This is a genomic window from Mesorhizobium sp. C120A (genome assembly GCF_030323105.1).
In the GTDB taxonomy this organism is placed as follows: domain Bacteria; phylum Pseudomonadota; class Alphaproteobacteria; order Rhizobiales; family Rhizobiaceae; genus Mesorhizobium.
On the sequence record NZ_CP100476.1, the window covers coordinates 2,500,589 to 2,556,938 of the forward strand.

General features: G+C 61.7%; 56 protein-coding genes and 1 pseudogene (2 of these 57 cut by a window edge). 17 read left to right on the top strand and 40 right to left on the bottom strand.

Annotation, left to right across the window (positions count from 1 at the left end; genetic code table 11):
* Both NL532_RS12125 and NL532_RS12135 read left to right on the top strand, forming a co-directional pair.
* On the top strand, positions 1-909 hold the 3' portion of the coding sequence (locus NL532_RS12125) for an amino acid ABC transporter permease (protein ID WP_023687785.1). 63 nt of this gene lie to the left of the window's left edge; 909 of the gene's 972 nt are visible here — the last part of the coding sequence; its start codon lies beyond the left edge, outside the window; the stop codon is at positions 907-909.
* A 624-nt stretch (positions 910-1,533) separates the two neighbouring features.
* Positions 1,534-2,097, top strand: coding sequence for a sigma-70 family RNA polymerase sigma factor (locus NL532_RS12135; protein WP_023667968.1), 564 nt, complete (start codon positions 1,534-1,536; stop codon positions 2,095-2,097).
* Here NL532_RS12135 and NL532_RS12140 read toward each other — a convergent pair whose 3' ends face one another.
* The 11 genes from NL532_RS12140 to NL532_RS12190 all read right to left on the bottom strand — a co-directional run bounded on the left by NL532_RS12140 (position 2,098) and on the right by NL532_RS12190 (position 11,070).
* Positions 2,098-2,274 carry a hypothetical protein gene (locus tag NL532_RS12140; RefSeq protein ID WP_023667969.1) on the bottom strand — a complete coding sequence of 59 codons (177 nt, stop codon included), beginning with the start codon at positions 2,272-2,274 and terminating at the stop codon, positions 2,098-2,100.
* A gap of 141 nt (positions 2,275-2,415) precedes the next feature.
* Positions 2,416-2,634, bottom strand: a complete 219-nt coding sequence (locus NL532_RS12145; RefSeq protein WP_023691451.1) for a hypothetical protein — start codon at positions 2,632-2,634, stop codon at positions 2,416-2,418.
* Between the two features lie 73 nt (positions 2,635-2,707).
* Positions 2,708-3,610 (bottom strand): class I SAM-dependent methyltransferase, encoded by a 903-nt coding sequence (locus tag NL532_RS12150; RefSeq protein ID WP_023691450.1) that lies wholly within the window; start codon positions 3,608-3,610, stop codon positions 2,708-2,710.
* A gap of 4 nt (positions 3,611-3,614) precedes the next feature.
* A complete protein-coding gene (locus NL532_RS12155) occupies positions 3,615-4,592 on the bottom strand; it encodes a GNAT family N-acetyltransferase (RefSeq protein WP_023829123.1) in 978 nt (325 codons plus the stop codon).
* An 8-nt stretch (positions 4,593-4,600) separates the two neighbouring features.
* On the bottom strand, positions 4,601-5,758 hold the full coding sequence (locus NL532_RS12160) for a glycosyltransferase (RefSeq protein ID WP_286488151.1): 1,158 nt from the start codon (positions 5,756-5,758) through the stop codon (positions 4,601-4,603).
* A gap of 7 nt (positions 5,759-5,765) precedes the next feature.
* A complete protein-coding gene (locus NL532_RS12165) occupies positions 5,766-6,698 on the bottom strand; it encodes a glycoside hydrolase 5 family protein (RefSeq protein ID WP_023817802.1) in 933 nt (310 codons plus the stop codon).
* Entirely contained in the window at positions 6,691-7,452 is a 762-nt protein-coding gene (locus tag NL532_RS12170) for a TIGR04290 family methyltransferase (protein ID WP_023687791.1), read from the bottom strand. The genes NL532_RS12165 and NL532_RS12170 overlap by 8 nt, the downstream gene beginning before the upstream one ends.
* Before the next feature lie 3 nt (positions 7,453-7,455).
* Positions 7,456-8,259: a sugar phosphate nucleotidyltransferase gene (locus NL532_RS12175; protein WP_023829125.1), complete on the bottom strand. Its 804-nt coding sequence runs from the start codon at positions 8,257-8,259 to the stop codon at positions 7,456-7,458.
* Entirely contained in the window at positions 8,259-9,359 is a 1,101-nt protein-coding gene (locus tag NL532_RS12180) for a CgeB family protein (RefSeq protein ID WP_023829126.1), read from the bottom strand. Before NL532_RS12180 ends, NL532_RS12175 begins: the two co-directional genes overlap by 1 nt.
* A 14-nt stretch (positions 9,360-9,373) precedes the next feature.
* Positions 9,374-9,970, bottom strand: a complete 597-nt coding sequence (locus NL532_RS12185; protein WP_023667978.1) for a histidine phosphatase family protein — start codon at positions 9,968-9,970, stop codon at positions 9,374-9,376.
* Positions 9,967-11,070, bottom strand: a complete 1,104-nt coding sequence (locus NL532_RS12190; protein WP_023736084.1) for an inositol-3-phosphate synthase — start codon at positions 11,068-11,070, stop codon at positions 9,967-9,969. The genes NL532_RS12185 and NL532_RS12190 overlap by 4 nt, the downstream gene beginning before the upstream one ends.
* Positions 11,071-11,155: 85 nt before the next feature.
* On the opposite strand from NL532_RS12190, the gene NL532_RS12195 reads away from it, so the two are divergent.
* A complete protein-coding gene (locus NL532_RS12195) occupies positions 11,156-12,970 on the top strand; it encodes a hypothetical protein (protein WP_245270286.1) in 1,815 nt (604 codons plus the stop codon).
* An 8-nt stretch (positions 12,971-12,978) separates the two neighbouring features.
* Here the strand turns inward: NL532_RS12195 and NL532_RS12200 are convergent, their stop codons facing one another.
* From NL532_RS12200 to NL532_RS12240, 9 genes are all read right to left on the bottom strand, one after another.
* Positions 12,979-13,164, bottom strand: coding sequence for a hypothetical protein (locus NL532_RS12200; RefSeq protein WP_023667982.1), 186 nt, complete (start codon positions 13,162-13,164; stop codon positions 12,979-12,981).
* A 94-nt stretch (positions 13,165-13,258) separates the two neighbouring features.
* Positions 13,259-14,299, bottom strand: a complete 1,041-nt coding sequence (locus NL532_RS12205) for a UDP-glucuronic acid decarboxylase family protein (protein ID WP_023681096.1) — start codon at positions 14,297-14,299, stop codon at positions 13,259-13,261.
* A gap of 23 nt (positions 14,300-14,322) precedes the next feature.
* Complete coding sequence (locus NL532_RS12210) at positions 14,323-15,426, bottom strand: CgeB family protein (RefSeq protein WP_023829128.1); 1,104 nt, start codon at positions 15,424-15,426, stop codon at positions 14,323-14,325.
* On the bottom strand, positions 15,423-16,517 hold the full coding sequence (locus tag NL532_RS12215; RefSeq protein ID WP_023667985.1) for a CgeB family protein: 1,095 nt from the start codon (positions 16,515-16,517) through the stop codon (positions 15,423-15,425). Before NL532_RS12215 ends, NL532_RS12210 begins: the two co-directional genes overlap by 4 nt.
* Positions 16,514-17,644, bottom strand: a complete 1,131-nt coding sequence (locus NL532_RS12220; RefSeq protein ID WP_023829129.1) for a CgeB family protein — start codon at positions 17,642-17,644, stop codon at positions 16,514-16,516. The genes NL532_RS12215 and NL532_RS12220 overlap by 4 nt, the downstream gene beginning before the upstream one ends.
* Positions 17,645-17,646: 2 nt before the next feature.
* Positions 17,647-18,747: a glycosyltransferase family 4 protein gene (locus NL532_RS12225; protein ID WP_023667987.1), complete on the bottom strand. Its 1,101-nt coding sequence runs from the start codon at positions 18,745-18,747 to the stop codon at positions 17,647-17,649.
* Complete coding sequence (locus NL532_RS12230) at positions 18,732-20,024, bottom strand: TIGR04295 family B12-binding domain-containing radical SAM protein (RefSeq protein ID WP_023829130.1); 1,293 nt, start codon at positions 20,022-20,024, stop codon at positions 18,732-18,734. Before NL532_RS12230 ends, NL532_RS12225 begins: the two co-directional genes overlap by 16 nt.
* Entirely contained in the window at positions 20,021-21,094 is a 1,074-nt protein-coding gene (locus NL532_RS12235; protein WP_023691444.1) for a GDP-mannose 4,6-dehydratase, read from the bottom strand. The genes NL532_RS12230 and NL532_RS12235 overlap by 4 nt, the downstream gene beginning before the upstream one ends.
* On the bottom strand, positions 21,091-22,197 hold the full coding sequence (locus NL532_RS12240; protein WP_031203153.1) for an NAD-dependent epimerase/dehydratase family protein: 1,107 nt from the start codon (positions 22,195-22,197) through the stop codon (positions 21,091-21,093). The genes NL532_RS12235 and NL532_RS12240 overlap by 4 nt, the downstream gene beginning before the upstream one ends.
* A gap of 217 nt (positions 22,198-22,414) precedes the next feature.
* Between NL532_RS12240 and NL532_RS12245 the strand changes: the two genes are divergently transcribed.
* On the top strand, positions 22,415-22,690 hold the full coding sequence (locus tag NL532_RS12245) for a hypothetical protein (protein WP_023667991.1): 276 nt from the start codon (positions 22,415-22,417) through the stop codon (positions 22,688-22,690).
* Between the two features lie 214 nt (positions 22,691-22,904).
* Here the strand turns inward: NL532_RS12245 and NL532_RS12250 are convergent, their stop codons facing one another.
* From NL532_RS12250 to NL532_RS12265, 4 genes are all read right to left on the bottom strand, one after another.
* On the bottom strand, positions 22,905-23,231 hold the full coding sequence (locus NL532_RS12250; protein WP_023687797.1) for a low affinity iron permease family protein: 327 nt from the start codon (positions 23,229-23,231) through the stop codon (positions 22,905-22,907).
* 110 nt (positions 23,232-23,341) lie between these two features.
* Positions 23,342-23,824 (bottom strand): DUF2269 family protein, encoded by a 483-nt coding sequence (locus NL532_RS12255; protein WP_023736079.1) that lies wholly within the window; start codon positions 23,822-23,824, stop codon positions 23,342-23,344.
* Complete coding sequence (locus NL532_RS12260) at positions 23,824-25,110, bottom strand: SDR family oxidoreductase (RefSeq protein WP_023829133.1); 1,287 nt, start codon at positions 25,108-25,110, stop codon at positions 23,824-23,826. Before NL532_RS12260 ends, NL532_RS12255 begins: the two co-directional genes overlap by 1 nt.
* Positions 25,111-25,275: 165 nt before the next feature.
* Positions 25,276-26,232 carry an NAD(P)/FAD-dependent oxidoreductase gene (locus NL532_RS12265; RefSeq protein ID WP_031202187.1) on the bottom strand — a complete coding sequence of 319 codons (957 nt, stop codon included), beginning with the start codon at positions 26,230-26,232 and terminating at the stop codon, positions 25,276-25,278.
* Positions 26,233-26,420: 188 nt separating this feature from the next.
* On the opposite strand from NL532_RS12265, the gene NL532_RS12270 reads away from it, so the two are divergent.
* The 8 genes from NL532_RS12270 (at position 26,421) to NL532_RS12305 (ending at position 33,049) form a co-directional block, all read left to right on the top strand.
* Positions 26,421-26,762 (top strand): DUF768 domain-containing protein, encoded by a 342-nt coding sequence (locus NL532_RS12270; protein ID WP_023696361.1) that lies wholly within the window; start codon positions 26,421-26,423, stop codon positions 26,760-26,762.
* Positions 26,763-26,918: 156 nt separating this feature from the next.
* Positions 26,919-27,953, top strand: coding sequence for an ABC transporter substrate-binding protein (locus tag NL532_RS12275; RefSeq protein ID WP_031203154.1), 1,035 nt, complete (start codon positions 26,919-26,921; stop codon positions 27,951-27,953).
* Between the two features lie 10 nt (positions 27,954-27,963).
* Positions 27,964-28,731: an ABC transporter permease gene (locus NL532_RS12280; RefSeq protein WP_023691439.1), complete on the top strand. Its 768-nt coding sequence runs from the start codon at positions 27,964-27,966 to the stop codon at positions 28,729-28,731.
* Entirely contained in the window at positions 28,731-29,402 is a 672-nt protein-coding gene (locus NL532_RS12285) for an ABC transporter ATP-binding protein (RefSeq protein WP_023829136.1), read from the top strand. The genes NL532_RS12280 and NL532_RS12285 overlap by 1 nt, the downstream gene beginning before the upstream one ends.
* Entirely contained in the window at positions 29,399-30,574 is a 1,176-nt protein-coding gene (locus NL532_RS12290) for a lanthanide ABC transporter ABC transporter substrate-binding protein PedA1 (RefSeq protein WP_023714660.1), read from the top strand. Before NL532_RS12285 ends, NL532_RS12290 begins: the two co-directional genes overlap by 4 nt.
* Positions 30,562-31,524, top strand: a complete 963-nt coding sequence (locus NL532_RS12295) for a PQQ-dependent catabolism-associated beta-propeller protein (protein WP_031203155.1) — start codon at positions 30,562-30,564, stop codon at positions 31,522-31,524. Before NL532_RS12290 ends, NL532_RS12295 begins: the two co-directional genes overlap by 13 nt.
* The gene (locus NL532_RS12300) at positions 31,521-32,246 is read left to right on the top strand and encodes a lanthanide ABC transporter ATP-binding protein PedB/LutE (protein WP_023733211.1); all 726 of its coding nucleotides are present in this window, start codon (positions 31,521-31,523) and stop codon (positions 32,244-32,246) included. The genes NL532_RS12295 and NL532_RS12300 overlap by 4 nt, the downstream gene beginning before the upstream one ends.
* Positions 32,243-33,049, top strand: coding sequence for a lanthanide ABC transporter permease protein PedC (locus NL532_RS12305; protein ID WP_023681112.1), 807 nt, complete (start codon positions 32,243-32,245; stop codon positions 33,047-33,049). Before NL532_RS12300 ends, NL532_RS12305 begins: the two co-directional genes overlap by 4 nt.
* Before the next feature lies 1 nt (position 33,050).
* On the opposite strand, the gene NL532_RS12310 is transcribed toward NL532_RS12305, so the two are convergent.
* The 13 genes and pseudogenes from NL532_RS12310 to NL532_RS12370 form a co-directional block, all read right to left on the bottom strand.
* Positions 33,051-33,467 carry a c-type cytochrome gene (locus tag NL532_RS12310; RefSeq protein ID WP_023681113.1) on the bottom strand — a complete coding sequence of 139 codons (417 nt, stop codon included), beginning with the start codon at positions 33,465-33,467 and terminating at the stop codon, positions 33,051-33,053.
* The gene (locus NL532_RS12315; RefSeq protein ID WP_023681114.1) at positions 33,448-34,326 is read right to left on the bottom strand and encodes a cytochrome c oxidase assembly protein; all 879 of its coding nucleotides are present in this window, start codon (positions 34,324-34,326) and stop codon (positions 33,448-33,450) included. Before NL532_RS12315 ends, NL532_RS12310 begins: the two co-directional genes overlap by 20 nt.
* Positions 34,323-34,664 (bottom strand): hypothetical protein, encoded by a 342-nt coding sequence (locus tag NL532_RS12320; protein WP_023681115.1) that lies wholly within the window; start codon positions 34,662-34,664, stop codon positions 34,323-34,325. The genes NL532_RS12315 and NL532_RS12320 overlap by 4 nt, the downstream gene beginning before the upstream one ends.
* Positions 34,664-35,269: a cytochrome c oxidase subunit 3 gene (locus NL532_RS12325; RefSeq protein ID WP_023712215.1), complete on the bottom strand. Its 606-nt coding sequence runs from the start codon at positions 35,267-35,269 to the stop codon at positions 34,664-34,666. The genes NL532_RS12320 and NL532_RS12325 overlap by 1 nt, the downstream gene beginning before the upstream one ends.
* Complete coding sequence (gene ctaD / locus NL532_RS12330) at positions 35,266-37,242, bottom strand: cytochrome c oxidase subunit I (protein ID WP_023829137.1); 1,977 nt, start codon at positions 37,240-37,242, stop codon at positions 35,266-35,268. The genes NL532_RS12325 and ctaD overlap by 4 nt, the downstream gene beginning before the upstream one ends.
* Positions 37,239-38,252 (bottom strand): cytochrome c oxidase subunit II, encoded by a 1,014-nt coding sequence (gene coxB, locus NL532_RS12335; protein WP_488377210.1) that lies wholly within the window; start codon positions 38,250-38,252, stop codon positions 37,239-37,241. Before coxB ends, ctaD begins: the two co-directional genes overlap by 4 nt.
* Positions 38,249-38,782, bottom strand: coding sequence for a c-type cytochrome (locus tag NL532_RS12340; protein ID WP_023756323.1), 534 nt, complete (start codon positions 38,780-38,782; stop codon positions 38,249-38,251). Before NL532_RS12340 ends, coxB begins: the two co-directional genes overlap by 4 nt.
* Positions 38,779-39,648, bottom strand: a complete 870-nt coding sequence (locus tag NL532_RS12345; RefSeq protein ID WP_023754469.1) for a substrate-binding domain-containing protein — start codon at positions 39,646-39,648, stop codon at positions 38,779-38,781. Before NL532_RS12345 ends, NL532_RS12340 begins: the two co-directional genes overlap by 4 nt.
* Entirely contained in the window at positions 39,629-41,506 is a 1,878-nt protein-coding gene (locus NL532_RS12350) for a methanol/ethanol family PQQ-dependent dehydrogenase (protein ID WP_023754468.1), read from the bottom strand. The genes NL532_RS12345 and NL532_RS12350 overlap by 20 nt, the downstream gene beginning before the upstream one ends.
* Entirely contained in the window at positions 41,503-42,285 is a 783-nt protein-coding gene (locus NL532_RS12355; protein WP_023712209.1) for a heme-binding protein, read from the bottom strand. The genes NL532_RS12350 and NL532_RS12355 overlap by 4 nt, the downstream gene beginning before the upstream one ends.
* A gap of 272 nt (positions 42,286-42,557) precedes the next feature.
* On the bottom strand, positions 42,558-43,607 hold the full coding sequence (locus NL532_RS12360; RefSeq protein ID WP_023681123.1) for a chemotaxis protein CheB: 1,050 nt from the start codon (positions 43,605-43,607) through the stop codon (positions 42,558-42,560).
* Between the two features lie 141 nt (positions 43,608-43,748).
* A complete protein-coding gene (locus NL532_RS12365; RefSeq protein ID WP_023681124.1) occupies positions 43,749-44,717 on the bottom strand; it encodes a manganese catalase family protein in 969 nt (322 codons plus the stop codon).
* Between the two features lie 367 nt (positions 44,718-45,084).
* Positions 45,085-48,236: pseudogene (locus NL532_RS12370) on the bottom strand (GAF domain-containing protein).
* 223 nt (positions 48,237-48,459) lie between these two features.
* On the opposite strand from NL532_RS12370, the gene NL532_RS12375 reads away from it, so the two are divergent.
* The 4 genes from NL532_RS12375 (at position 48,460) to NL532_RS12390 (ending at position 51,082) form a co-directional block, all read left to right on the top strand.
* On the top strand, positions 48,460-48,714 hold the full coding sequence (locus tag NL532_RS12375) for a hypothetical protein (RefSeq protein WP_023696347.1): 255 nt from the start codon (positions 48,460-48,462) through the stop codon (positions 48,712-48,714).
* 13 nt (positions 48,715-48,727) lie between these two features.
* Entirely contained in the window at positions 48,728-49,897 is a 1,170-nt protein-coding gene (locus NL532_RS12380; protein WP_245261362.1) for an alpha/beta fold hydrolase, read from the top strand.
* 19 nt (positions 49,898-49,916) lie between these two features.
* A complete protein-coding gene (locus NL532_RS12385) occupies positions 49,917-50,447 on the top strand; it encodes a DUF1003 domain-containing protein (protein WP_023829142.1) in 531 nt (176 codons plus the stop codon).
* 242 nt (positions 50,448-50,689) lie between these two features.
* The gene (locus NL532_RS12390; RefSeq protein ID WP_023687818.1) at positions 50,690-51,082 is read left to right on the top strand and encodes a response regulator; all 393 of its coding nucleotides are present in this window, start codon (positions 50,690-50,692) and stop codon (positions 51,080-51,082) included.
* A 185-nt stretch (positions 51,083-51,267) separates the two neighbouring features.
* Here the strand turns inward: NL532_RS12390 and NL532_RS12395 are convergent, their stop codons facing one another.
* The 3 genes from NL532_RS12395 to NL532_RS12405 all read right to left on the bottom strand — a co-directional run bounded on the left by NL532_RS12395 (position 51,268) and on the right by NL532_RS12405 (position 52,733).
* Complete coding sequence (locus NL532_RS12395; RefSeq protein WP_023687819.1) at positions 51,268-51,444, bottom strand: hypothetical protein; 177 nt, start codon at positions 51,442-51,444, stop codon at positions 51,268-51,270.
* A gap of 193 nt (positions 51,445-51,637) precedes the next feature.
* On the bottom strand, positions 51,638-51,874 hold the full coding sequence (locus NL532_RS12400) for a DUF6894 family protein (protein WP_023668023.1): 237 nt from the start codon (positions 51,872-51,874) through the stop codon (positions 51,638-51,640).
* Between the two features lie 19 nt (positions 51,875-51,893).
* Positions 51,894-52,733 (bottom strand): Crp/Fnr family transcriptional regulator, encoded by an 840-nt coding sequence (locus NL532_RS12405; RefSeq protein WP_245264476.1) that lies wholly within the window; start codon positions 52,731-52,733, stop codon positions 51,894-51,896.
* A 308-nt stretch (positions 52,734-53,041) separates the two neighbouring features.
* On the opposite strand from NL532_RS12405, the gene NL532_RS12410 reads away from it, so the two are divergent.
* On the top strand, positions 53,042-56,350 hold the 5' portion of the coding sequence (locus tag NL532_RS12410; protein ID WP_023829144.1) for a DEAD/DEAH box helicase. Its footprint extends 21 nt past the window's final position; the window shows 3,309 of its 3,330 coding nt (coding positions 1-3,309); the start codon lies at positions 53,042-53,044; its stop codon lies off the right edge, out of view.

Here is a 56,350-nt window from a genome sequence, read left to right on the forward strand (position 1 = left end):
CTCGCCGCCATCGCCGCCGGCCTGTATGGGCTCGGCATCAAAGCCAGTTGGCTCGGCAAGCTCGTTCCGGGGTCGGTCGAGTGGCTCGCCGCCAACCCGGACGTCGGGCGGGCGGTCTCGGCGGTGCTGATCGCATTGATCTTGGTGGCGAACTGGAACGCGCTGCGGTATCTCAGCCGCAAACAGCAGATTGTGGCAGTTTGGATAGAGCTGTTCGTGTTGCTAATGTTGTTTTTCTATTCCTTCGACCTGTCCTTCGCGTTCATCGCCAAGAAGATCGGCTTCCTCGTCTCGAAGGGTGTGGTGACGACCCTCTACATTTCGGCCATTTCGATCGCCATCGCCACCCTCATCGCCTTCGTTGGCGCCATCGCCAAACTTTCCCGCAACGGCGTGGTCTATGGCTTGGCGACCTTCTATACCTCTCTGTTTCGTGGCTTGCCGTTGCTGATGCAGATCTACATCATCTATCTCGGCCTGCCGCAGATTGGCTACGTGATCGGCGCCGTGCCGGCTGGCATCATGGCGCTGTCGCTCTGCTACGGCGCGTACATGACCGAGATCTTCCGGGCCGGCATCGAAAGCATCTCGCGCGGCCAGACCGAGGGTGCTACGGCACTCGGCCTTAGCGCTAACCAGACGATGTTCCTGGTCATCCTGCCGCAGGCGATGCGCGTCATCGTGCCGCCGACCGGCAACCAGTTCATTGCGATGCTGAAGGATTCTTCGCTGGTCTCGGTGGTCGGGGTCTGGGAGATCATGTATCTCGCACGCACGCAGGGCCAGACCGAGTTCCGCCACATCGAGATGCTCATCACCGCCTCGATGATCTATTGGCTGCTCTCGATGGGGCTCGAGTTCCTTCAGTCGCGGATCGAGGACCGGTTCGGGCGCTCACTCAAGCGCTGATCGTCATCCGTGATCTTCGCCAAAGCGAGTTGCACAGCACCGCAACAGCCAGCTTCGGAGAGCAGCTGCAGATTGTACGCGACAGCATGCCGTTCGGCGACGTCGTGAGGGGTGAATCAACCCGGTATTTCATCGGCTTAGCCCGATCGGAGGGCAGAATAGAGCAAGTGCTGGACGAGCATGTTCGTTGGCCGACCGCCCGGCAACTACGACCGATTGCTGGATTTCACCCGCGCCAATAAGTTAACAAAATTAATGACTCTAACATGTCTCCGGGCCAACCATTATCGCTATGTATCGATGGTAGCCGAGTTCGCCACGTGGTTCGCCAATAGGTTTGTCAGCAGTGGTTTGCGCGTTACCAGCCGCACGACTCGGTCCATGCCCTGCACAGCCAAACGCACCGGCGAGACTTCCCGGGAATGAAGCTCGGCATGGTGTTTCGTTCCTTTGAAGTGGGCGTGGTTGGGGGAAGACCGTAGTCGGCGTGTTCGCGCCCGGTGGAATTTTCGAAGAGTTGTTTCCAACGGCGGGAACGAACCAAACTTCCATGCATTTAGCTCTGGCTTCGTTCATTCACTCTTTCTTCTGGGAGCTGGACCATTGTCATCCGGAGGCTATCTCTTGGCCGACCAACAAACCAATGACGTTTCCATCGTTGATCTGATACCTGCCCTGCGGGCTTTCGCGCGCACCTTCTGCCGCGTTCCAGACGATGCCGACGATCTGGTGCAGGAAACGTTGACCAAAGGGCTCGCCAACATCGACAAGTTCGAACCTGGTACACGCATGAAGTCGTGGCTCTTCACCATCATGCGCAACACCTACTACACCCGGATCAAGATCGCTGCACGGGAAGCGCCAGGCCTTCTCGACTGCGCGTCTTCGAGACCGATTTCGGAAGCTACCCAGGAATGGACCGTTCAGAGCAAGGAAGTTCACGGCGCCATCCAAAAGCTGCCCGAACATCAGCGCGAGGTGCTGATGCTGATCGGCGTTTTAGGAGTGGGCTACGAGGAAACCGCCGAAATCTGCGGCTGCGCGGTAGGGACGGTCAAGAGCCGGCTGAACCGTGCCCGCGCCAACATCCTTGAGCTACTCGGGGAGAGCTCGTTGCAGACATTGATAGAAAGGCGAAATCAGCTGTCGGATGGTCAGCTCGATATAGAGGTCGACAGCCGCAGATAATCAGCTCTTCACGTCTCGCCGACGCTTCTCGACGAGAGCATTTTGCAATTGGATCGCCAGCTTGGATAGGCGGTCTGGTATCTTTTCCTGCTCTATGGCGGCCAGCAGGGAAGCAATCTCCTGATCCACTGCCATCTCGACAAGCAGATCCGTGGTATCGTCGCTCGAATGAGACATCACGTTCTCTTGATAGCATCCCTAGATCCAAGTCTGATGATGAGCGCTCGGCACTACAAGGCGTTGTCGACCGCCGAGAGGCTCACCGGCGGCCCTTGCACAGTTTTCCTCCGTGCCGCGGCAAGACGCGGCGCGGTGGCGTCAGTCCTTCAGCAACCGGTTTGCGGCGTGATCCTGAAATTGATCGGACTTGATTCGATTGCCGTCCAGCCCGCGCTCTCGGCTATGTTGCTTCCTGTCGCGGTTGGACAAAACCGCGTTTTCTTCGATCTTGTCCTTGTCCAAGGTGGTCATTGCGCCGGCGCCGGCACCTTTGCCTTGGCTGCCTTGGCCGAAATGCTTTTTGCCGCCGGATGCCATGATCTCCTCCTTCGAATCCAGGACACCGATCGGTGCCGACGCCCGAACCGGCATCGCGCTGTAATGTTCCGTCTCACCCAGCAAGCAGGAAGGCGTCGCCATCCCATGACCCAAACGGCTTCTCGCCGTCGATGACGACCCGCAATTGGTGAGCTTGCGCAAGACGGCCGATGTCGGCCCGGTCCAAAGAAAGCGATCCGCGATAAGAATAGTTGAGCAATGCGAGCCGGCCCGGCCGTTTGAGAACGCGCGCAATTTCATCGAAAAGCCGCTCAGCCATGCCGGCCAGGACCAGGTAGGGAAAGCTGTCGACCGCCAACACGCAATCGAAACTGTCGTCGTCGAAGTCGGCCAGATCGAGACCGGAGGTTTGGCGCAGTTCGACATTGCCGAGCGCTGCGCATTGCTCGGAGGCGATAGAGATCATCCGCGATGATATGTCGATGCCGACCATCCGCTTGAAGGAATTGGACAGCGCGCGCTCGAAACGTCCGATGCCGCAACCGATGTCGAGAATGTCTCGTTCAATTCCGGTGAATTCTCGCGCCTCGAGCCATTCAACGATTTCGTCGGTCATGGCTGTCAGCCGCTCGTCATCGCCAAGGGATCCTAACTGGACACTTGCGGCTGTCGAAATTGCTGCCGCGGCATCAAAACTCGAGGCCAGCCGCGTGACGACGGCAATATCCGTCTCGCCGTTACCGCGTTCATGCCGAACGGCGCCGCCTGTCGCTCGCAAAGTGGCAAGGACGCCCGGTCTGTGGCGCAGCAGTCCAGCGACCTTTCGCAGTCTTTCAGCATCGCCGGTATCCGCCGGACGGACTTTCAGCACGAACTCCGCCAATTCCGCCGCTTCAATTGTGGGCGGCAGGTGAAGCGCCAGCCTGACGAGAACAGCTTCGGCGCAGGCACCATCGGCCATGCAATCTTCGACCGCCCGTCTGACCGATGTCCGGCGCTGCGCGTGCACACTCATGACATCAACTCCGCGTCCAGATCCTCCGCATCGTCCACCTGTCGACGGCGCCCCAGCCATATTTGTAGACCTCCTGGCCGCGCAGGAAGTCGAACTCGCGCGCATCCTCGCGGATCGACTCCGCGATCGCGTGGCCGATCAGGATCGCCCCTGGGCTCTCCTCGGCATATGCAGGATCTAGGCCGCCGAGATAGGCATAGGCGCGGCCGCGGTGGTGAAATCCGTAATAGGCGGCGACAGTCGTGCCATCGATCGCGAGCAACCAGCATCGGACCAGGCCGTGAGCATCGAGCAAGGGAAGTGAAAGCCCATGGAAGTGCTGCACGGCGGGGTCGGCCAATACACCACCTCCATGTCCAACCCAGCGTGCCTGGTGCAGGCGGATCAATTGGTTCAGGAAGTTCTGATCGCCCCGCGCTGACGCCAACGCGAGCCGGCCGCGTCTGGACGCCGCTTGGCGCGCCCGGCGCAACTGGCGCCTGCGCCGAGCGGGAACGCAGCCGGCCAACGTGTCGTCGCCGGCAACAGCAAGCACGGGACAGGCTGCATGAATTACCGGCCTCTCGACCGTTAAACCGGGATGCGCGATCGTAAGACCGGCACTGTTTTGCGGCAGATCAGACAAGATCCATTGTGACCACCCGACCGAGCAGATCGTCTCGGCAATGGTGGCGACAACCGCCGCCTCGATATCCCGGACAGCCAGGATGTCCAGATAATCACTGAGCGAAATACCGACCGGAAGCAGCTTCGAACCGGCCGTTCCATGCTCGAGATAGAGTGGCGCCAGCCCGACCAGATCGCCGCCACGCCAGACCGCGACTGTCGCCAGTTCACCGGGTGCGAATGCGCGCCACCATGACACCAGCCAAGCGGGGGATTGGAACGGCGTCGCAGAGGAGCTCTGCTCCCATAGTTTCCACCAGTGCGGCGTCAAGGCATCGAATTTTACGGGGTCATCGATGATTTCGCTGCGCAACACTGCTTTTCTCACGGTGCCGCAGCGAAGCGCCGGCAATCTGTGCCAAGTTGTGCCAGCGCCTGATAGGCAGCCATATACGACGAGATCATCCGTTCCAGCGAAAACCGCCGTCGCGCCTCCACCCGGCACGCCTCGGCGTCCAGGCTGGGCGCCGCAAGAATGGCTTGGGCCATTTCGTCGACTGTGTTGACGAGAAAGCCCGTCCTGCCGTGCTCGATGACATCCGCAAGCGCGCCATTCGGGAATGCGACCACCGGGGTACCGCAGGCGAGGGCCTCCATGGCGACAAGCGAGCTTGTCTCGGCGGCGAGGCTTGGAATGACCAGACAGCGGGCTGCGTTGAGAAAGCGCCTCTTGGCGTTAAAACCGAGCGGGCCCAGGAAGCGGCGGCGAGCATCAAGACGGGATTGGACCTCGTCGCGAAAGTAGCGCGTATGTGTTTCGTAGGGGTAGACCTTGCCGCCGATGACCAGGGGCACGCCCGCCTGTTTGGCCGCGTCCAGGGCCAGGTGAATGCCCTTTTCCGGGCAGACCCGGCTGAGAACCAGGGCAAAGTCTCGCTTCGGCTGCACCAGGCTCAGTGCTTCGATGTCAACGCCGTTGGGAATCGGCGCCACCAGTCTGGCCTCTGGTGGCGCCGTTTGCTGCTGGGTGGGCGAGACCGCATGGAGCCACAGGTCGTCGCGCGTCGGTCGCAGAGCCTCGGCCGGATACCAGTCCAAGGGCAGGTGGAGGCTCACCAGGGTCGGACCATCGTCGGGCAGATAAGCATGAAAATCGATGCCGTGCAGATGAACCACATCGATCGGCCATCGGGCGCGGGCAGCGGCGATCGCTTTGCGATGAGCCTGCTGCGCGCGGCTCTTCGCCGCCTCGTCGAGCACGCCGTTTTCAGCCGGTATTTCCACAAGGGTACCGCTCGCGCTGGAGCCGCGGCAACCAATGACGATAGAGCGGTGGCCGGCGCGAACCAGTGCCCGATCGAGCATCGACAGAACCTGTTCGGCACCGCCGACAGCATCGGGTCCGACGGGCGCGAGAGGGTAGGCGACATTGAGGACAGTGAGCGCCGCGGCTGGTTGCGCCTCGGTCCCGTATGCCGCACCACCTGTCGATGATGCCGCTAATTCGTCCAATGTGTCAGGCGTCTGATGCATTGGCAGGATGACACTTTCACGCTGCCGAGGCCCGCCGCGTCGGGAGCGAAGCGGACGTCATGCCGGGCGCATAGCGGCGGATCATGGTTGCGCAGAATTCCGCGAACTCCTCCGGCACCAGAGGTGGGCTGGTGTGGTGGGGCATCATTCCGCGATGCTCCGGTGTAAAGCAAAAGGTGACCGTCACGTCGAAATCGGCGAGTGCCTCCATCTGCCGGTCGAACCAGTCCAGCGCGTTCGGCCGGAAGTTGTCTGCCCAGGAAAGCCCCGTGCGCATATTGGTGACGCCCAGCCGCTTCATCCAGGCGACAGCATCGTCCAGCCGGGGGTCCTCGAAATGAAACCACTGCACCAGCCCCATTGCGGGCGAGTAGCGCAGGAACTCCTCCAGCGCTGGTTTTGGCGTGCCGTCCTGGCGCAGCAGCCCCATGTGGAAATGTCGATAGTAAGAAGAGCCCTCCGCCTCGCGATGCCGCGTCGTTGCTTCCCATTCGCGCGGAAGATCGTAGAGGCTGTACCACTGGATGCGTGGTGCGTTGCCGATCAGCAACTCGGCGGTGCGCTTGAGCCCCCAGACCTGGATTTCTTCCGCGCCGAAGGTCGATACGCCGACTTCGCTGACCCAGATGGGAAGGTTGGTGACGGTCGCGATCTCGCCGATCTTCTGTGGCCATTCGTGGATCTGCCACAGGTTCCAGTCGAGCGGAAAGCCGTGCACGGCGACGGCATCGACATGGTCCAGCACGCCGAATTCCTTCATGCGGGTGATAAAGCCCGGATCTATCGGCGAGATGCCACCGAGTACTTTCGTCAAAGACGGGTTCTCCGACGCGATTGCGTCAGCCGACAAGATCGCCATCCTGGCAAAGCGGCTCCAATCGGGATCGAGCTCTGGGTCCCAATGCGATTTGTTGTTGGGCTCGTTCCAGATCATGGCGGCTTCAATCATGGAGCTGTCCTTTCGAGGGGTAGATGGCGCCGCCGCCGGCCGGGTCCCCGGCTGCGCGGCAGAAATAGACCTCCTGCTCGGGGTGCAGAACGATCTCGAAACCGGCGCTGCGCAGCATCGCTTCGGTGCAGGCGCGGTTTGGAATCCACCAGTTGGTGGGATCGTCGGCATAGCGGTGCTCGATGAAATGCAGCTTGGGAAACTGCGGCTGGTCGAACAGGTCATGCGTCCAGAAATGATAGTTTTCTTCCAACTCGGGCAGATCCGCGCTGCCGCGCTGCATGGACTGGAAGATCATCAGGTCACGGGCGACATGTTCGCGGATCAGGTCGAGCGCGAGCAAGGGGTGGCGCAAATGGTAAAGCACCCCCATGAACAGCACGACATCGAACGTCTCGCGCAGCGACCCGACGTCGTAGACCGAAAGCTTCTGGAATTCGATCTCGCAATCGGCAACCTCGGCGGCAAAGCGAGCTTGGGCCAGATAGGCGTCATCGAAATCGATGCCGAGGACACGGTCAGCACCTCGCCGCTTCATCTCGATGGAGTAAAATCCTGCATTGCAGCCGATATCGAGTACCGCCTTGCCCGTCAGATCAGCAGGAATGGCATTGGCAAATTTGCGCCATTTTATCAGCGGGTAGTTGCCCAGAAAATGGTTGGGAGCGGTTTCGACGCCGGCAAGTTCCATGTTGTGGAACCACGGGCCGAGCGCATCGATGCGGCGGCGGATTTCGGCATGGGAATGCAGCATGGCTCAGGCTCCTTCGCCAGGAACGACGGGTACATGCGACTGCGCGCCGGGCATGATCATGGTGGGCCCGCGGTGCGCGGATGGGGCGTCGTTTTCAAGCAACCGCAGAGCTGTGCGATAGCCGTTGAAAGTGCCGACATCGACATAGTGCGACCCAGCCCTGACACCAAAAGCTGTACCGCCGGCCGCAATATAGGCGTTGACCAAAGTGCCGATATATTCGTCACTGCGCTCGCGCTCACGCCACAGTGCCGCAAGCTGATGCAGGATATGGCCCGGCATCTTGAACGCACCCCAAACCCAGTTCGTGGCGGCATCCTGCCGCTTGACCTGGATTTCGATCACGCGCTCGTGGACGTCGGTGAGGACGGCGTCGAAGAATTCCGGCTGATCCACCGGGAAAAGCAGAAATGAGAGCTGATCGTCGGGCAAATGGCGGAAACCGTCCTCGGGAAACCAGATCGTATCGGGAAGGCCGACCAGGACGACCTCGTCGGGCGCGACGAGGGGCGCCGCCCGGAAGATCGCATCGCACAGACCGACGGGGTTCGGCTGCACCACGAAGAGAGCCGCCGCGTCACCGTAGCCGGCGGCGTAGTATTCAAGGATGTCGGATTTGCCCGATCCGATGATGAAGCAAATCTTGTCGACGCCGGCCTGCACCATGCGCCGTACCAGATACTCGCTCACGGCGCAGGGACGCTCGGTCTGTCCATCGATCCGGCTACCCACCGGCAGCAGCTCTTTCGAGAAGCCGAGCGGCTGAATGCGGCTGCCGCGCCCGGCAGCGGGTACGATGCCCAACATCAGACCGCTTCCCTCATCGGTTCGCCGGGAGATCTTTGAAAGGCATCGTTCAGGATGCGATCCAGTTCCGCCGCGCGCCGTGCGGAAGTGTGTTCGCCCAAGACCCGGTCGCGGGCACGCCTTCGAATGCCGTCGAGCTCGCGCTCCGGCAATCGCAATGCGGCGACCACATCATCGGTGTCATGCGCCAACAAGATTTCGCGGCCGGGTTCGAAAAATTCGGCCAGGCCCGGCCATGCATCTGTGACGATGGCAGCCCCACACGCGGCCGCTTCGAAGAGCCGTCCCGACGGGCACCAGCCCTTTTGCGCCATCGCCTCCCGGGTGACGTTCAGTGTCAGGCGAGATGATGAGAAGAAAGCCGGATGGTCGGCTGGCGGAAGATGCCTGACAAAGAAGATGTTGTCGCTCCATGGGAATTCCTGCGGATATTGCGCGCCGCCAATGATGAAACGGTGGTTGGGCAGGCGCGCGGCCGGGCGGACCAGCAGCTTTTCGACGCCGGCCTGGCGATCCGCCGCGTAAGTTCCGAGATAGGACAGATCACCGGCGAATTCGGCCCGCTTCTCTGCCGGCCGGTGTTGGTCGGGATCGACATGCCCATAGAGAGGCACCACGTGACGCGCGCCTAAAACCGACTTAAGCGCCTCGATCGCAGAGCCGCCGGTGTAACTCAAAACGAGGTCGAAATCGGCGAGACCCTCAGGTCCGAAATAGGGCGGACGCTCGCCTTGCTCGATGCGGGCAAGCGTGACCGGAGTGTCGAGATCGTAGAAGACACGCAATCCGCGACCTGTCTGCTGCGCCAGCCGCGAGGCCTCCACGGCGTCGGCACAGTAGGAGGTGACGACGACGACATCCGCTTGCTTCATTGCCCGCTCCGCAACGCGACGGATGTCCTCCCAGTCCGGATAAATGACGACGTTGCCGCCATCGAGCCGATCGAGATCACGCGTCCCGGCATAGTAGGGGGTATCGCGTTCGAAGAAGGTGATGGACCATCCCAGCCGACCCAAGGCGCGGATCAGACCGCGCCAGAGCGTGGCATGGCCGTTGCCCCATGATGATGTAACGGTGAGACCGAAAATGACCATCTGCATCCGGAAAGTCCTCGTCAGGCAGCTTCGTTCATTCGCAGGAGCTTGGAGCCCCAGTCACCCGACACGATCGTCGTGATCGAGGCTGGATCGATGTCGAAGCGGAAGCAGTCGCCGACCGGCAAGCCAAGCACCTTGCAGACGGCGGCTTTGATCACGTCGGCGTGGCTGACCAGGGCGACACACTGATTCGGATGCCGCTCGCGCACTGCGTTCATCAGTGCGACGATCCGCTCCTGGACATCCAGCATGGTCTCGCCGCTCGGTGTCCTGGCCTCCTGCCGCTGGTCGTTCCACGCCCGCCAACCGGCATCGCCATTCAACTCGTCGAAAGTCTTTCCCGACCAATCGCCGAAATCGATCTCGTCGAGTTCGGCGCAGATCGCGATTTCACCGACGCCGCAGGCAAGCGCGATCGGCACGGCCGTCTCTTGCGTACGCTCACGCGGGCTGCACAAGATGGCTTCAATTGGCTCCCGGGCCATGCGGCCACCAAGATGCGCGGCCTGCGCCTTCCCAGCCTCGCCAAGGCAAACGCCATCCATCCGTCCTGCAAGATAGGAGCCGACATTGTCGTGCGCTGCATGACGGATCAAAAAGAACGTTGTCGTCATTCCGCGGCATCCAGCAAAGGCTCGTCCTTGCCGGCGATGAAAGCGAGCGTGCGCTGCCGCGCTTCGGCGTCGGTGAACTGTTCGGGAGGCGACTTCATGAAATAGCTGCAGGGACCGGTCAGTGCTCCCGCTATGCCGCGATCGAGCGCAAGCTTGGCGCAGCGTATCGCATCGATCACCACGCCGGCTGAATTTGGAGAATCCCAGACTTCCAGCTTGAGCTCGGCGTTGAGCGGCACGCCGCCGAAGGTCGTCCCTTCCACCCGGATATAGGCCCATTTGCGATCGGTCAGCCACGGTACGTGGTCGCTGGGTCCGACATGAATATTGCCCGGCTCCAGGGGAACATCGAACTGGCTGGCCACGGACTGGGTCTTGGAAATTTTCTTTGATTCCAGCCGCTCGCGTTCCAGCATGTTGAGGAAGTCGGTGTTGCCGCCGAAATTCAGCTGATAAGTGCGATCGATGCGCACGCCGCGCTCGCGGAAGAGATTGGCCAGCAGGCGGTGAACGATGGTCGCCCCGACCTGGCTCTTGATATCATCGCCGACCAGCGGCAGCCCTCGCTGCTCGAAGCGCCGGCGCCATTCCGGACGTGAGGCGATGAAAACGGGTATGCAGTTGACGAAGGCGCAGCCGGCCTCGAGCGCGCATTCGGCGTAGAAGCGCGTCGCCTCCTCGGAGCCCACCGGCAGGTAAGAGACCAGCACGTCGGCGCCGCTGTTGCGCAGGATTTCGCTGACGTCGGCAACCGGCTCCGGCGCCTCCTCGATTTCGTCGCGCAAGTATTTTCCGATGCCGTCAAGTGTCGGTCCGCGCTCGACGCGAACGCCGTTTGCCGCCGCATCGGCAAAGCGGAACGTGTTGTTGGGGGCGGCGTAGATTGCTTCAGCGACGTCGAGGCCAACCTTGCTCCTGGCGACGTCGAACGCGCAGACAATCTCGACGTCGTCGACATGGTAGCCGCCGAGGTCGGCATGCATCAGCCCTGGGATTGGTTCGTTGCTTTTTGCGTGACGATAATAGGAGAGGCCCTGCACCAGGGAGGATGCGCAATTGCCGACCCCGACGATACCGACACGAACCTTTTTCGATCCCACGAAACTGCCGCCCTATGCTGTTCAAAGGTAAGTTCCTGCCGCCGAACCACCAGCGTGCCGGAATGTTCCTTGGCCTGCCGAAAAATTGCGCAAGACAGCATGGATCGAAGCAGCGCTCGCTGCGTTGCCGCAAGGCAAAGCATTGGAAAACCGATCGATGATCGTTTACGGCGACCAGAAGCGGAGGCAGAGCGCAGAACGGCTTCGCGAAGCTGCCAGCGAGATTGCTCAAAGTCTGGACCGCATGGCTCGTGGCCTCCGACGCCATGCCGCGTTGGTCGGACTATTCATCAGCGTATCGGAACTGGTTCGGGCGCTTGCCGATGTCGATTTCGAGACCAGCGGCATCGACATCTTTTCGCCGCGGCAACAGCAAGGCGCGAGATTGCTGGTTGGTCTTGCGGCCGAGGTGGCGAAGTCGTGGCGAAGCGGTTTCGCCGTGGGCGGTGGCATCGACCCAGGACTTCTCCAACTGCTGGACGGGTTGGATTGCGAGGCTGAGGTTCTGACCGGTTCTGCCGAGGGTTACGCGCATTACGCGCTTTATCCCGAAAGCTATTTGGGAGCGGCGCAGGAGTCAGGTCTCGATGCGAACACATGCGTGATCGGCATCCGCAGCATCGGCCTGGGGCTTGCCGCCATAGTGGCTGCCGCGATTGGCGCGCCGGCGCCGTTCAGCGTTCGTCCGTTCGGCCATCCTTTCCGCAGGCACATCAATGCCGATCCGCGCTCGATCGCTTCCTGGAAGAACAATCCATCGGCACGCTTCGCCGTTGTAGACGAAGGTCCCGGTCTGTCCGGCAGTTCGATGCACGCCGTCGTCGCGTGGCTGCGGGAACTGGGTATTGGTATGGACCGCATTCACCTGTTTCCCAGCCATCCTGGCAACCCGGGCATCGAAGCGTCACGGGAGGCCAGGGAGACATGGTCGCGCTGTCCGAAACATGTGGCGACGGCGCTCGAATGCACCTTCCCCGAAAGCTCGAACATTCCCACGCTTAGCGAATGGGTGGCCGAGGCGGTCGGCAGCCCCGAATTACGCCTGACCGAACTGTCTGGTGGCGAATGGAGGAGCGTCCACTACGTCGACGAAAAGCATTGGCCGCCGAGCCCGCGCGGCATCGAGCGGCGTAAATTCCTGGCGTCCGCGGGGTGTGGTCGCTGGCTCGTCAAATTCGCCGGCCTCGGCGAAACCGGACGGCGTAAGAGACGAGCCGCGGAAATGTTGGGGAAAGCCGGGTTCGGATCGCAAGTGGTCGGGCTTTGCCACGGCTTTCTGGTCGAACGGTGGATTGACGGCACCACGATGGACCAGGCGCCGCTGCCAAGAGGAAGGCTGGTCGCGGAGTTGGCGCGCTATCTAACCTGGCGGGCGCTCAATCTCCGAACCTGCGAACCGGGTGCATCATTGCTCGCACTCGCGGAAATGGCTGTTTCCAATACATCTGAAGCCCTGGGCGAGAACCGAGCGGCGACGTTGCGCCGTTGGCTCTCGAAAAAAACCCCTGCGTATGTTCTGCAGCGGGTGGAAATCGACGGAAAGCTTCACGCGTGGGAGTTTCTCGTTTGTGCCGACGGCACGGTGCTCAAGACAGATGCCGTCGACCATTGCCGGGCACACGATTTGATTGGCTGCCAGCCGATAGAGTGGGACATTGCCGGCGCCCGTGTCGAATATGGACTATCCGACAGCGATGTGACGACATTGGTCGAGGGGATAGGGCTCGATATTGACAATGGCCACATCGATTTTTTCGAACCCTGCTATTTGGCGTTCCAAATCGGGCTCTGGAGCACGGCTGCGCAATCCGAAAATGGCCAGGAAAAAGCAAGGCTGGCCGCGACCGGAGACCGATACAGGGCGGGGCTGATACGATTCCTGGACGAATCTCAGGTGTAGCGTTTCGATCAATCCAGCCTTCGTAGCATGTCTGCTTCCTGCTCGAGAATAGCGGCCACTTCCTCGCGCTGCAGATGCGTCATCATCAGGCTGACGCAGCACTCGAGATAGGTGATCGAGGAGCGCCGCAGATAGGCAGCCGCCTCGCGTTCGGCAATCTTGTCGACATCCTTCGCGGGTCGCTTGGGTTGCATGAGGATGATCCTCCGTATCGGGTCCCTCCCGCCAAACTACAAGGTTGGATGGATGTTCCGCACGATCTCCGGGCAGGTCCGGCCGCGGCCCACGTCATGCAGGAAGGTTCTGCAGCCCGCCTGCGGGTCTCCTTTTGGCAAGGCCTGTCATCTGATCGCCGATGCCGGTGCCTTCGAGCGCCGCGAAATAATCGATCGTCAGCTTGAGCCCTTCGTTGAGCGGCACTCTCGGCGACCAGCCGAGCAGCGTTTTCGCACGCGAAATATCAGGCTGCCTGCGCCGAGGATCGTCTTGCGGCAGGGGCAGAAATTTCAGATCCGACTTGGTGCCGGTCATCGCCTTCACCAATGCCGCCAGTCGCACGATGGTGAATTCTCCGGGATTGCCCAGATTGACCGGCTTGCCCGGATTGGGGTCGATGTTCATCAGGCGCATCAATCCATCAATCAAGTCGGAGACATAGCAGAAGGATCGCGTTTGCTGGCCGTCGCCGAATATCGTCAGCGGACGCTTCTCGAGCGCCTGCATGATCAAATTCGAGACGATGCGACCGTCGGCCGGATCCATTCTCGGACCGTAGGTGTTGAAGATGCGCGCGACGCGGACGTCGGCCTTGCCGGCCCTTAGATAGTCGAAGCAAAGCGTTTCGGCGGTGCGCTTGCCCTCGTCGTAGCAGGCGCGTGGGCCGGTGCAGTTCACATGACCGACGTAATCCTCCCTTTGCGGGTGTTGTTCCGGATCGCCATACACTTCGCTCGTCGAGGCCTGCAGCAGTCGCGCGTCATTGCGGACAGCGAGTTCGAGCAGGTTGAGGGTTCCGATCACGCAGGTACGCGTGGTGTGTATCGGGTCGGCCTGATAACGCGGCGGTGAGGCGGCGCAGGCCAGGTTGAAGATGTGATCCACGGGCTCGCCGAGATCCAGTGGCCGGCAGATGTCCTGCTCGATCAACCGGAAACCCGGCCGGTCCATGATCGAGATGATGTTTTCCATGCGCCCGGTCAGAAAATTGTCGACGCAGATCACGCGCCAGCCGTTGCGGAGCAATACTTCGCAAAGATGCGAACCGAGGAAACCCGCGCCGCCGGCAACAAGCACCGTCTTTGCCCTGTGCGCCTTTCTTGTCTGTCGCATCGCTGTTTTCTCCTGTCTGCCGTTCATGCTGCACTTCCAATGTCGAGATCGAGGGCCGTCGCCCTTGGTTGGGTCAGCGCCGCCACGAATTCGCGAGCCCTGGCCGCACCGGTGTGGGAAGCGAGGGCGAGTTTGCGAGCCCGGCCGGCCATGGCCAGGCGTGCGCGCTCGGACTCGCCAACGAGGATATCTATGACATCGTCCGTCTCCGCGGCGGTGTGGATCGCCGACGCGGGAAAGAAGCTGTCGAGCCCTGGCCAGCGGTCGCTGACGATGGGCGTGCCGCAAGCCGCCGCTTCGAACAGGCGCACGCTGGGCGACCATCCTGCGGTGATCATGGAACTGCGTGTGACATTCAGCGTGTAGCGCTGACGGCTATAGAACGCGGCGTGATCGGCTGGCGGCAAATGTTCGATGCGTTCGACATTGTCCGGCCAGATGATGTCGGATGGATATTGGGAGCCGGCCACGACGAAACGGAGGTTCGGCATATGCCGTGCGGGCTCGAGCAGCAGAGCGTTCAGCGTTGTCTGCCGGTCCATGCTGTAGGTGCCGAGATAGCCGAGATCCCAGCGGATCGGATCTCCTGTCGGGTGATGCCGTTCCGGATCGACCGAACAATAGAGAGGTTCGGCATGGCGCGCGCCGAAGTCTTGCGCCAGATGGCTGAGCGTTGGTCCGCCGGTGAAGGAGAAATAGACATCGAAATACGGAATTTGCCGCGAACTCAGATAATCGCAATCGTCGGCTGAAAGCTTGGCCAGGGTCACCGGGGTGTCGATGTCGTAAAAGCAGAGCTGCCCCTTGCAAAGCGAGGCGACGATGTCGATGACCTGGCGTCCTTCTGGAACAAAGGATCCGATGACGATGATGTCGGCCTGCTCCAGGCACTGTGCGTAGTCGCGTTGCAGCTCCGCAGTGGTTTCGTAGTAGCGCAAGGCGCAGAACTCCGGATCGCGCAGATCGCGGTGATTGGCGTACCAGGGCACGTTGCGCTCCAGAAAAGTCACCCGGTGACCGAGTCCGTGCAAGCCTTTCAAAAGACCCCGGAAAGTCGTGGCGTGGCCGTTTCCCCAGGATGAGGACAGCGACAGGCCGAGAAAGACGATGTCCAGTTTCTTGGTCATTCCGCTGCCTCCACGGCCCCGTGCTCGAAATGACGTTTGAAGACGGCATCCGCCACATCCGCCCGAAGCGCGTAGGTATGGTCCGCCAGCACGCGGTGAAGTGCGGCTTGGCCGATTGCCTTGGCCCGCCCGGGGGTCAGCGAGCGCATTATCTCCGCGACATCGCCGCCGTCACGCGCGACCAGGATCTCCTCGCCTGGTTTCAGGAACAGTTCCACGCCCAGCCATGCATCCGTGATGAGACAGGCGCCGGCGCCAGCCGCCTCGAACACTCGCGTGGCCGGTGAAAAACCGTTGGCTGCCATGCTGTCGCGGCTAATGTTCAACACGGCTTTTGGCGTGACATTGAAGGCGTTGTGATCGCGGGTGCCAACATGGCCGAGCCAGCCGACATTGGTTGGGAGCGGCTTGTCGCCCCAACCCGAGCCGCCGAGCAGGAAACGCTGTTTCGGCAGCTGGCTGGCGGGATCGAGGAAAAACGATTCGACACGCGCTTCACGGTCCGGCAGCCGGTTTCCGAGGAACGCCAGGTCGCAGGCAAAACGCGCTTTGCTGGCGACCGGATGGTGCGTTTCGGGATCGAGCGCATTGTAGATGGGCACGCACTCCTTGGCGCCCATGGCACGATAGGCCCAGACAACGGGATCGCCGCCACCATAGGTCAGCACGAGGTCGATCTCCTGCAGTGCACGATGGAGCGGGTGGTCCGGCTCGTCGCGCAACTGGGCAAGCGTGGCTGGCGCATCCACGTCCCAGAATACGACAAGCGCGTCGCTGCGGGCGTGGTCGAGAACGGCGCGAAGCAGCGCCTCGTCTTCGAAACCGACGCCACTCGCCTTGACGACGATGTCGGCGCCGGCGGCACGTGCCGCGACCTGCATCAGCGCATGCTGGGTCGCCTCATAAACGACGACAGTGCACCAGTCGGGAGCTTCGATGTCGCGGTTCTTCTGCCGGTCGTAGACATCGGGTTCGTAGAACGTGATCTCGTAACCCAATTGCGAAAGTGCCTTGAGCAAACCGCGATAGTACGTCGCGGCACCGTTCCAGTAGGACGACAAAAGGCTCGATCCATAGAATGCGATTTTCATGCGACGGCTTCCTTTGCGGCTGTCGGGACGGCGGTGTGTCGGTTCGCGCATTGCGTGAGCACGCCGAGCAACTCGTCGACGCGGTGGCGGCAGGTGTGCCGCGAGCGGATGGTCTCGAGACCCGAGGTCACCAGCGAGGCCGCAAAGTCCTCGTCGGACAACACCGTCCGAAGCTGTTGCCGCATTTGCGAGCCATTCTCGGCGAACAGGAAGTCGATACCGGGCCTGAAAAGCTGCTCGACATCGGACCATGGCGCTGAAATCAGCGGAATGCCGCAGGCGAGTGCCTCGAACATGCGGATCGTCGGGATTCCGGGCAACCTCTCGCGATAGGGGCGCCGTGGGATGTGAACGGTGACACGATGCGCGGCGAAGGCCTTCGGCACGTCGGCATTGGCGATCCACCCCTCATAGCGCAGTCCTGCGGTGGCCAGATCCGCAAGTGCGGTCTTGGGGTAGCGTACGCCGTGAACAGCGGCATCAAGGCCGAGATCGTGCACCGGCTCGATCAGAAACTCCTTGAGTTCGGCGGTCCGCTCATCATCGCCCCAGTTGCCGATCCAGACCAGATCGGAGGTGGGGTGGATCTCCGGGTGCGGCTTGAACAGGCGATCGTCCGCCGCTTCATGCCAAGTGAAGACGCGCTTGCCCCAGCCGGCGCGCAGATAGCTCTCGCGCAAGGTTTCGCCAAAGGCGAGAACGCCGTCATAGTGCTCCAGCCGGAGCGCCGAGAGTGCCTCGGTCGCAGACACGGCCCGGTGGTGGGTGTCGTGAAAAAGAAGGATGAAGTTGCCGCCGGCGGCCCGGGCACGGCCAATACGTGCGACAAGCTCCGGATCCGTCCACTCATGAACGATCACAACGTCGGCCTCGGCAATCCAGGCTTCGTGATCAAATCCGGCATCGTAGGTCACCGGCATCAGTTCGGGAAAATCCTTGCGGAAGCGTTCGATGGCGAACGACCCCTTCTCAGCCAGTAGATTCGACCGGCTCCAGCCATTCGCCGGCTCCAGCGCAATAGCCTGATGCCGGCGCTGGACCAGCTCTCGCATGACGCCGCGCAGGAAATGGGCATTGCCATGGTTCCAGTCGGAAACGACCGAGTGGGTGTAAAACACAAAGCGCATGATCAGCGCTCCGCCATCGCTAAGGCCGCTTTGTCGTAGACGCCGCGCATAGCCGCTGTCTGCTTTGTCAGCCTAAACCTGCGGCTGCGTCGGATGGCTGCCTGGCCAAGCTCTCGCCGGAGCTCGGCATCGCTGGAGAGACGGTTGAGGCAGGCAGCGAGATCGTGCGGATCGCGCGCGTCAAAGAATATCGCGGCCCCGTCCCATAGTTCGCGATAGGTGGCGATATCGGAAAGCACCAGGGGCGTAGCCGACATGGCGGCTTCCAGCGCGGCCAGGCCGAATGGCTCGTAGAGCGATGGCGATACGAAAATACCCGCGCGAGCCATCAACGAACGCGCCTCGTCGGATGGCACTGCTCCCAGAGGAACAGCATGGCTGAAGCTGACATGCTCGCCGTTTGGGCCGTTCGTCGACCCGGCGGCAAACAGAGGCCATCGCGTCAGGGACGCCGCCTGGTCGACCACCGCGGCATTTTTGCCCTCGTCCCACCAGCGGGCAGCAGCGAACACGAGCGGTTGGTGCTTTTCGGCATTCGGCAGAGGACGGGCACCATTTCTGACCACACTCAAGCGCGCGATCGGGCCGTAGCAGGTCTCTAGCATGTCGGCGTGGCTGCGGCTCGGCGCGATGACCGCGTCGGCCCGATCCATGCCGCGTCTGTTGCGCTCCTTCTGCCAGGCCCATGCCCCATCCGCCGCCTGTCCTCTGACCGCATGGAACCAAGTCGTCACGCAGGAATGGGAGACCACCACGACCGGGCATGGGGCGTCGAATCCCGCTGCCTGCGAAGGCGCGTTGAAATGGACAAGGTCGATGGCGTGGTCGCGCATGGGCGCATGCAACTCCCGCGGCAGCGCGTCGAGATCACCGCCGTTGCGGGTCATCCAATCCGGCGGCGTGTTCAGCCAGATCAGCTTCGCGAAAGCCTCCGCCTCGTCGGCCTGCTGCCTGGACGGTGGCGGACCGAGGCCGGCAAGCACCACGCTATCGCCGCCGTTGACAAGTTCCCTGGCCAGGTCGAGCGCATAGCGCCACACGCCGCCCACGGCGTCGACCGTCATCAGGATGCGCCGCGAGCGCGGCGTCAGTGTCCGCAACATGTCGCCTCCAGTTCCGCCAGCGGACGCGGGCGCCTTTCCTGGATGTCGCTGAACTTCTGGAATGATGCGAGATAGTGATCATGGGCGCGCTCCCAGGCGAGGTCGTCGGGTTCGCCCCAAAGCTCGCGATAGCTTGGCGAACTCGGATATGGATAAAGCGGTACGGGTTCATTGGCCCACACGCCGTTGTCGATCAGGTGCGTTCGCCAGTAATCGACGAGGGCAGGATCATCCTCGACGACGCCGATCAGATTGGCCTGTACGAACGGAACGTGACGCCTGGCGTTGACGAGCAGCGCGGCGAGTTCCTCGGTGCCCAGCCGGCAGCGCTTCGCCAGCATCGCACGACCTTCCACGGTCAGGCTTTCGAGGCCGGCCTCGATGGAGACGCAGCCGGCCGCACCAAGCAATTCCAGCAGCTCGGGCTTCCAAAGGTCGATGCGGGTCTGCACACCGAACTTCACGGCGCGATGGATCAACGCTTCCAACAGCGCTTTTTGCGGCAGGAAGATTTCATCGATGAAATAAATGTAGCCGACCCCCTGGGCAATCAGCCCATCGATTTCCGCTATGACAGCCTCGTGGTTTCGGCGGCGATAGGCATCGCGGAAATCGATCTTGGCGCAGAAGCTGCAATTGTAGGGACAACCGCGCGATGCTTCGACCTCCGCGCCGAACCCAACCTGATTGTCATCGAACCTGTGATGGTGATGCGAATGGGCAGCGATCCAGTCTGATGGCCATTGGAGTGGCGGATGATCGACAAACGAGCTGGCGTGGACGCCGCCGGTCAAAACCACCTTGGCCTCGCGCAGGTAAGCGGTCGAGGGCACAGCGCTCCAGTCGTCGCGCCGGGCAAGTTCCGCGACGATTTCCTCGCATTCGCCGCGCACAACAATGTCGACGCCAAGCTTGCGCAAGGTTGGCGCGGGCGTAGCCGAGCCATGCGGCCCGACCGCGACTGTGCGTCCACCGCGCCCGGCGAGACGGTTGAGGAAATCGGCCGGCACGCGCAACTCGGGTGGTGCGCAGCGCCAGAACAGATAAGTCGGGGCGGTACTGACGACCGTCATTGCAGGCGCGAAATCAGCCACACGCTCGGAGAGGTCCGAGTTGTCGAGCTTCTGCAATTGCCCATCCAGCATCAACACCTCATGGCCGGCTGTTTCGAGCAGGGATTTCGAATAGCCGAGTTCCAGCGGGAGATGTGGTTGGCGGCAGCCGAAATAAATGCTGTCGTCATAGGTCCAGAACGGGTTTACCAGGGCAATTTTCATGCGACGTACCTCACGACTTCGGGGCGAGGCTGGAGCCGGTGTTGTTGCAGCCAGTCTGCGAGATCGCGAATGCCTTCGCGCCATGAAACACGAGCTTTCCAGCCAAGCATCGCTTTGATCTTGCGGGTGTCGGCGACGAAGAAGGGCTGATCGCCGGTGCGTTCGCCATCATGGCGGATCGAAAGCTCACGGCCGGTCAAGCTACGGATCTCGCTCAACAGCATGCGCAGGCTGATCGCATTATCGGGGCCGCCGCCAAGATTGAATGCCTGTCCTTTGGTCGTCTCGATACGATCGAGCGTGGCCCTGTAGGCGGCGACCGCATCGGAGACATGCAGTATGTCGCGCACTTGTCTGCCGTCGCCGTAAATGGTGATTGGACGTCCCGTCAGCGCACTCAGCAGGAAGTGCGCGACCCAGCCTTGATCCTCGGTTCCGAACTGGCGCGGCCCGTAAATGCAGCTCATCCGCAGCACCGCCGTCGGCATGCCGTAGGATTTGGCATAGTCGAGCACATATTGGTCCGCCGCGCCTTTGGAGCAGCCATAGGGCGTGCAGAAATCCAGGCCGTGGGTCTCGTCGATGCCATTCGCTTGGATGATGCCGTCGCAAGGCAGGTAACGATCGCCGTCCTCGCGCACCGCGACGTCGGGCAGGCTGCCATAGACCTTGTTGGTGCTGGCGAAGACCACCGGAACAAACTCACTGCTCAGCCGCGCCGCCTCGAGGACATTGAACGTTCCTCGAAGGTTGATGTCGAAATCCTCGTCCGGTTGGACCAGGCTCGTTGTGACGGCGGTTTGCGCGGCCAGGTGGAAGATCGCCTTGGAACTCTTCAGAACGGGCGCAAGCGCGTTGGCGTCGCGCACGTCAATCGTTTCGACCATGAGGCGGCTTCCGTGTTTCTGCGCCAGCCATTCAAGGTTCTGTTCGACGCCGGGGCGGCTGAGATTGTCGATCACCAGCACCGGCTCGCCATCCGACAACAGGCTGTCGGCCAGGTTCGATCCTATGAAGCCGCTGCCGCCGACAATGGCGACGGGCGCGTCGCGTCGATTGCGCGTATTCATGACACCAGCCCACGTTCTTCAAGCTCGCGTTTCATGTCGGCGCCGCGGTCGATGGCGGAGGAGTTGCGCACCCAGGAAACGAAATCGGCGAGCGAATTCTCCAGTTGTTGCCTCGGCTCGAAACCGAGCAGCTCACGGGCCTTGGAAATATCGGCGAAGCAGTTGCGGATATCCCCGGAGCGCGCCTTGCCGAGCAGTTCTGGCGAGCGGTCCGGCGTTCCCATGGCCTCGGCAAGTACCCGCGCGACGTCGCTGATGGCATAGGCTCGGCCGCTGCCGATGTTGATGACGTGACCCCTTGCCTGGCGTTGCTGCAGCGCAAGACGAAAGGCGCGGGCGACGTCATCCACATGGACGAAATCGCGTTTCTGTTCGCCATCCTCGAAGATCATTGGCCGTTGGCCGTTGGCGAGACGCGAAGCAAAATTGGCCAACACGCCGGTATAGGGGTTCGATAACGCCTGGCCGGCGCCGAAGACGTTGAACAGGCGCAGCGCGACCGCATCGATGCCATAGGCTTCGCCGAAGATCAGCACGGCGCGTTCCTGGGCGTATTTCGTCAGTGCATAGATAGAGGCGAGGTCGACCGGCTTTTCCTCGTCCGTCGGCAGGGGGGAGAGGGGCTCGCCTTCCGGCGACAGCGGATTCCACTGCCCGTTTTTGATGTCGCTCGCCTTGCGCCGGGCATTGTCGATGCGCCGGCCGTCCGATGTAGCATAGAGGCCCTCGCCATAGACACTCATCGATGAGGCGACGACAATGCGCTCGACCGGGTGTTTGATCAGCGCCTCAAGCAGCGTCGCGGTGCCGAGATCGTTGGTGCCGACATAGCGCGCGATCTCGTACATCGACTGTCCGACGCCGACTTCCGCGGCCAGATGAATGACCGCGTCAACGCCTTCCAGCGCCTTGGCGACCGCCTCCGGGTCCCGAATGTCGCCCTTGATCAGCTCGGCCCCGGCGGGAAGGGCGACTGTTTCGCCTGCGTGCACCTGCTCCAGCAGCACATCCAAAATGCGAACCGAATAATCCTGCTCGATGAGTTCCTGGGCGACATGCCGGCCAATGAAGCCGCAGCCCCCTGTAACCAATATCCGTTCCACGACCACTCCTCAGACAGGTAATCTTGGCGACCCGAACTTTTCGGCAAAAGGTTTGTTCCCTTGGCTTCAACAAAGTTCCTTTGGCCGGCTTCGTTCGGAAGCAGCCACATCGCGCTCGCCGCGCCGTGCCGGAACATTGCCGCCCTTGTGCTGTTAGGACGCCGGCAGCCCCGACGATGCCCGATGTTGGCAACGCCGATGATCAAAGGAGATTTCAATGTCCCAGTCGCAAACGACCACCAATCACGACGAAATCCGCAAATGGGCCGAGGAGCGGGATGGACGGCCGGCAGTGGTTCGCACCAAAGGCGCGGGCGGCATCCTGCGGATCGACTTCGGCAAACCCGAGGAAGCATTCGAGCCGGTCGAATGGGACGAGTTCTTCCGCATATTCGACGAGAACGATCTGGCCTTTCTTTACCAGTCCAAGACTGGTGACGGACAAACCAGCCGTTTCAACAAGTTCGTCGAGCGCAACCAGAAAGGCGAATGACGCACTTCGAGCCGGCCGATTTGCCCGACCTGGTTCTCGGGCAAATTTTTCTGGATCAGTGGAACAATAGAGGGCTCCGATCCTTCGGTCGCTGAACCACAGGCGCAGCAAGGATCGAAGGCCTGGGCCTGAGCGCAGGAGGCGGCGGGGCTGGATAGGCGTCAAAAGCTGGAAACCCGCTACTCGTCCTGCCGTGAAACCAAAACGCCGCTCATCAGTCGTCCTGCTGCTTGCGGTGGCGGTGTTTTTCGATTTCCTCGGGCTCTTCATCGTCGATCCGCGTGATGTTCGAAGCATTGTGGTCTGATCGCAGGATCTCATCCAGTTTGGCGTGAATGGCCTGAGTGTCGCGGTGCTCGGCACGCTGGATGAACAGCGTCATGGCCCACGTAAACAAGGTAGCCGCTCCATGCCAGTCCAGGGTCTGACGCTCGAAGATCATCCAAAGGATTGCGTAGACCAACAGGATCAGGAATGCCGCGGGGCGGGAGGTTAATGTGCCGATTGAGGTAAGCACGCCGGTGACGGGATGATTGGCCATGCGAAAGAACTCGCGGCAGTGACCGTGGTTCCCGACCGCAGTGCATCGCGCCGGCACGAGCCAGCTAGGCGCGACGGATGAATTCACGGCGCAGTGCTTGCCGATCGCAGCTACAACGATGACCACTCGATTGCCGGGCGCGCAATCATCAGCCAGAAAATGGCGAGCACGGCGCCGAAAGCTGGGAAACCGAAGACAAACCAGCGTCTGAACAGCTGATGGTAGCGCTCGGGAGGAGGTTGGTTGGAGAGTGCGGCCTGTGTGGCTAGATTTCGCATCTCGATCTGCATCCACACGACAGGCAGCCAGAACAGGCCCGTTAAGATGTAGAGCAGGATCGAGAGAACGATCCATCCTTCGGACAGCGAATACCCCGCAACCCTAGCGAGGCCCAGTCCGGTCAAAGGTTGTGCGACAACGGCCGTAGCCGTGAACAGGAAATCAGCCAGCACGACAATGCGGGCGACGGCTGCGATCGTCGCGGCATTCCCGGTCCGGTGTGCCAAAAGCATGAAAAAAGCAATGCCGGCACCAGTTCCGAGCAGCACAGCAGCGCCGATCACGTGCAGGTATTTAAGCACGAAGTAAATCATCAGCGTTCCTCCAGAATGGCCAGCGCTGCAAAATGCAGAACGAGGATCGGGAGGATTTTGATCAACGGCCCGAGTGGCTCAAGCCAAAGATCCGGCCGCAGAATGCTCCCAGCGATCGCATAGAAAAGCGATACCGCGATTGCGCCGAAAAGACCAAGCCGGCTGGTTGGGCGACAGGCGATAAGCGCCCCGACGGCGATGTCAGCCAGCGCGCCGGCGACTACCGCCGGTTCGGCCAAGGGGCCGGCAGCAGTGCCAATCAGCAAGTCAACTCCGCTGCGCCAGCCGGCAGTGAGGGAAATGATGCCCGTCATGATCCAGAAGAGCGGCAAGATGACAAAGAGCGCCGGCTTGACGAAGTAAAGACCGGCGAACCATCGCTCCTGCACCGTCGCAGGATTTAAACGCAGTGCAGATGTAAGACTTGATGGTTGAATGCCGGTCGCCGTCATCCAGGGTTGGGGATCGCCGACAGCGCCACGGGCAATCTCTTTTGCTGCATTGCTGCGCATCGGCGGGCGCCAGCCCAGCTGAGCCGCGGCATCCCCGAACCTGTACAAGATAGCTGCGGCCCAATTGGGCAAGATGAACTCCCGAGCACTGCTCCATCCGAACCAGCGGCGATAGCGACCCACGACCTCGCTCATCGAAAGTGCCTCGGGCCCAGCCAGGTCCAGCTTGAGGTGCGATGGGCTGCCGGGTTTGAGGAAGAACAGGACGGTGGAGATCACGTCATCGAGTTGGACGACTTGGAGACGGCCCGTGTCGGGCATCAACGGCAAGAGCGGCAACGCCGCGAGGCCGCGAAAAAGTGCACTTGCGCCGAAGGCCGGCCTTCCCAGTACTACGGAGGGGCGCAGGATGACCCAGTCAAGGCTACGTGCCATCAGTGCCTCATCGCCGGCGAGCTTGCTGGCGGAAAAGGCGGACGGCTGCTGGCGATCGACCCCGATGGCAGAAAAGTGGATCACCTTATTCACACCTGCGTGCTCACACGCGGTGAAGAGAGCCGAGGCGCCGGTAGAATGGACATGCCGGGTGTTTTCCCGGGCACTATCCTGCAGGACGCCGGCACAGTTTACGACGGCGTCCACACCGGCGAGGTAGGGGGTCCAGTCCTGAGGTCGCAAGCCCCGCGCCATATCCACGGAAACGGTTTGGATCTCCGGGTGGACGCCAGTGTCTGCGTGGTGAAGCACGCGAACCACTTCATGACTCTCGCCGGCCAAACGCGCGCAAAGCGCGGCTCCAATCAGACCTGACGCGCCGGTGACGAGAATTTTCATTCCTTCCTCCAGCCGTTCGCCAGCGCGTGCCCGTCCATCAACCCAGCGGCTGCGCCTGGGAGAACTCTAGCAAAGCCGAAGCCGGTAGTCTCACGCCGGGTGGAACAGGTTCCGGGCATCAACGCAGCCAAAGGTGAGCCGGTACGGTGCGCTCGCATCTGCAGGTCAACTTCGCCGGAAGTTCGTCGCCGGCTCGGCGCAATCGCGGAGGTCGTTATGAATGTGAGTTGCAGCCTTGGCGGCGTCTCCGAACGCAACAGCAATTTGATTGAGCCCCTCGGCCACGTCGCCAATGGCATAGAGTCCTGGCGTTGAAGTCTCAAGGTGTCGGTTGACCAGGACATAGCCTTCTGCGTCACAGTTAGCCCCCAGAGCAACCGCGAGTTCGGAGCGTACGTCGCTGCCCATCGAAGGGTACACCACATCGATGTTGCGCATCGGGGCGCCCTCGGCCATGACGACATCGAACCCGGTTCGTCGAGGGATCAGGTCATCGACCGCGTCCCAGATTTCAACTCCGCCTGCCAAGGCGGCGCCGCGGGCAGCTTCGGAAACATCATCCTGGTTATTGGCGAGCAAGGCGACCTGACTGCCATATCCCTTCAGGAACAGAGCCTCCCTGACGGCGAGATGCTCCGGACCAACAACGCCGATGCGGCTACCCCGGGCCTCATATGCATCGCAAACCGGGCACAGTCTGACAATGCCGGTTGCGATCGCCTCCTCCAGTCTTTCAATGGGAGGTGCCTTGTCCACAATGCCCGTTGCCAGAATCACGCGCCTTGCTTGGACAATCCCGCAGGTGGTCGTCAGAACAAAAAACCCCTCGCGTTTTTCGGCGTGGCCTACGCAACCATGGACAAGGCTCGCGCCGTATAGCTGTGCCTGGGCTCGTAGGCGGCCGAGCAGTTCTTCCCCGCTGATGCCGTCGGGGAAGCCGGGACAGTTGCGGGATTTTGGGATGAGCTTGGCACGCGCATGCCCCGCGTCGAGCGAGATCACCGAACGCAGAAACCTGGCTAAATACATGGCTGCAGCGAGCCCCGCGGGGCCGCCGCCGACGATGGCAACGTCAAAAACTTGTGCGCCCGAAAAGCTTGGTTCGCCCGAAAAGCTTGGCATCGGGCCTAACTTCAACTCAACGAGCTTGTTCCACAGGGTCGAAATGGACGCAATCAGGATGCACACTGCACAATAAGAGTGAACTCCAATCGAGTCGTGAAGAGAAAGGCCACTGCCTCATCAAGCCTGCAAAAACCTCGTGGCTCCCAACGCTGTGAGTACAGCACCACTGGGAAAGTGAACGCATCATGGAACTTCGGCTCACCGTCGCGCTTAGTTTGGCGAAAGGGTGGTCTGAGATGAGCGCGACCAGAGAGTTTTTTCAAAACTGGCTACAGGAGAATGTCGGCACACTTCCTGGTCGAGAGGAAGTCAGCGTCGCGGTGCTCGCTCAGCAATTCGAGCAGGATGCCGAGGTGGCTGGTTATGGGCGTGAAGTAAGGGAGGACGAACTCGGAAACATCGAAGATGCTATCGTGCAAGCGATCGAGAACGCCGGGTCCGGGGTGCAGAGCCCGAGCTCCGAAAAGAGCGATCCGGCACCTGTAATGGACGCGTTGGAGGTCGATGATGCCAAGAGCGGACCGTAGCCCCTGACACCTTCTTCTGTTCGCCTGAACAAGCCCCCGGACTGCCGTACGAGCCGAAAAACGGACCTTAGGTGCTTTCCCGTTAGTTCCATGCACCATCGAGGAACATTCCTGCCGCCACCGCGTTAGGAAAGTTCCTTCACACCCGGTGCGCCCGTGCTGACTGCTACCCTTCCAGGCGAATGGCTGACCCGGCATGATCAGGGTCACATCTCGCGGCGGGCCGCTCTTGCGGGTATTTGTTGCTGGCTATTGGGTGCTTCCGCTGAAGCCGCGCCACAGCCATCGCCGCTCGTGCGATTTGGCGTGCTGGGATTTGGCACCGCCGCCTGGGAAGTTGCCGTCATGCGGCGACATGCGTTGGACACTGTGCACGGCGTATCAATCGAGGCCCAGCGGCTTGCCGGGACCGAAGTCGGTAAGACCGCATTGCTGGCGGGCAGCGTCGACGTCATCGTTTCGGACTGGGTGTGGGTCATGCGCCAGCGTAGCGAAGGCGCTGATCTGGTGTTCTATCCCTATTCTCGTGCCGTCGGCGCGCTGGAACTGCCGCAAGGCTCGTCCATTCGAACTCTTGCGGACCTCAAGGGCAAAAGGCTGGGGATCGCAGGTGGTCCGCTGGACAAAAGCTGGATCCTGTTGCGCGCTCTCGGCCTCCGTCAGGTGAAGCGCGATCTTGCTGAAGAGGTGGAGCCAGTGTTCGGCGCGCCGCCTTTGTTGGAGCAGGAATTTCTGGCGGGGCGACTGGATGCACTGCTGACGTTCTGGAATTTCGCCGCCCGTCTCGAGTCAGAGGGGGCAAGGCCTCTGCTCAGTGTCGCGCAAATCCTGCAGGGGCTTGGCGTATCCGTGGACTTGCCGATGCTCGGCTACGTCTTCCATGAAAGCTGGGCGCGGGCCAACCCGATAGCCCTCGCGCGATTCACGAGCGCGACCGCGGCAGCGAAGTCGCTGCTCGAGTCTTCGGACGACGAGTGGCGGGTGCTCGCGCCTCAATTGGGCACGGACGATCCTCACCTACAGGCGGCGTTACGCGCCGCCTATCGAGCCGGAATCCCTCGTCGTTTCGGCAAAGACGAACGTGATGGCGCGGCCCGGTTGTTTGCAATCCTGGCCAAATTGGGCGGCGAGGATCTGGTCGGCAAGGCGACGAGCCTCGATCCTGGTGTCTTCCGGGCCATACCGGCTTGAGCTCGCGCCAATGACCGATGTCCCAGCGTTCCCCATCACAATGCAGCGTTGGCAATCGGCTGCGGCATTGCTGACCATGGTGCTCGTCTGGCAGATTGCATCATCGATCGCCGCCGATCGGCTGTTTCCTGGTCCGGTCCAGGTTGTTTCGGTTCTCCTGCACGAAGCGGTTCGGGGCGAGCTGCCATACCATTTGGGCATCTCGCTTGCGCGCGTCGTGGCAAGCCTCGGGTCGGCAATAGTCATCGGCGCGGCCCTTGGCTACGCGGCAGGCCGCTCGCACAGAGCCGACATATGGATGAGGCCTTGGATCGTCTTACTCCTCAACATGCCGGCGCTGATCACGGTCATTCTAATTTATATCTGGCTTGGTCTTGCCGAGACCGCGCTTGTCCTTGCGGTCGCGCTCAACAAGATCCCCAATGTCGTGGTGACTATTCGTGAAGGCGCCAGCCGGCTGGACAAGGACTTTGCCGAAATGGCTGAGCTCTATCGCTTCGGGCGTGCTGCAAAGCTGCAGCATGTCGTGCTGCCGCAATTGGCGCCGTTCTTTCTCGTCACCCTGCGCAGCGGGCTGGCATTGACGTGGAAGATCGTGTTGCTCGCCGAACTGCTCGGCCGCTCCAACGGCGTCGGGTTCCAGCTACAGGTCTATTTTCAGAACTTCGACGTCACCCACATCCTTGCCTATGCGATCAGCTTCGGCGTTGTGATGCTTGCCATAGAGTATGGACTGCTTGTGCCGTTGGAACGTCGTCTGTTCGCCTGGCGACGCTGATGCTGAGGATCAGGATCGAGGACAAGACTTTCCCCGGTGACGACGGACAGCGCCGGACGATCTTTCGCGCGCTGTCGCTTGATATAGCCGACGGACAGGTCTGCGTCCTGACCGGCCCTTCCGGTGTCGGCAAGTCGACGCTGCTGTCGATCGTTTCGGGCGTCGACCGCGAATTTCGCGGCAGCGTGAGCGGACGACCGCTTCCGATAGGCATGCTGTTCCAGACACCGAGGCTGCTGCCCTGGCTCACCGCCTTGCGCAATGTAGAGATGGCCATCCCGGATCGCGCGCCCGATGCGGCCCGGTGGCTTGCCGCTGTCGGCCTGAAAGGAAATGAGAAGAGCTATCCGCAGCGACTCTCGGGCGGCATGGCGCGGCGCGTAGCGCTTGCCCGGGCGCTCGCCGTGGAGCCTGCGCTCCTGCTCCTCGACGAGCCATTCGCTTCACTCGACGAGGCGACCGCGCAAGCCATGCGCCGCCTGCTGCAGGATTGTTTCGCCAGTCGGCGGACTACCACGCTGCTGGTTACGCATGATCTCGCATATGCCTCGTCGCTGGGGGATCGGGTTATTGTTCTGGAGGGATCGCCTGCGCGCATCGTGCGCGATGTCGCAATCTCTGGTGGCGATGAAGCGGGATCGTCGCGGTTTGGGCTGGGGGCGACACAATGAGACTGTTGCTGGGCCTTCTCTTTCTTTTGCTGATCACCGGCCCTGGCGCCACCGAGCAACAGACGATGGTGATCGGGTATATCGGCCAGGAGCGCAAACCGGCTCTGCCCCTTGGACCCCTTGATGAAACCGTGACCGACGACGGCCTGCAAGGCGCACGGCTCGGCATTGCCGACGACGAAAGCACCGGCCGGTTTCTTGGGCAGAAATTTCGGCTGGAGGAAAGGATATTGAAACCAACCGAAACGCCGGACGACGCGGTAAGACAATTCGCCGATGCCGGCATCGCCTTTGTCGTCGCCGATCTCGACGCCAGTCAGCTTCTACAGGCCAGTGCCGCGCCCGGTGCCGAGCAGATGACGTTGCTCAACAGCCGGGCGCCGGACGACGTGCTTCGCCAGCAGGACTGCCGTGGGAACGTCCTGCACACGATCCCGAGCCGCGCCATGCTCGCCGACGGGCTGGCGCAATATCTCGCCTGGAAGCGCTGGCAGCGTTGGTTCCTGCTTGTGGGGCCGCATTCGCAGGATCAGGCGATGGCTGCGGCCTTTCGACGGGCGGCGGCTCGCTTCGGAGCCGAGATCACGATCGACCAGCCGTGGACATTCAGGCCCGCCAACGGACGTGCCGATACAGGGCATGTCACGCTGCAGACCGAAATACCCGCGGTCACGCAGGTCAGCGACTATGATGTGCTCGTGGTCGCCGACGAGGCGGATGAATTCGGCGCCTATCTGGAGGGCCGCACTGCGCTGCCGAGAATCGTCGCCGGCACGCAAGGGCTTGTCGCCACAGGCTGGAGCGCTGTCAGCGAGGAATGGGGCGCCACGCAACTGCAGGACCGTTTCCACAGGCAGGCAGGGCGCTGGATGTTGCCCAGCGACTACGCGGCCTGGCTCGCTGTGCGCAGTATCGGCGAAGCGGCGACGCGCCTGCACAGTCTCGATCCCGCGGCAATCGGCAGATATATACGCGGCGACGCGTTTCTTCTCGCTGGCTTCAAGGGGCAGGGGCTTAGTTTCCGTCCCTGGGACGGACAGATGCGCCAGCCCATTTTGATCGCCGGGCCTCGCCTCTTGATTTCCAGCTCACCGCAACCGGGCTTCCTGCATCAGCGCACGCCGCTCGACACGCTGGGCATCGACCTGGAGGAGAGCACATGCAAGTTCTGATGACGCTGTTGTTGGCGGCGTTCGCTCTTGCTGCTCCCGCCGCCGCCGAGACCATCTACGTTTCCAATGAGCAGGATAATACCGTCGCGGTCGTCGACGGCGTGACAATGACTTTGCTGGCGACGATCGATGTCGGCCGCCGTCCGCGCGGGCTGGCGCTGTCGATCGACAACAAGATGCTTTTCGTCGCGGAAGGCGACGACAACCGCATCGACGTGGTCGACGTCGCGAAGCGGCGGGTCGTCGGCGAATTGCCTTCGGGAGCCGATCCGGAATTCTTCGCAGTCCATCCCGATGGCAAGCGGCTGTTCGTCGCCAACGAGAATGACAATCTGGTGTCGGTGGTGGACATCGCCGCGGCCAAGGTCATCGGCACCGTGGATGTCGGCGTCGAACCGGAAGGAATGGCGGCCAGCGCCGACGGCCGCTATGTCGCCTGCACTTCGGAGACCACCAGCATGGTGCATCTGATCGACGCAGGCACGCTTGAACTCGTCGACAATCTGCTGGTCGATACCCGGCCGCGCGCGGCTTTATTCTCGCCGGACGGTAAGCAATTCTGGGTGTCCTCGGAGATCCGGGGCACCGTCACCGTCTTCGACACGGCAACGCGCGCGCAGACCGGCAAAGTCGAGTTCGAGGTGCCGGGTATACGACGCGAGGGCGTGCAGGCGGTCGGCATGGCGACGTCCCGCGATGGCACGACCGTCTATGTGGCGCTCGGCCCCGCCAACAGGATTGCGGAAGTCGATGTGAAAACGCTGGCGGTCCGTCGGCTCTACCTTGTTGGTCAACGACCCTGGCACGTTGCGCTCTCCGGCGACCAGAAGCGCCTGGTCACCGCAAACGGGAATTCCGGCGATATCTCGTTCATCGATCTGGAAAACCAGGAGGTGGTGAAATCGCTGCCGGTGGGGCGGGGGCCGTGGGGCGTCGTGATCGGGCCATGAACGCCTTGTCGGTCGAGAATCTGGGCCATAGTTTCGGGAACCGGCGGGTTCTCGACGGCGTCTCTTTCTCTGTGGCCCAAGGCAGGATGTGCATCTTGCTAGGCCGCAACGGCGCCGGCAAGACGACGCTGTTCTCGCTGATCACCGGTCTTTATCACGCCCGCTCCGGCTCGGTGCATGTCTTCGACCAGGCGATGGATGTCAACCCGTCCGCCGCGTTGGCGCAGATGGGCGTCGTCTTCCAGTTGCCGACCCTCGATCTCGATCTGACGGCCGGCGAGAACCTGCGTTACCACGCGGCCTTGCATGGGCTTAGCCAGGCCTTGAGCAAGGAGCGCTCCATCCACGAACTCGGCCGGCTGGACGTGCTGGACAGGATCGACGATCCTGCCCGAGCGCTTTCCGGGGGGCAGCGTCGCCGTGTCGAGATAGCACGCGCTCTGATGCATAGCCCACGCCTTTTGCTGCTGGACGAGCCGACCACCGGGCTCGACGTGCCGGGCCGCCGCGCGCTCGAGCGGCACGTGCGGGAGCTTTGCCGCCAGCGCGGCATTGCCGTCCTGTGGGCAACACATTTTCTGGAGGAACTAACGGCGGATGACGATGTGGTGGTGCTGCATCGAGGCACAATCCGGTGGGCCGGCCGCGCCGATCGGCTGGCTGCCGATCTCGGTGTGGCGAGCACGGGCGAGGCCTTCGCGTCGCTGACGGAGTCCGAATGAAAACGTCTCACGCGGTGCGCGCGCTCAACGGCATCCTGCGCAGGGAGATGCTGCGCACGTTGCGGCAACGCGGCCGGCTGCTCTCGGCGATGGTACGGCCGCTGGTCTGGCTGGCAATCTTTGCCGCTGGCTTCCGCTCCGTTCTCGGTCTGTCGATCACGCCACCCTACCAGACCTATGTTCTCTATGACGTGTATGTGGTGCCCGGGCTAGCGGCCATGATGCTGCTCTTCCATGCCATGGCGAGTTCGCTGGCCATGGTCTACGATCGCGAGATGGGCAGCATGCGCCTGTTGCTGACCGCACCATTGCCGCGCTGGTACCTGCTTGCGGCGCGCCTGCTGGCCAGCGTGATCGTCGGCGTGCCGCTGGTCTATTTGTTTCTGTTGATCGCGCGTTTCTGGGATGTGCGGCCGCCCGTTCTCGGCTACGTCGCGGTATTTCCGGCGCTCGTGCTGGCGGGCCTGATGCTTGGCGCGTTCGGCCTGCTTGTCTCCTCGGTTTCGACACAGATGGAGAACTTTGCCGGTGTCATGAATTTCGTCATCTTTCCGGTGTTCTTTGCCTCGACGGCGCTCTATCCGCTGTGGCGGCTTGCCGAGGCGGGACCGGTGCTGGCAACAATCGCCGCCTGGAACCCGTTCAGCTCGGCGGTCGAGCTGATACGCTTCGCGCTCTATCTGCGGTTCGATCCTGTCGCGGCGATTGTGGTCCTTGGCTGCCTCATCGCCTTCTTCCTCGCGGCGGTCATCGGCTACGATCCCGGCCGCGGCTTGTGGTCCCGGCGCGGCGGCGAGGGCTGATTTACCTCAAAGCATAGAGATAAGCGGCGATGTCCCGCGCCTGTTGCTCGGTGATCCTCGTCGACGGCATGGCCGTGTGCGGATTGACTTCCCTCGCCGAGCGTATCCAGCGGATCATGTTCTCCGGATTGTTTGCCAGCAGGCCACCGATAAAGACCCTGTCGGCAAGGCCACCGTCCAGGCGGGGTCCGACCTGGCCTTGCGCACCCGGCACGCCGGGTATCGTATGGCAGCCGGAGCAGCCATTCGCCGTCATGATTGGAATGGCGCGGGCGCCTACGCCGCCGGTCGCCGCATCCGACTCGTGCCGGACGCGCTCGCGCCTGTCGGACCACAAAGTCGCCGCTGCGACAGCCGCAGCCAGCAGCAGGATTGCGGCAAGGGCGCCCCCGATCAGCCTACCCAGGTCGGAGCGCATGTGTTGCCTCCCTGGTTGCGCTGCTGCTTATCCAGAGGCCGGCGAGCAGCAAGGCGGCGCCGCCATAGATCAAGCCTGCCGGAACCCACATTACCAATCCGGCGAGCTGCTGGTCCTCGATCGCGGTCATTCCCCACAATGCCGCGCCGGCGCCATTCTCCGGATACCAGAGTTTGGGCGACATCAGCAGCAGGACACCGAGCAGGCCGGTATGAAGCGAGGTGAAGAAAAGATGCATGACGGAGTTGCCATAGGTCTGCTGTCGACCGGGGCGCGGTAGGAGCGCCCACCAGAACAGCAAGGCTGTGCCGAGGAAGCTCGCATGCTGGGCATAATGGAGAAAGCCCTGCTGGAGCGCTGCCTGGAACAACGCCGGAATGTGCCAGATCCAGATGGCGACGCCGTGAATGATCGTCGCGTTGAGGGGGCGGATCACCAGGGCCCAAACCGATTGCAGCGTCTTTGCGCGCGTGAGCTTGCCCGTTCCGCGGCGAAGTGAGGCCGGCAAGGACCAGAGCAGGACTGCGCCTGGGCACGCGGCGACAAGGAGAGGCGCCGCCACCGCCATCAGCAGTTCATGCTCGATCATATGGGCGGCAAACACCCGCTCGCCGAGCGCATGGATGGGGCTGACCAGTGCTGCCGTCAGCACGCCCCAACCGGCGGCGAACAACAACGCCTGCCGCATCCGCTCGGGACGGCCTCGGCTGCTGCGGCGCCACAACCGAGTCGCTCCGATGGCATAAAGGAAGGCAATCGCGGCCAGCGGAAACGTGATGGGAAATGCGAGCGTCCATCCGGCCTCGGGCGCGCCGGCGCCGTAGCAGATCGAGGTCGAGAAGAACGCGTCGAAGCTCATCGCAGGCACTCGTCGAGAATGAGAGCCGCGCTGCCTTGCATGATGATGACGAGGGCAAACAGCAATGCCGCAAGCATGCCGAGATCGGCGACGAACTGCTCGGTGCTGCGCGTGCGCTCAGGCTTGAAGGCGGCGCCGCCCTGCCGCTTCGCCCGCCATGACAAGGCACCGCCGAGCAGCGAAAGCACGGCGAGCACCAGTGCCACGGGAAGCACCACCGGCACCTGGCGGTTGCACTGCCATGGTACGAGTGCGTAGTTCAGCTGCGTCGAGATTGCCCAAGCCATGGGCCCCGACAGAAGACCACCCCAGGACGTTCCCATTTTCAACGCACGCATCAGCCTAGCCTCGGCATCCAGTAGATGAGCAGATAGATCGGGATCCAGGTCAGCACCACGAAATCCCAATAGAAGACATTGTCGCCGACATCGCCGAAGCGCCGGCCGCTATAGCCATGGCGTGTGAACATCAGCACCGTCAAAACGATGGTGTCGCCGACATCGGTGATCAGGTGTGTGGTATGCAGCCCGAGCAGCACCCAGAGCATCGAACCATAGGCGTTCGTGTCCCAGTAGATGTTCAGCGCCGGGAATTCGAACCAGCGCACGACAAGCGGGGCCAGACCGAGCAGCGACATCACCACCAGCCCGATCCGCACCGGCACGATCGCGCATTGCTTGGCATGGCCGTGGAGGATGTGATTCGGCACCACGCTGATGATAAACAGGATGGTGACGATCGTTCCGGGCCAATGGTCGGGGTGCGGGGCGCTTAGACGCCAATTGGGCCACAAGGTGGCGAGATAGAGATAAGCGCCCGCGGCCAACGCAAAGCCCATGCCTTCCAGCGCCATGAAGCCGAGCGTTCCCCACCAGGTCGGGCTGCGCGGACCATGTCCAAAGGTTGGGAGGTCCGAAAGATCCAAGCTGGGACGCTCACTCATCCCTCATCCTCCGGGTCGTCCTTGGGCCAGAACCAGCCGATCAAGGTGATGGCGATCGGCGCGGCGCCCCAGACGATCGCCCAGGGCGTGAAGATCGAATAGACAAACGTACCGCCGACGGCGATTGCCGCCAGCAGCGGCCAGATCGACGGTGTCGCCGATTTCTCGCGAATGTCGGGGTGGGCTTCCGCCACGGTTGAGATCAACAGCTCACGGACATCGACGCGGAGTCCGGTCGCCACAGGCATCGCCTCCCGTTCGGCCCAGAGCGGCTCGACATGCGTGACAATCGGTATCCGCGCGAAATTATAGCTTGGCGGCGGCGAAGACGTCGCCCATTCGAGCGTACCGGCATCCCAGGGATTGTTTCCGGCCAGTGCGCCCTTCAACGCGCCGTGTACAAGATTGAAAGTGAACAGTACGAAGCTGAGGAAAAAGAGCACCGCGCCGGCGCTGATGAACAGGTTGATGTTGCCCCAGCCAAGCTCGGCCGGATAGGTGTAGACCCTTCGTGGCATGCCCCAGAGCCCGACGAGATGCATTGGAAAAAAAGCCGCGTTGAAGCCGATGAAAGCCAGCCAGAAATGCCAGCGCCCGAGACGCTCGCTCATCATGCGGCCGCTGATCTTGGGGAACCAGAAATAGGCCGCGCCCAGCAGCGGGAAGACCGAACCGCCGATCAGCACGTAATGGAAATGGGCGACGACGAAATAGGTGTCGTGCACCTGGAGGTCCAGCGGCACCGAAGCGAGCATGACGCCGGTGAGGCCGCCGATGACGAAGATGAAAAAGAAGCCGAACACGAACAGCAGCGGCGTGCGGATCACCGGCCTGCCGTCCCACAAGGTCGCCAGCCAGCAGAAGATCTGAACGCCATTGGGGATGGCGATCAGCATGCTCGACGCGGTGAAGAAGCTGGCGCCGAGCTTGGGTAGTCCCGTCGCGAACATGTGATGGACCCAGAGGCCGAACGAAAGGAAGCCGACGGCGATCAGCGACAGGACCAGCCCGAGATGCCCGAACACGGGACGCCGGGCGAAGACCGGGATGATCGCCGAGACCATGCCCGTCGCCGGCAGGAAGATGATGTAGACCTCGGGATGGCCAAAGAACCAGAACAGATGCTGGAAGAGCAGTGCGTCGCCGCCCTCGGCCGGGTTGAAGATATGTGTGCCGACCAGCCGGTCGAGGATCAGGAAGGTCGAGGTGATCATCACCGCGGGCATGGCGAAGACGACGACGAAGGAGGTAACCAGCATTGCCCAGACGTAGAGCGGAATCCTGTCCAGCGACATGCCGGGGGCTCGCTGCTTGAACACGGTGACGATGGTTGCCACCGCGACGGCCAGGGAGGATACTTCTGTATAAGTGATCATCTGGGCCCAGACGTCGGCCCGCTTGCCCGGCGCGAATTCGGGGCCTGACAGCGGCACATAAGCAAACCAGCCGACGTCGGGCGCCATGTTGAGCGCGAAAGACACCCAGGCGAATATGCCGCCCGAAACATAGATCCAGTAGCTGAACGCATTCAGGCGGGGAAAGGCGATGTTGCGGCTGCCGACCATCAGCGGGACGAGATAGATGCCTGTCGCCTGCACGATGGGCACGGCGAACAGGAACATCATGGTCACACCATGCATCGTGAACAGCTGGTTGTAGAGGTCCGGGCCGATCAGACCGCGCTGCGGCCCTGAGAGCTGGATGCGCATGGCGACAGCGTTGAGCCCGCCCAGGCACAGAAACACGAAGGCGGTGATCAGATAGCGCCGTGCGACGACCTTGTGGTCGACGCTCGACAGCGCGCCGATGATGCCGGGGGGCGTGCGCCATGTCCGCGCCAGCCAGCGATCCAGGCTGGCATCGTCCATGCCGGTGTCGCGCGGTCCATCATGCTCGGGTGCGACGTCGCCCGCGGTAGAGGTTTCACGCACCGGCGGCAGGTCGCGTTCGCTTGTGAGATCCGCGCTGCTCATTTAAGCGCCTCGAGATAGGCGACCATGGCGTTGAGTTCGTCGCCGCTGAGCTCCACCACCGGCATGTGGGATCCGGGCTTGATGCCCTGTGGGTCGGCTATCCAGGCGGCGAGATTGCCGCGGCTCATCGTCAATGTCCCGGCGGCAAGCGTCTGCCGGCTGGCTATATGGGTGAGGTCAGGGGCGACCGTTCCTCCGGCAGGCGTGCCGCCTATTCTGTGACACATCACGCAAGGGCGCTTCAGAAACAGATCCTGGCCGGCCTTGGCCTCGTCCCCCGTCGGAGTAGCTGCCGGCTGCAACTGGTCGTTCCACCAGGCGTCGAACTTCGCACGCGGCTCGGCGATGATGAAGGTGCCCATGTTTGCGTGCTGCGCCCCGCAGAACTCGGCGCATTGACCTCGGTAAACACCAGGCTTGTCTGCCTTGAGGTCGAGCACGTTCATGTGGCCGGGAATGAGGTCGAGCTTGCCCGAAAGGCTCGGAATCCAGAAGGAATGGATGACGTCGGTCGAGGTCAGAAGAAGCTTCACCGGCTCCCCGGCGGGGATATGGATCTCGTTCGCCGTGGTCAGGATCCGGCTTGGCGTGGCATCCTCATAGCGCACCTCCCACCACCATTGATGGCCGGTGACCCGAATGGTCAGTGCGGCATCCGAGCCGATCGCGGCGAGCGTCCTGTTGGCGAAGAAGCTCAGCAAGGTCAGTCCGATCAGGACAATGGCGGTCAACCCGACGGCGGTCATCACCGCGCGCAGCTTCCGGTCGTCGGCGCCGGCCTTGATCGCGAGCGGCTCCGCCTGCGCGCGCGACCGCATCATCAAGGGTACGACGAGGGCGATCATCACCAGCACCCACACCACGGCGCAGAGCGCGGTGAAGAACCAGATCAGCCATGCCAGTTCGCTCGCCGCGGGACCTTTCGGGTCGAGGGCGGATTGCCAGCCCGCGCATCCCTGGAGCAACAGAGCGCCGGTGGTGGCGAACGCCATCGAGACGAGACGTTTCACGGCGACTTCCCCAGCGTGGCCGCGTCGGGCATGCGGTTTTCCGACGGATGCGCCATCATGTCGTCATTGCGTTGCGGCGCGGCGGAAGACGGCGCGTTGCCGCTCAGCGAGCGCACGAAAGCCGCAAGCTCCCAGATCTGGTCGTCGGGAATCTTGTCGCGGAAGCTCGGCATGCCGTTTGGCCGACCGTCGCGGATCGTGGCATGGATGCTTTCGATCGAGCTGCCATAGAGCCACTTCTGGTCCATCAGGGCCGGCCCCATGCCGCCGCCGCCATTGGCGTGGCATCCCGAACAGTTGAACCAGCCGAAAAGCCGTTTCCCTTCGCTCATATGGAAGGCGTTGGCCTCGAAGCTCGCCGCCTTGTTATCGCTGGCGGGGGGGCGCTGTCCGCCGGGCTCCAGCGTGGTCACAGGCGTCGGCTGCTCGCCCGATCCGAGCGCCGATTGCGGGCGCGTGTCACGGTCCTCGCGCTGGCAGGCAGCGAGCGCCAGGACTGGAAACAGGAGCATGGCCACAACGGCTCTCATCGCACCGGGCTCCCCGAGGCATCGAGGCGCGGCACGCCGTACTGTGACAGCAAGGCATCTATCTCGACCTTGTGCCTGGAGAGGGCGCCATTGACATCGCCGCGCAGCGCATCGTCTTCGCGGCGGACGCCCATCGAGATGTCGTAGATCATCGGCAGTTGCGGTCCGTCGATGCGGGGCGCAACCGGCGTGATGCGGAGCGGCACCTTCTGCCTGGCGGCGAAGTAGCCGGCGAGGGGGCCCCAGACCACGGCAAGGTCGATCTCGCCACTCGCCACCGCTTCGACGATGCGCGCCGGCGGGTTGGGGGCGGAATAGTCGCCATAGACCGGATAGCCAACGAGGTGCCCGACGATACCGCGGCGGCCAAGCGCCTGGACCGGAGGCGAATTGGCGCCATCGTCGCCGATGAGCTGAACACCGATCCGCATGTCGCGCAGCCGCGGATCATTGAACGATGCTACGTCGGGGCCGTCCCTGCGGGTGACGAAGACATAGGACGATCGGTAGTAGGGCGTGGTGGTGCGCAGCATTTCGAGGTTGCTCGGCGTGCCCGGCACGAGATCGCACAGGCCCGCCTTCAGCGTATTGCGGATGAAGCCGCGACGCTGCGCCCACCAGGTATAGGTCAGCTTGGCGCCGAGATCGGACGCAACGATTTCTGCGATCCTGTTCTCGAAGCCCTGACCTGCCGCGTTGGAGAACGGCAGGTTGTTCGGATCGGCGCAGACCCTCAGCTCACGTGCGTCGGCTGTGGCCGTCAAGAACACGAAGGCAATCGCGGCCATGCCGATCGCCAGCCGTTGACACCCCTTTCGCGCCGGACCTACGGTCAAGTACAATCCATCAAGGCAGCCGGAACACATAAAGCGTGCCTCCCGAGGTTGTCGCGTTCTTCAGATCCTTCATGGCATTGACGAAACCGAGCGCGGCGGTGGCGTCACGCGGGTCAAGATCGCCCGATACAATGGCGCCGGCCCAGCCGCCGACGCCTGAGAGGATGGCGACATATTGGTGCCCGTCGGGACCGCGATAGGTGATGGGCTGGCCGATGATCCCGGACGAGGTCTTGAACTGCCAAAGCAGGTCTCCGGTCTTGGCGCTGACCGCCTTGAACCAGCCTTCCATCGTGCCATAGAAGACAACGTCGCCGGCGGTCACCACCGCGCCGCTCCACACCGGGAAATTCTCCTTGAGGCTCCAGGCGGGTTTCTCCGCGGCGATGTCCCAGGCGGTGAAGGCGCCGCGATTACCGCCGGGCCCTGGTATCATGCGGACGTTCATGCCCACATAGGGCGTGCCGGCAATGTAGTTCACCTCGACGCCTTCTTCATCCATGCACAGATTGTTGTGCGGGATGTAGAGCAGGCCGGTCTTCGGCGAGAACGCGGAAGGCTGCCAGTCCTTGAGGCCCGACGCCGTCGGACAGATATCGCGAACGACCTTGCCGGTGCCGGTCTTCTTGTCCGGGTTTACGATCAGCCGACCGGTTTTCAGATCCACACCTTTGCTGGAGTTGACCGGACCAAACGGTTTTGCCGACAGCACCTCGCCGGTTGTCCGGTCGAGGATGTAGAGATAGCCGTTGCGCTCCGGCCGGATCAGCACCTTGCGCGGCTTGCCCTGCCAGGACATGTCGAGCAGGATCTGCTCGTTGATGCCGTCATAATCGTGGAGGTCATGCGGGCTCCACTGATAGAACCATTTCGCCGCGCCGGTGTCGGGATCGCGCGCGAAAATGCCAGACGTCCACTTGTTGTCGCCCGGCCGCAAATCCGGATTCCATGGTCCGGGATTGCCGGTGCCGTGGAAGATCAGGTTCAGATCGGGATCATAGGAAATCCAGCCCCACATGTTGCCGCCGCCGATCTTCCAGGCTTCCGGCGGCCACGTCGTGACGCCAAGATCCTTGCCTTTGTCCATGTCGTAGTGCGGCTTGAAGTCCGATCCGATCAGCACGTCCTTGTCCGGCCCGGTGCTATAGGCGATCCAGACGACATGACCGTCGCCGGCGTCGAGCGCCTTTACCCAGCCGCGAACGCCCATCTCGCCGCCGGAATTGCCGACCAGCACTTTGCCCTTCACCACAAGCGGCGCCATGGTGATGGTCTCGCCGATGTTGATGTTGCCGACATGAGTGTTCCAGATCGGCTTGCCCGTGTTCGCATCAAGGGCAATCGTGTGGCCGTCCAGCGTATTGAAAAAAATGCGCCCGTCGGCGAATGCCACCCCGCGGTTGACGACGTCGCAGCAGGCCACTCCCTGTGCCGCCGGCTCGGGATTGGGTTCGTACTTCCACTTCATCGGGGCGCCGGGCTTGGAGAGATCGAGCGCATAGACGAAGTTGGGAAAGGGCGTCACGATATACATGGTGTTGCCGACGACCAGCGGCGCTGCTTCCTGGCCCTTGTTCACGCCTGTCGAGAACGTGAACGCGACCTGCAGGTTCTTGACGTTGCCTTCATTGATCTCGGAGAGTTCGCTGAAGCGCGTCGACGCGTAGTTCTTGGCCGGCATCGTCCATTGGCCGTCATCGGGTGGCGAGGCTGCGGCTGGCGGTACGATCGCTGGTGTTTTAGGAGGCTCGGACGCAGCGCCCAGAAGCAGCACGCAGGCGAGCAGCGTCACCAGAAGGATAGCGCCAAAGGAATTCCCGGCTGCCAATTTGCGGGTACGTCGTTCTACGTCAACGCGCGTTAATGCCAACTGCGGCATAGCTTTCATTTATTGATCGAGCCTCCCACGCCGGCGCCGAGTTCGGCCGCGATGTCGGCCTCCGTTCCGGCACAAAGCGGATGGCCCCAGCCCGAAGCGCTTTTGCCGCCGGGGTCCAGATCGTAGACAATGGCATCCTTGCGATTTGGATTGACGCCTGCCGGGACCTTGTCGAAGCCGAGCGCCGCGCGGATACGCCAGGCGACATTGTGATCGGCGCATGAGGAGTCGCCTGAAACGCCGAGGCCGCCGACAATGCTCTTGCCGTCGTAGAGGGCAAGCCCGCCGCCAAACACCACGACGCCTCCGATCGGCTTGCCGACGAGCGGGTCGCCGGCGCTTCCGAACGTTTTGGGATCGCCCGTATAGGCCGCGGCCTGGTTGACGGGATTGGTCTCCTGCAGGCCAAATAGCGGTCCGCCGGGCTGCACCCCCGCATAGAGATTGGCCGTCGAGAGGGCCATCTGAGCCAGGCTGAGACCGTTGGCCGTGTTGGCTTTCTCCGCTGCTATGAGCCGACTTCCCGGCCATTGCGAGTCGGGGGTGGGGCCGCTGAACGCAATCGCGCAGACAGTGCCGTCACGGGCAACGATGGCTGCCCATTCGTTGGTTTCAAAGCCGCCATTGGCTGGTCCGCCGCTTGCCTTCACGTTGGCTTTGAGGGCTGCAAGCAGCTTATCGTGATCGGCCGGACAGGGTTCCTGCGCCATGGCCTCGTGCCCGTGGAACAGGCCACCCATCAGCAACAGCAGGCCAAAAAGAGGTACGAAAAGCTGCGAGCGATACATTGTCCTGGCATTCGTTTACAAAACAAGGACCACCCAGGCAGACCGCAGAATGCGAGGATACGTCCAATGGGTCAGTGCCTAACTCGCGTAATGCTTCTATGTTCCTGCTTTGCATAAAATTCGTGCAGTTGGATTTGGGTGCAGGTGTTCAATCAAAGCATGGGACCTGGATACCCGTGGCCACAGGCCAAGCGGTGAGGCAACGCGGCTGATCCAGGAAAATGCGATCGGGACAGCGCAGACGCACCCGCCCTGACAAACGCTGTTGCATGTCACGGCGTTCGACGATGGATGATCTCTTCAATAAGTTTAGCGTCGGCTTCGTATTCCGCGGCGCGCGCAGCCATTTGACTGGCCAGGCTGTGTCTTTCCCGCGCGGCTTCGCGTTTTGCCGTACGTTTCGCCAACTCAGCCCGCTGCTGGTGCGCTCTTAGAAGGCTCCAAAGAGCCTGTTCCGCATCGTCAGCCTGGGCCTGCATCAAAACGTCTGCCCCGAACGCATGTCCGGTGTGGCAGCGGTAACGGGTAATCGGCCCGTCTTCGATCTCCCATAGGGGGCCATGACATTCGGGGCAGACAAATGTCGAGGGGGCGCCAAGCTGGCCTTCGGTCAATTCCATTGTGCTGTGCTCCTGAGCTGCAATCGCTGCCTCAAGGCGGATGCCGGACGGGATTTCTGGTGTCGGCCCTGCGATTTCGGAAGCAAGCCTGTGCAACAGGCCAGCCATTTCGGACAGAGGGACGCAATGGTCGATTTCCACATTCTGCAAGGCGCTCAGCGGCATATCGGGTACTGCGGCGTCGCCGGGGTCCTGGACTACGCTGACGCCTCCGCACATCTTGATTGCGTGCAGGCCGGCGGTGCCGTCGGAGAGGCTGCCTGTGAGCACGACGCCGATCACGCTGCCGCCAAAGCTGCAGGCCGCCGATCGAAACAGGGGGTCGATGGCGGGGCGCGCCAGGTTCTCGCGCGGCCCGCGCCGCAGCAGCATATGATCGTCATGTAACAGAAGGTGAGCTCCGGGCGGTGCAACGAAGATGTGCCCGTTTTTAACCTTCATGCCGTTGGAGGCATTTGCAACGGGCATGTTGGCAGCGCGACCGAGAATGTCGCCGAGGTAACTCGTGGGACCAACGTGCTGTACGACGAGGAGAGCCGCCGGGATGTCCGGCGAAAGATCGCGGACAAGTCTCTTCAGCGCGTCGACGCCGCCGGCCGATGCTCCGATTGTCACGATGCACCGGTTCTCGCAACCGTCGGGACGGACCTTGTCCGGCTGGCCCGCACGCTCCGAATCTGATCGTGGTGCGGCGGTGGCCATGGTTGCTTCACCCACATTCAGCACAGATGTCGATGCGAGCGCTCCGGCCAGTCCGTTGCTGGTCGGGCGCCCTGCCTTCGTCGGTGTTAGCTTCCGGCCGCATCGCGGAACATAGATGCCTGCAATGATGTCGGCTCTGTACTAACGCCTACGTGCGCGTTTGACAGCAGCCTCTGCCACGGCCGGGGCCTCCTGAATGCTTGCCGCGCCGCCGAAATCGGCGTTCTTGGTACGGCCAGCTCCCGGGCCCGCTCCTAGATCAGCGCCTGTTGTCGGATCGGAAGCCGGATCGGAAAGCGTACGGTCGGCCATCCTGGCCACCACCTTCATGTCTTTGGCCCCCAGCTTGACAGTTGCCAGGCCGTCTCCGCCGTCGACGGGCATCACCTCTTCAAGGTCATCGATCCGATCCCACTCTTCGCCGGAATTCCATGGGCCAGCGACATCGCCGTCGCCTTGAGAGGTGTTGACATACATGCTGGCGTACTTCTCTACGCCTGGGAGCTTGCCGGAAGGGAAATTGTTTTCGATCGCGTAGAGTGCTTTCTCAAACGACTTCTGGTGCGCGATCTCGCGGGTCATCAGGAAGCCGAGCGCGTCCTTGATTCCCGGGTCGTCGGTGATGTTGATGAGGCGTTCGTACACGATCTTGGCGCGGGCTTCGGCGGCGATATTCGACCGCAAATCCACCGTAGGTTCACCGCGCGAGTCGACATAGGCCGCGGTCCAGGGAACGCCGGCTGAGTCGCACAGCGCGGGAGCGCCGCCGAACAGAATTGATTCCTTGGCTGTTGTGCCGCTGGCGCCGATCATCAGGTAAAGGTCGGCTTCCTTCATTTGGCCCTCGGCCAGCTGTGCCTTGAGCCCCTTGTTGAGCATGGTGACGATTGATCCCACCACTTCGAGATGGCTGAGTTCTTCGGTCGCAATATCGAGCAACATGTCGCGACGGCCAAGATCGTCCTCGCCAAGCCCTTGCGTGAAATAGCGCATGGCCGCTGCAAGCTCGCCATCGGCGCCGCCGAACTGTTCCATGATCATGCAGGCCAGGCGAGGATTCGGCTCCGAGACGCGAACGGTGTATTGCAGGCGCTTGTTGTGCATGAACATGGACATCTCTCCGGTTAGATCATCCGAACATCCCGGCAAGTTGATTGTTCCATCCGGCCATCGGCCAGCGAGCATTTTTACGGTAACTTCAGTGTTGAGCATCGCAGGGAGCCAGAGGCGGCATTTATTTCTCCGACCGGTGACCGGCGGCAACGAGATTTCGATCGTGCTGCGCCATCACAGCAATGAGCAAGGCCGCGGATGGGCAAGAGGTAGACAAAATCTGGAGGGATACTGGCTCGGAAAAGTGAAGCCGGGCCATATTAATACGATGTCGGTGTCGACACCTTCGGCCCGTTTCGCCGCACACCTTACGCGGCAAACGCCGGGTTCGGTCACACGGCGAGCGTCGCGGGCTGTTGCCCGTTCACTTTCGATCCAGCACCTTCCGGACTTTCTCTGCCAATTCGTCGATCGTGTAGGGCTTGGTCAAAAGTTCGGTTCCGAAATCGAGCGTGCCGTTGTGGACAATCGCATTTCGTGTGTAGCCGGTGGTGTAGAGCACTTTTAGCGACGGGTGCATTGTCTTGACCTGATCCACTAGCTCCCGGCCCGACATCTCCGGCATCACCACGTCGGTGAACAGAAGCGACGGCACTTGCCCCCTTTCGACGGCCACCAGCGCTTCGCGTGGACCTTGCATTTCCAGCACGGAGTAGCCCAGTTCCCGCAGCGCTTCCGCGGCCATCAGCCGGACGCGATCTTCATCCTCGACAACCATGATGATCTCGTCTGCACAGCCGGGGTGCTCGCCTGCCACGACGTCGATTTGGCTGTCGAGCACGCCATGGTGCGAGCGCGGCAAATATATTTTCAAGGTGGTTCCGATGCCCTGCTCGGAATAGATCTTCACACTGCCGCCGGACTGGCGAACAAACCCATAGACTTGGCTGAGTCCCAGCCCGGTGCCTTTGCCGACCCCCTTGGTGGTGAAGAACGGATCGAAAGCTCTTGCGACAACATCAGCAGTCATGCCCGTTCCTGTATCGGTGACCGCTATCATCACATACTGGCCGGAGGGGATCGCGTTCTCCCTGGCATAGCGATCGTCGACGTGGGCGTTTGATGTCTCGATCGTCAGCTTGCCGCCGGCAGGCATGGCATCCCTTGCGTTGACGCAAAGGTTGAGCAGCGCGCTTTCCAATTGCCCTGCGTCGGCCTCGACATGCCATAGGCCCGCAGCGAGCACGGTCTCGATCTGAATGGTCTCGCCAAGCGTCCGGTTCAGCAATTCGCTCATACCGGAGACGAGGCGATTTGGATTCAGCCGCTTCGGCGCCAGTGGTTGCTGGCGGGAAAAGGCGAGCAGTCGCCTGGTAAGTTCTGCGGCACGTTGTGCTCCATCGATCGCGCCGGTTACGAATTGGTGGACGTTGGTATCGCCGTTTCTGAGCTTGCGCTGCACAAGGTTCAGGCCGCCGATGATGACGGCCAGCATATTGTTGAAGTCGTGCGCGATGCCACCGGTGAGCTGTCCGACAGCTTCCATCTTCTGGGCTTGGCGCAGGTGCTCTTCTGCTCTGGCGCGTTCCGCTACTTCATCTTTGACACGCTGTTCGAGCGTGCCGTTGAGTGTCTGCAGCGCCTTGAACAGTCGGGAGTTGTCGATTGCCGTCGCGGCATGGCCCGCAAGCCCCAGCAAGGCCGCCTCTTGCTGTTCGGCGAAGACGCCGATTTCTGGATGGCCAAGGAAGAGGCCACCCAGCACCTCGCCCGAACGCGAGACGACCGGCACGGCGAGATAGGAACGCACCGGCAGATGGCCCTCCGGCATTCCCTTGCGGGGCCAGTTCTTGCCGTAGCGCGGATCGGTGAGGATATCGTCGGAACGCACCACGCTTGTTCCGCGGAAAGTGGGCTCGAACACCGCGGTGTTGCGCGGCATCGGAAAGTTTTCGAAAGCAGAACGAGGTGCCCCCGACAGGGCGTAGAGCACATAGCTGTCGCCCTTGTCGTCGATCACATTGTAGAAGAAAGCTCCAAATTGTGCGCCCGACAGCACCACGCCGGCATCGGTTACCGTCTGGACAATTCGCTCTACGTCAAGCTCGGCCGCCACGGCTGCCGCAGTGGCGTTCATCAACTGAAGCTGATGCTCCACCCGCTTTCGCGCGGTGACGTCGACCACGGTGCCGATGAAGCGGATCGCACGGCCGGACTGGAAAAGCGCTTCCCCCGTTGCGGCAATCCAGCGCTCCTTGCCATCCCGAAGGCCGATCGTCCGGTATTCGATGTCGTAGCGGGAGGGGGTGCCCGGCGCGAGCGACTGGCGTACGGCCTCGTCGGCCCGTGCGCGATCTTCCGGGTGGAGGCCCGCCAGGAAGGCGCTTTCATATGTCACCTCCGCGTCCGGCGGCAAACCAAAAAGGGCTTTGCACCGGTCGTCCCAACGCAGCACTCCGCTGATGGGATCGTAATCCCAGGTGCCGATAGCGGCCGCGTCGGTGGCAAGCCTCAGCCGCTCCTCGCTCGCCCGTGCCGCCTGCTCCGAGCGAACGCGCTCGATGTGAGCCCAGGACCGCTCCGTCACCTCGGTCAGCAAGGACAGTTCGCGTTGCGACCAGACGCGGCGCTGCTTGTCGTGGATGGCCATCAGGGCAGTCAGTCGGCCTTGTTTGACCAAAGGCATACAGATGGTTGCCGTATCCCGATATCCTGAAAGGTCTTCGCTTCCTCGGGAGCAATTTCCTCAAGGTTGTTGTTGATGATAAGCGGCTTGTTGGCGCTGAGATTGGTGACAGCCAGGCGACCGAAATCGGCAAGACTGTAATATCCCCTGATGCTGGGCGAGCCAGGTGCGCTCCAATCGCCGCGGATGGTGAAATGGTCTTGGTCCTGCTCCATGTCGGCATAGGCGCAAATCGAGACGCCAAGATGTTCGCCGAGGAGCCGAGTGGTGATCTGCATGACAGCATCGGCGTCGGCCGCGAGGGCTATCTCCCTGCCGAGGCGGTCGAGAAAAGCAAGGCGTTCGGCGTTCTCACGCAGGGCCAGTTCGGCGCGAAGGCGTTCTATCGCCGTACGCGTCCGGTCCGCGACTGCCGAAATGAGGGCTACTTCCTCCGTCGCCCAGCGTCTGGGCGCGGAGTGGTTCAGGTATAACAGCGCCACCAGCCCGCCATGCTCGGTAACGGGCATGTTGATGACGGATTGGGCGCTGATGGCTTTGAGTGCCTCCGCATGGCTGCTGGTTCGCGGATCTGTCTCGGCGTTTTCAAAGACAACGGTTTCGCCTCGCTTCAAATCCTCGATATACGAGCCGTAGTTCCTGAAATTCAGCGTCCCAGCCAGGCTTTTGATGCCTGGCGCGTTCCAGTCCCTGTCAATGGTGATCGTTTCTTTCTCTAGATCGATCGTGCCGTATCCGGCTCGGCTGATGCCAAAATGGTTCCCCAGCAGTTCCGCGGCTGCGTAGGCCAGTTCTGCGGGATCCGTAATCTCGCGAATACGGTCGCCCAGCGCTGCCAAAAGCTCGAAGCGCTGCAGTTCAGATCGCGGATTGCTTGAAGTGGCCCCCATTTCGCCCCCGTTTTGCCCGGACTTAAATGCAGTCTGCGGCCAAGAGTTCCCCGCAGGACGGCAGTTTCTTTGGCGGGCCGGTCAGCCGAACACGCCGCACCGCGGTCATAGGTTAATGACAGCTTGGCGCGCTGTGGCGGATAAAGGGGAAACCAGCGGGCACTTGACGAGCTCCCGCTGGCTGGGTGCCCGAACCGCACTTCACTCGTTTGGAGACGTTTTGATGCTTGACCGACCCATTCTTACGAATACGGACGCTCTCTATCCAGACGACCTGAAAACGCTTCGGTCGGTTTTCGACGCGCTGTGTGAGGAATTTGAGATTTCGTCGGACACTACCGCGGCAGAATCCATCGCGAGAGAGCTGGTCAGACTTTTCCAGACCGGGATGACGGAAGCGGCCATGCTGATGATTGCCGTGCGCGCACGTTGGCAGGGTGATTGGAAACTGGGAGGCAGCAGCGCTGCCCAGGCTTAACGGTCCCAACTCCATGGGCCTACTTTCCAAGACGCTTGAGCCGGTTGTACAGCGTGTCTTGTCTGGCGGAACAAGCTTTCGCCCCGAGAGTTGGGTTCGGCAGATGGTTTCCAACAGGCACGGCATGGCGTTCGACAGAGATGGACCGAAACTCGCGACCGGGTTGCTCGCGGCCTCATTGGCGGCGCTGGCGGCATACAACGCCATCCGCGCCAAACGTGCGATTGCCGGCCGGGCATGCGGACGTGTGATGGAGATCGATGGTCTGCGCCTGCATTTTATCGAAGCCGGAACCGGCATGCCGCTGCTTCTCCTGCATGGCAATGGATCCATGGCGGAGGATTTCAAGTCGAGCGGCATCTTCGATGAGGCGGCAAAGACCTATCGGGTGCTTGCATTTGATCGTCCCGGTTTTGGGCGAAGCTCACGGCCGCGCGGCCGGCGTTGGTCCGCTCGCGACCAAGCCGACCTTATACATGCCGCCGCCTGCGGGCTGGGTATAGAGAAATACCTCGTGCTTGGACATTCCTGGGGAGCTTGGATCGCCCTCGAATTGGCGCGCAGGCATTCTCCATCGGTCGCCGGCATCGTGCTGGTCTCGGGTTACTACTATCCGCCACCGCGGCTGGATCTTGCACTGGCCGCACTCCCTGCACTGCCTGTGATCGGCACCGCGTTTCGTCACACCTTGCTGCCGCCGCTTGTAAGGCTTGCTTGGCATTGGGCAATGGAGAAGATCTTTAAACCCGCCGTCGTCGCCGGCGAGTTCGCCGCACTTGCCAAAGATGTCGCCAGCCGCCCTTCCCAACTGCGGGCGGTTTCTCTGGAGACAGCATCGATGCTGGCCGCGTCCCTGTTGGGAAAAGCCAACTATAGGGACATTGCCGTGCCCACCGGCATCATGGCGGGATCCGGGGATCGTTTGTTCGACGCGCAACGCGATGCACGACGCTTGCACGCGGAAGTCGGTGGGTCTCTCCTCGAGGTGGTTCCGGGCGCCGGCCATATGGTTCATCAGAGCGCCCCGCAAGCAGTGGTCGGCATGGTGCACACTATTGCAGGGCGGCACGCCTTGTTCCAAGCGGGCCGTCGGCAGCGACCCAAGTCGCGTGCCGACGAGTTCAAGGTAGATCCGGCCTCGCGGGAGCCACCGGCGATAAGCGACGCCGCTTGCACGGAATGATCTCCAACGGGGCTTTCAAATGAGCGACCAACGTCCAGCCGACATGCAGTCGGTGCTCCACCAGAACATACAGGCGCTGGTCGAGCACAGGCGGCAGCAAGAGGAGCACCAAGGCGTTCAAGCGTGGGTCGCCGGCGCTGTTTCGCGCTTCGCGGGAAGCATGACTTTCGTCTATCTGCACCTTGCAATTCTTGTCGTCTGGGTCCTCGCAAACCTTGGCGAGATACCAGCCGTCCCAGCCTGGGACCCGACTTTCGTGATCCTGGCCATGGTCGCCTCGGTTGAGGCAATCTTCCTGTCTACCTTTGTGCTGATCAATCAGAACAGAATGGCCGCCCACAGCGAGCGCCGAGCCGAACTGGATTTGCAGATCAGCCTTCTAAACGAACATGAAACCACGCGGCTGATCGAGATGGTGGCTGCCTTGACGGCGCGTCTGAATATCTCGACCCCGGCCGACAAAGAGCTGCCGGAACTCGCCGAGAATGTCGATCCCCAAAAGGTGATGACGCAAATCCAGCAAGCTTCTGAAGATCAGGAGAACGCTTGATCAAAGCGACCTCGTCGGCGACGGTTCAGCGTCGGCTACAACCTGTAATTCAGCCTCATTGTCCAAGGCTGTCGAAGCAGCTAAGCCGGTGTCGGCCTTTTCCAGGGTGGCTTCCCGACGTCACAAGTCCGCCGCGCAATCGAGGCAGCGTAGAGCTTCGATAGCCAAAGGCTGCTGCGCGTCAGATGGAACCAAGTTGACGCCGAAATCGTATTAGCGGTGGCGGCTTGGGGAGATTCCGGGTGAGCGAAGGTGCTGTTCTGATCGTCGAAGATGAGACAATGATCCTGCTCGACCTCGAGTCAGCTTTGGAGGAGGCCGGCTTCCAGGTGGTCGGCACTCGGAGTGCCGCCGAGGCGCTGGCGGCTTTCGACCCCGATCCGACCAAGTTCAAGGCCGTGCTCACGGACATCCGTCTGGGAGCAGGACAGTCGGGGTGGGAGGTCGCTCGGCACTTGCGAAGGTCCAACTCGACCATCCCGGTTGTCTATATCAGTGGCGACAGCGCGGTACACTGGGGAGCGGAAGGTGTGCCCAACAGCATAATGATCACCAAGCCCTTTTTTCTGCCGCAGATCATAACTGCCGTTTCTCAACTTTTAAACGCGCAGCAAGGTGCAGAAACTCACCTCTAGGAATCGGACCGCGGCTCCACGAAACCACCGAACATTCTTTCTTCGGCCGATCGGCGCCGTCCGGCGTAAAGCGTTCGCGTCTGCTTGGGTCAAATGTCGGCGGCCTCAACCAGATGTCGACCTCAGCTCCTTTCCCTCGCCACCGGCTCGCATACACTCGGAAGCCCTCCCGAAAGCAGAGGCGCTCATTGGTTGAGCTTTCGGTCGAGTTCGTCAAGCAATGATCGATGCTCGCTGGGCATGTCCGCGTCTGTCGGCAGATCCAGCAACTGGCGAAGCTGGCGACGATTGGCGTCCGATGAAATCCACTCCCGTATGAGGCGGGCTATGACCTTTTGTTGTGCCTTGCCGATTTCTTCCATGTTAGATTCCGAGCTTGTCCGTTGGACGAACTCGGCGGCTCTTTGATGGTTCCCCGTCCTGTACACAAATCGAGGCACAATCTATGGGTTAATGCATGTCGCTCAAAAGTGGCCCTGGTTTTGAGACAACGACACGCCAGTGGATGTTTGCAGTCCCAGTCCGCTCGCCTAACGCTGCGCGTAGAGTGCAAATTTATACGTTCGATTTTACCCGAAGCGAGAGGCTCAGCCGCAAAATCTTGGCGCCATTTTCATCGCGCACTTCGATAAACAATTGCTGCCCGTCGACGCTCTTCAGTGACTCTCTCGTGAGGTCGACAAGGCCCTCGAATCCCGCGCGGCGGACCTCCTCGAGGCCAGCGCATTCGACACCTATTTCGTCCTCGAAGATGAGATCGCCATCGCCGCTGTCGAAGAAAAATCGTGCCATCGGAGAGCTTCCGTCACTGCTAATCTGCGGGGTTCCTTTGGTGCAGGTAGGTCGTGTCGAAATCTCCTGCGTGAGTGAGTCCAGCCCAGTCCAGTGCGTGAACTTTTGATCCCGAGGTGGCAATGAGGCCTCTGCGTCGTAGTTCCTGGAGCATCCGGTTGACGTGGACCGTGGACAAACCCAGTGCATCGCCAAGGGCCGCCTGTGTAATGGGGATATCCGCCACGTGATCCTCAATGCGCCCCATGGAGCGCAAGCGAAAAATCAGTTCGCACAGGATGTGAGCCATGCGGGTGTATGCCTCGCGTCTTCCCACATTGATGACCCACTCCCTGTAAATCGCGGCATCTATTAACGTCGACCGCCAAAAAGCGGTGGCGATGCGAGGGTGCTGGTCGCAAACGGCGCGCAGAGTGTCATGCCGCATGAAACCTATTCGCGCCGGCGTAAGGGTCGAGAAGTTACAATCCATGACCGACAGATGCAGCCCATGCAGATCAGGAATGTCGCCGGCGACGAAGAATGATGTGATTTGTCGCTTTCCTTCGCCCGTATGTTTGGTGGAACCGACCAAGCCATCAAGAACGATAAACGAGTAAACAGGACGGTCGCCCTCACGCACCAGATCGTGGTTGGCCAAATATTCCTTCTCCTGGATCGGAATGCCTTTCAGAACGCCGATGTCGGCCTCTCGAAGATCCGAGATGGTCTGAAGCTTGCGAATGAGTACATCCGAGGATGAGGTGGGGAACAAATTGACTACCTGGCTGATGTTGGTGATCGAACTATTATCCGCGCCAAAAGTTCCGACTGGCATGGGGACATGTGCGCGGCGGCAGAAGGCGCCGCCGTGCGGCATGGTCCCATGCCTGGAGCGTTTTGCCAGCGTCGAGCGTGGTTGAAGATCCCGGAATGATCGAAGCACCAGTTTTTAGGACAGCCATAGGTGAGCAAGGCAGCAATGCATTAACCTATGACATAGGCTCGGTTAGAAATTTTCCCGCTGGGCAGCCAGCCCCAGGAGTTCGCCGATCACGGCGCAGCTTTGACCCTGTCGCTCCGCCCATTTCAAGGGCTGCACCCGCAGCCCGTCCTGGAACTCTTTGATGCGCCGCCAGGAACGGGGTGGCTCCGCTGACGTTGTCTCAGTGGCAAGGTGAGATTTCAGTGAACAGGCATATTTCGCGGACGGATGTCGAACAAATCGATCACACGGATGACAGCGGGTTTGCGATAGAGCACGGCGGACCGCCATCCTCAGCAATCGCGGTAGCGCTGGCCCGTGGCCTGGAGACCAGTCGGGACAAGCACATCATCCATATAGCTCCCTCGGAACGCAGTGCCGAGGAGATCGCCGGCGCCTTGCGTCAGTTCCTGCCTGACGCGGATATCATCTTGCTGCCGTCCTGGGATTGTCTGCCCTACGACAGGGTATGGCCCACACGCGCCAATATGGGGCGAAGGCTTCGCGCGTTGCGTGAGATCGCAACGAAGCCGGATCGCCCGCGCATCGCTGTAATGTCGCTCGAAGCCATTCTGCAGCGGGTGCCGCCTGCTCCGGTCATCGCTGCCGGTTTCACAATTCTGGAGGTGGGACAAAAGCTCGACCGTGACGATTTCAGAACCAGGTCCGAAGCAATTGGCTATGTCGTCGACGAGAGGGTCGACGAACCGGGTGAGATAGCCTTTCGGGGCGATCCCATCGATATTTTTCCTGCTGGCGCGGACGGCCCCGTTCGCATCATCGTTGGTCCCGATGCCTGCATCCGCCAGCTCAAGACCTACGACCCGCTCAGTCAGCTCAGCGACCAGGTTCGAGACTCGATTACGGTCGGACCGGCATCCGAGCTGATCTTTAAAGCTGGTGAGCATCCTGAGCTGACAGCGATGCGCGCGACGTCGATGGAGGAGCGCCTGGTCGCATCGTATGGCGCTATGCCATCCGTCTTCGATGCGGCATCCAGCGCTTCGATCTCCTTCCTTGAAGGGACCGACGGGCAGCCGCTCGGCAGAATTCTGGATCTGGTCGAGGATGCACGTCGTGCCAGGCAGGAGGCAGCCGGAACGAAAAAACCTTTGCCGGGACGATTTTACCTATCCCGTGAAGAGTGGGACGCTGCTCTGCTTAACCGCTGCTGCCTGAGACTTGCCGTTTCTGCCGTGGGTGTTCCCAAATTCTTCCGCCAGGCCCGACCCGGGCATGATTTCGCGGAATTCGTCACAAGGCAGACGAGCGCCGGAGTCAGAGTAGTGTTCACCGGCGATGCCTCTGAATTGCAGCGAGCAGATCGCCTGCTCGATAGGAGACTAGGCCGGCGGGCAGAGGAAGCGGCCGACTTGCCGCAAATCCTTTCGGCCGCAAGGGGCTCTCTTCTCAAGGCTGAATTCGTCCTCGACGAAGGGTTTGTCGACGCGCAATCCAATATCGCCGTGGTGGCCGCATCCGACCTGTTTGGTCCCGCGTTGAAGGCGAACGGGAGCGCGACCACGGGCATACTCGAACCCGAGTTGCGCATTGGCGATGTCGTCGTCCATGAAGACCATGGCCTGGGCGTGCTCGCCGCGGTCGAACAGGTCGAGTTGGCTGGCCAGCAACAGGATGTCGTCAGACTGGAATATCATGGCGGGGCTTCCTTGCTGGTTCCGGTCGACGACTTTGGACGAATATGGCGCTACGGCTCGGAACCGGAGGCAGTGTCGCTTGATCGCCTCAAAGGCGAGGGCTGGCCGAAGCGACGCGAAGCTGCGTTGCGCGAGATCGACAGGCTGGCCAAGCGCCTCTTGAGTCTTGCCAAAATCAGGTCCAGCCAGCCTGCCGAGATCATGAAGCCCTCCCGCACGGACTTGGCCCGTTTTGCGGCGAGATTTCCCTATACGGAGACGCCCGACCAAGCGGCCGCCATCCGCGCTGTGCTCGATGATCTTTCGTCGGGAAGAACAATGAACCGGCTCGTCTGCGGCGATGTCGGCTTCGGCAAGACAGAGGTCGCCCTGCGTGCTTGCGCCGCCGCAGCTTTCTGCGGGAAACAGGTTGCTATCATAGCGCCGACAACGGTGTTGGCACGACAGCACTATGAGACGTTCAGCCGCCGCTTCGCAGGAACCGGCTTGCAGGTCGCCCACCTTTCAAGAATGGTCGGGGCAGCGGACGCGAGAGCGGCAAAAGAGGGTCTGCGGAGCGGCCAGGTTGCGGTCGTTGTGGGTACTCAGGCCCTGGCGTCCAAGAGCGTCACCTTCGCCAATCTTGGACTGCTGGTGATCGACGAGGAGCACCGGTTCGGGGTCAAGTTGAAGCGCGCGCTGCGGACCATGGCGCCTCGCCTCCATACGCTGAGCATGACCGCCACACCGATACCCCGGACGTTGCAATCGGCGTTGTCAGGCATCCAGGACGTCAGCGTTCTAAACTCTCCGCCCGCCAAAAGACGTCCCGTTCGCACGATCTTGGCAGCTTTCGATCCAGCATCGGTGCGCGCGGCCCTCCTGCGTGAATTTCACCGGGGTGGACAGAGCTTCTTCGTGGTCCCGCGAATCGAGGATATTGCCCCGGCCTGTGACCAACTGAACAGACTGGTGCCGGAACTCCGGGTCAAGACGGCGCATGGTGAAATGAAGGGGAGACAGCTGGACGAAGTCATGGTCGGATTCGCCGACGGTGATGGCGACATTTTGTTGAGCACCGACATCATCGAGAGCGGCCTCGATGTGCCGCGGGCCAACACCATCATCGTTTGGCGCCCCGACCGGTTCGGTCTGGCGCAGTTGCACCAGCTGCGGGGCCGGGTCGGAAGGGGGGCGGTGCAGGCCGTAGCGTTTCTTCTGACCCAACCTGGCGTTGAACTGGCCGACGGTACCAGGGCCCGGCTTTCGACGATGCTTGCGCTCGATCGGCTCGGCTCCGGCCTGGCAATCAGTCAAAGAGACCTCGACCTGCGTGGCGCCGGAGATCTTTTCGGCGAAGACCAGGCCGGGCATATGAAGCTGATCGGAGTGGGCTTGTACGAGCACTTGCTGGAGCGGGCGGTCTCGGCGGCTGGCGGAAGGCCCGACTTCGGCAAGCAACTTGCCGAGATCAATGGCTCGGGAAAGGGGGCTTTTCCCGAGAGCTATGTCGACGAGCCTACGGTGCGCGTTGGCCTCTATGCGCGGCTCTCCCGCATCCGTTCGGAGCCGGACCTCGATACATTCAGCGAAGAGCTCGAGGACCGCTTTGGAGACATGCCTGGCGAAGTAGCCCTTTTGCTGGAATTTACCAGGTTGCGAATAGCAGCGTCGGAATTGGGCGTCGGCAAAGTCGATGTGGGTCCCGAGGCCATCGCGATCACCCCTCGGAACAAGCCGTCGGCGTCCCGATGGCGGAACAGCAAGGCGTTGGGCCTGGACTACCGGATCGGCCGCCTGATTTTCAGGCCGATCCAGCCCAGCGTCTCAGGCATCGATGCGGTTCGCTTAGCGCTTGATGCCCTACGCGCAGCC

Bases quoted from the DNA above. Each gene is read 5' to 3' on its own strand.
- NL532_RS12230 (WP_023829130.1), bottom strand. From the start codon at position 20,024: ATGAAAATTGCCCTGGTAAACCCGTTCTGGACCTATGACGACAGCATT.
- NL532_RS12340 (WP_023756323.1), bottom strand. From the start codon at position 38,782: ATGAGAGCCGTTGTGGCCATGCTCCTGTTTCCAGTCCTGGCGCTCGCT.
- NL532_RS12285 (WP_023829136.1), top strand. From the start codon at position 28,731: ATGCTGAGGATCAGGATCGAGGACAAGACTTTCCCCGGTGACGACGGA.
- NL532_RS12185 (WP_023667978.1), bottom strand. From the start codon at position 9,970: ATGACGACAACGTTCTTTTTGATCCGTCATGCAGCGCACGACAATGTC.
- NL532_RS12385 (WP_023829142.1), top strand. From the start codon at position 49,917: ATGAGCGACCAACGTCCAGCCGACATGCAGTCGGTGCTCCACCAGAAC.
- NL532_RS12350 (WP_023754468.1), bottom strand. From the start codon at position 41,506: ATGAAAGCTATGCCGCAGTTGGCATTAACGCGCGTTGACGTAGAACGA.
- NL532_RS12170 (WP_023687791.1), bottom strand. From the start codon at position 7,452: ATGCTGCATTCCCATGCCGAAATCCGCCGCCGCATCGATGCGCTCGGC.
- NL532_RS12225 (WP_023667987.1), bottom strand. From the start codon at position 18,747: ATGTTGCGGACACTGACGCCGCGCTCGCGGCGCATCCTGATGACGGTC.
- NL532_RS12365 (WP_023681124.1), bottom strand. From the start codon at position 44,717: ATGTTCATGCACAACAAGCGCCTGCAATACACCGTTCGCGTCTCGGAG.
- NL532_RS12320 (WP_023681115.1), bottom strand. From the start codon at position 34,664: ATGCGTGCGTTGAAAATGGGAACGTCCTGGGGTGGTCTTCTGTCGGGG.
- NL532_RS12400 (WP_023668023.1), bottom strand. From the start codon at position 51,874: ATGGCACGATTTTTCTTCGACAGCGGCGATGGCGATCTCATCTTCGAG.
- NL532_RS12165 (WP_023817802.1), bottom strand. From the start codon at position 6,698: ATGATTGAAGCCGCCATGATCTGGAACGAGCCCAACAACAAATCGCAT.
- NL532_RS12145 (WP_023691451.1), bottom strand. From the start codon at position 2,634: ATGGCATCCGGCGGCAAAAAGCATTTCGGCCAAGGCAGCCAAGGCAAA.
- NL532_RS12395 (WP_023687819.1), bottom strand. From the start codon at position 51,444: ATGGAAGAAATCGGCAAGGCACAACAAAAGGTCATAGCCCGCCTCATA.
- NL532_RS12220 (WP_023829129.1), bottom strand. From the start codon at position 17,644: ATGCGCTTTGTGTTTTACACCCACTCGGTCGTTTCCGACTGGAACCAT.
- NL532_RS12140 (WP_023667969.1), bottom strand. From the start codon at position 2,274: ATGTCTCATTCGAGCGACGATACCACGGATCTGCTTGTCGAGATGGCA.
- NL532_RS12260 (WP_023829133.1), bottom strand. From the start codon at position 25,110: ATGAAAATTCTCGTCACCGGCGCGTCAGGTCTGATTGGAGCCGCGCTT.
- NL532_RS12300 (WP_023733211.1), top strand. From the start codon at position 31,521: ATGAACGCCTTGTCGGTCGAGAATCTGGGCCATAGTTTCGGGAACCGG.
- NL532_RS12210 (WP_023829128.1), bottom strand. From the start codon at position 15,426: ATGACCAAGAAACTGGACATCGTCTTTCTCGGCCTGTCGCTGTCCTCA.
- NL532_RS12290 (WP_023714660.1), top strand. From the start codon at position 29,399: ATGAGACTGTTGCTGGGCCTTCTCTTTCTTTTGCTGATCACCGGCCCT.
- ctaD (WP_023829137.1), bottom strand. From the start codon at position 37,242: ATGAGCAGCGCGGATCTCACAAGCGAACGCGACCTGCCGCCGGTGCGT.
- NL532_RS12150 (WP_023691450.1), bottom strand. From the start codon at position 3,610: ATGAGTGTGCACGCGCAGCGCCGGACATCGGTCAGACGGGCGGTCGAA.
- NL532_RS12360 (WP_023681123.1), bottom strand. From the start codon at position 43,607: ATGGCCACCGCCGCACCACGATCAGATTCGGAGCGTGCGGGCCAGCCG.
- NL532_RS12235 (WP_023691444.1), bottom strand. From the start codon at position 21,094: ATGAATACGCGCAATCGACGCGACGCGCCCGTCGCCATTGTCGGCGGC.
- NL532_RS12270 (WP_023696361.1), top strand. From the start codon at position 26,421: ATGGAACTTCGGCTCACCGTCGCGCTTAGTTTGGCGAAAGGGTGGTCT.
- NL532_RS12305 (WP_023681112.1), top strand. From the start codon at position 32,243: ATGAAAACGTCTCACGCGGTGCGCGCGCTCAACGGCATCCTGCGCAGG.
- NL532_RS12380 (WP_245261362.1), top strand. From the start codon at position 48,728: ATGGGCCTACTTTCCAAGACGCTTGAGCCGGTTGTACAGCGTGTCTTG.
- NL532_RS12250 (WP_023687797.1), bottom strand. From the start codon at position 23,231: ATGGCCAATCATCCCGTCACCGGCGTGCTTACCTCAATCGGCACATTA.
- NL532_RS12205 (WP_023681096.1), bottom strand. From the start codon at position 14,299: ATGCGACAGACAAGAAAGGCGCACAGGGCAAAGACGGTGCTTGTTGCC.
- NL532_RS12180 (WP_023829126.1), bottom strand. From the start codon at position 9,359: ATGCAGATGGTCATTTTCGGTCTCACCGTTACATCATCATGGGGCAAC.
- NL532_RS12245 (WP_023667991.1), top strand. From the start codon at position 22,415: ATGTCCCAGTCGCAAACGACCACCAATCACGACGAAATCCGCAAATGG.
- NL532_RS12315 (WP_023681114.1), bottom strand. From the start codon at position 34,326: ATGAGCTTCGACGCGTTCTTCTCGACCTCGATCTGCTACGGCGCCGGC.
- NL532_RS12175 (WP_023829125.1), bottom strand. From the start codon at position 8,259: ATGTTGGGCATCGTACCCGCTGCCGGGCGCGGCAGCCGCATTCAGCCG.
- NL532_RS12265 (WP_031202187.1), bottom strand. From the start codon at position 26,232: ATGCCAAGCTTTTCGGGCGAACCAAGCTTTTCGGGCGCACAAGTTTTT.
- NL532_RS12325 (WP_023712215.1), bottom strand. From the start codon at position 35,269: ATGAGTGAGCGTCCCAGCTTGGATCTTTCGGACCTCCCAACCTTTGGA.
- NL532_RS12200 (WP_023667982.1), bottom strand. From the start codon at position 13,164: ATGCAACCCAAGCGACCCGCGAAGGATGTCGACAAGATTGCCGAACGC.
- NL532_RS12215 (WP_023667985.1), bottom strand. From the start codon at position 16,517: ATGAAAATCGCATTCTATGGATCGAGCCTTTTGTCGTCCTACTGGAAC.
- NL532_RS12345 (WP_023754469.1), bottom strand. From the start codon at position 39,648: ATGTGTTCCGGCTGCCTTGATGGATTGTACTTGACCGTAGGTCCGGCG.
- NL532_RS12255 (WP_023736079.1), bottom strand. From the start codon at position 23,824: ATGATTTACTTCGTGCTTAAATACCTGCACGTGATCGGCGCTGCTGTG.
- NL532_RS12310 (WP_023681113.1), bottom strand. From the start codon at position 33,467: ATGCGCTCCGACCTGGGTAGGCTGATCGGGGGCGCCCTTGCCGCAATC.
- NL532_RS12375 (WP_023696347.1), top strand. From the start codon at position 48,460: ATGCTTGACCGACCCATTCTTACGAATACGGACGCTCTCTATCCAGAC.
- NL532_RS12295 (WP_031203155.1), top strand. From the start codon at position 30,562: ATGCAAGTTCTGATGACGCTGTTGTTGGCGGCGTTCGCTCTTGCTGCT.
- NL532_RS12280 (WP_023691439.1), top strand. From the start codon at position 27,964: ATGACCGATGTCCCAGCGTTCCCCATCACAATGCAGCGTTGGCAATCG.
- NL532_RS12355 (WP_023712209.1), bottom strand. From the start codon at position 42,285: ATGTATCGCTCGCAGCTTTTCGTACCTCTTTTTGGCCTGCTGTTGCTG.
- NL532_RS12405 (WP_245264476.1), bottom strand. From the start codon at position 52,733: ATGCCGCACGGCGGCGCCTTCTGCCGCCGCGCACATGTCCCCATGCCA.